The 56,884-nt window shown below is 65.1% G+C and carries 50 protein-coding genes (2 of these 50 only partly in view); 8 read left to right on the top strand and 42 right to left on the bottom strand.

All coding sequences use genetic code 11. From position 1 onward, the window contains the following. Positions 1–1,289, top strand: partial view of a methyl-accepting chemotaxis protein gene (locus F7R26_RS25715; RefSeq protein WP_150987163.1) — the 3' portion only. Its footprint begins 520 nt before the window's first position; only the last 1,289 of its 1,809 coding nucleotides appear in the window; its start codon lies off the left edge, out of view; its stop codon occupies positions 1,287–1,289. Between the two features lie 65 nt (positions 1,290–1,354). Here F7R26_RS25715 and F7R26_RS25710 read toward each other — a convergent pair whose 3' ends face one another. The 7 genes from F7R26_RS25710 to F7R26_RS25680 all read right to left on the bottom strand — a co-directional run bounded on the left by F7R26_RS25710 (position 1,355) and on the right by F7R26_RS25680 (position 11,602). Further along, a complete protein-coding gene (locus tag F7R26_RS25710; RefSeq protein WP_241754725.1) occupies positions 1,355–2,950 on the bottom strand; it encodes a sensor domain-containing protein in 1,596 nt (531 codons plus the stop codon). Positions 2,951–3,221: 271 nt separating this feature from the next. Then, positions 3,222–4,571 carry an MFS transporter gene (locus F7R26_RS25705; RefSeq protein WP_150987161.1) on the bottom strand — a complete coding sequence of 450 codons (1,350 nt, stop codon included), beginning with the start codon at positions 4,569–4,571 and terminating at the stop codon, positions 3,222–3,224. A gap of 180 nt (positions 4,572–4,751) precedes the next feature. Continuing rightward, positions 4,752–5,567, bottom strand: a complete 816-nt coding sequence (locus F7R26_RS25700; protein ID WP_150987159.1) for an enoyl-CoA hydratase/isomerase family protein — start codon at positions 5,565–5,567, stop codon at positions 4,752–4,754. Between the two features lie 3 nt (positions 5,568–5,570). After that, positions 5,571–7,175, bottom strand: coding sequence for an AMP-binding protein (locus tag F7R26_RS25695; RefSeq protein ID WP_150987156.1), 1,605 nt, complete (start codon positions 7,173–7,175; stop codon positions 5,571–5,573). Continuing rightward, complete coding sequence (locus tag F7R26_RS25690; protein WP_150987155.1) at positions 7,168–7,746, bottom strand: (2Fe-2S)-binding protein; 579 nt, start codon at positions 7,744–7,746, stop codon at positions 7,168–7,170. Before F7R26_RS25690 ends, F7R26_RS25695 begins: the two co-directional genes overlap by 8 nt. After that, positions 7,743–8,558 (bottom strand): FAD binding domain-containing protein, encoded by an 816-nt coding sequence (locus F7R26_RS25685; RefSeq protein ID WP_150987153.1) that lies wholly within the window; start codon positions 8,556–8,558, stop codon positions 7,743–7,745. The genes F7R26_RS25690 and F7R26_RS25685 overlap by 4 nt, the downstream gene beginning before the upstream one ends. Continuing rightward, a complete protein-coding gene (locus tag F7R26_RS25680; RefSeq protein ID WP_277820375.1) occupies positions 8,555–11,602 on the bottom strand; it encodes a xanthine dehydrogenase family protein molybdopterin-binding subunit in 3,048 nt (1,015 codons plus the stop codon). The genes F7R26_RS25685 and F7R26_RS25680 overlap by 4 nt, the downstream gene beginning before the upstream one ends. Positions 11,603–12,053: 451 nt before the next feature. Here F7R26_RS25680 and F7R26_RS25675 point away from each other — a divergent pair, with 451 nt between their 5' ends. Next, on the top strand, positions 12,054–12,959 hold the full coding sequence (locus F7R26_RS25675) for a LysR family transcriptional regulator (RefSeq protein WP_150987151.1): 906 nt from the start codon (positions 12,054–12,056) through the stop codon (positions 12,957–12,959). A 122-nt stretch (positions 12,960–13,081) separates the two neighbouring features. Here the strand turns inward: F7R26_RS25675 and F7R26_RS25670 are convergent, their stop codons facing one another. From F7R26_RS25670 to F7R26_RS25640, 8 genes are all read right to left on the bottom strand, one after another. Beyond that, positions 13,082–14,059, bottom strand: coding sequence for a Bug family tripartite tricarboxylate transporter substrate binding protein (locus tag F7R26_RS25670; RefSeq protein WP_150987149.1), 978 nt, complete (start codon positions 14,057–14,059; stop codon positions 13,082–13,084). A 40-nt stretch (positions 14,060–14,099) separates the two neighbouring features. Next, positions 14,100–14,939 (bottom strand): amidohydrolase family protein, encoded by an 840-nt coding sequence (locus F7R26_RS25665; RefSeq protein ID WP_241754724.1) that lies wholly within the window; start codon positions 14,937–14,939, stop codon positions 14,100–14,102. A gap of 104 nt (positions 14,940–15,043) precedes the next feature. Further along, positions 15,044–15,973 (bottom strand): SMP-30/gluconolactonase/LRE family protein, encoded by a 930-nt coding sequence (locus F7R26_RS25660; RefSeq protein WP_150987147.1) that lies wholly within the window; start codon positions 15,971–15,973, stop codon positions 15,044–15,046. 80 nt (positions 15,974–16,053) lie between these two features. After that, positions 16,054–16,182: a hypothetical protein gene (locus tag F7R26_RS41510; RefSeq protein WP_277820374.1), complete on the bottom strand. Its 129-nt coding sequence runs from the start codon at positions 16,180–16,182 to the stop codon at positions 16,054–16,056. Further along, positions 16,179–17,162 carry a Bug family tripartite tricarboxylate transporter substrate binding protein gene (locus tag F7R26_RS25655; protein WP_150987145.1) on the bottom strand — a complete coding sequence of 328 codons (984 nt, stop codon included), beginning with the start codon at positions 17,160–17,162 and terminating at the stop codon, positions 16,179–16,181. The genes F7R26_RS41510 and F7R26_RS25655 overlap by 4 nt, the downstream gene beginning before the upstream one ends. A 187-nt stretch (positions 17,163–17,349) precedes the next feature. After that, a complete protein-coding gene (locus tag F7R26_RS25650) occupies positions 17,350–18,300 on the bottom strand; it encodes an NAD(P)-dependent oxidoreductase (RefSeq protein WP_150987143.1) in 951 nt (316 codons plus the stop codon). After that, positions 18,297–18,980 carry an RraA family protein gene (locus tag F7R26_RS25645; RefSeq protein ID WP_150987141.1) on the bottom strand — a complete coding sequence of 228 codons (684 nt, stop codon included), beginning with the start codon at positions 18,978–18,980 and terminating at the stop codon, positions 18,297–18,299. Before F7R26_RS25645 ends, F7R26_RS25650 begins: the two co-directional genes overlap by 4 nt. 79 nt (positions 18,981–19,059) lie before the next feature. Continuing rightward, positions 19,060–20,028: a Bug family tripartite tricarboxylate transporter substrate binding protein gene (locus F7R26_RS25640; RefSeq protein WP_150987139.1), complete on the bottom strand. Its 969-nt coding sequence runs from the start codon at positions 20,026–20,028 to the stop codon at positions 19,060–19,062. A 97-nt stretch (positions 20,029–20,125) separates the two neighbouring features. On the opposite strand from F7R26_RS25640, the gene F7R26_RS25635 reads away from it, so the two are divergent. Then, the gene (locus F7R26_RS25635) at positions 20,126–20,899 is read left to right on the top strand and encodes an IclR family transcriptional regulator (protein ID WP_150987137.1); all 774 of its coding nucleotides are present in this window, start codon (positions 20,126–20,128) and stop codon (positions 20,897–20,899) included. A 58-nt stretch (positions 20,900–20,957) separates the two neighbouring features. Here F7R26_RS25635 and F7R26_RS25630 read toward each other — a convergent pair whose 3' ends face one another. From F7R26_RS25630 to F7R26_RS25600, 7 genes are all read right to left on the bottom strand, one after another. Next, positions 20,958–23,660, bottom strand: a complete 2,703-nt coding sequence (locus F7R26_RS25630) for an excinuclease ABC subunit UvrA (protein WP_150987135.1) — start codon at positions 23,658–23,660, stop codon at positions 20,958–20,960. 243 nt (positions 23,661–23,903) lie between these two features. Then, positions 23,904–25,760, bottom strand: coding sequence for a diguanylate cyclase domain-containing protein (locus F7R26_RS25625; RefSeq protein ID WP_150987133.1), 1,857 nt, complete (start codon positions 25,758–25,760; stop codon positions 23,904–23,906). A gap of 112 nt (positions 25,761–25,872) precedes the next feature. Continuing rightward, on the bottom strand, positions 25,873–27,921 hold the full coding sequence (locus tag F7R26_RS25620) for an ATP-binding protein (RefSeq protein ID WP_170301914.1): 2,049 nt from the start codon (positions 27,919–27,921) through the stop codon (positions 25,873–25,875). Between the two features lie 264 nt (positions 27,922–28,185). Further along, positions 28,186–28,374: a hypothetical protein gene (locus F7R26_RS25615; protein WP_150987130.1), complete on the bottom strand. Its 189-nt coding sequence runs from the start codon at positions 28,372–28,374 to the stop codon at positions 28,186–28,188. Between the two features lie 815 nt (positions 28,375–29,189). Beyond that, positions 29,190–30,182, bottom strand: coding sequence for a tripartite tricarboxylate transporter substrate-binding protein (locus F7R26_RS25610; protein WP_150987128.1), 993 nt, complete (start codon positions 30,180–30,182; stop codon positions 29,190–29,192). Positions 30,183–30,209: 27 nt separating this feature from the next. After that, positions 30,210–31,718, bottom strand: a complete 1,509-nt coding sequence (locus tag F7R26_RS25605; RefSeq protein WP_150987267.1) for a M81 family metallopeptidase — start codon at positions 31,716–31,718, stop codon at positions 30,210–30,212. A gap of 25 nt (positions 31,719–31,743) precedes the next feature. Continuing rightward, positions 31,744–32,715: a Bug family tripartite tricarboxylate transporter substrate binding protein gene (locus tag F7R26_RS25600; RefSeq protein ID WP_150987126.1), complete on the bottom strand. Its 972-nt coding sequence runs from the start codon at positions 32,713–32,715 to the stop codon at positions 31,744–31,746. Positions 32,716–32,942: 227 nt separating this feature from the next. Between F7R26_RS25600 and F7R26_RS25595 the strand changes: the two genes are divergently transcribed. Then, complete coding sequence (locus F7R26_RS25595; protein WP_150987125.1) at positions 32,943–33,938, top strand: LysR family transcriptional regulator; 996 nt, start codon at positions 32,943–32,945, stop codon at positions 33,936–33,938. Positions 33,939–33,978: 40 nt separating this feature from the next. Here F7R26_RS25595 and F7R26_RS25590 read toward each other — a convergent pair whose 3' ends face one another. Then, positions 33,979–34,710 carry a sulfite exporter TauE/SafE family protein gene (locus tag F7R26_RS25590; protein ID WP_170301913.1) on the bottom strand — a complete coding sequence of 244 codons (732 nt, stop codon included), beginning with the start codon at positions 34,708–34,710 and terminating at the stop codon, positions 33,979–33,981. 373 nt (positions 34,711–35,083) lie between these two features. Beyond that, positions 35,084–35,905, bottom strand: coding sequence for an SDR family NAD(P)-dependent oxidoreductase (locus F7R26_RS25585; protein ID WP_150987121.1), 822 nt, complete (start codon positions 35,903–35,905; stop codon positions 35,084–35,086). A 124-nt stretch (positions 35,906–36,029) separates the two neighbouring features. Here F7R26_RS25585 and F7R26_RS25580 point away from each other — a divergent pair, with 124 nt between their 5' ends. After that, positions 36,030–36,983, top strand: a complete 954-nt coding sequence (locus F7R26_RS25580; RefSeq protein WP_150987119.1) for a GlxA family transcriptional regulator — start codon at positions 36,030–36,032, stop codon at positions 36,981–36,983. 47 nt (positions 36,984–37,030) lie between these two features. On the opposite strand, the gene dmpG is transcribed toward F7R26_RS25580, so the two are convergent. The 16 genes from dmpG to poxR form a co-directional block, all read right to left on the bottom strand. Then, a complete protein-coding gene (gene dmpG / locus F7R26_RS25575; protein WP_150987117.1) occupies positions 37,031–38,083 on the bottom strand; it encodes a 4-hydroxy-2-oxovalerate aldolase in 1,053 nt (350 codons plus the stop codon). A 24-nt stretch (positions 38,084–38,107) separates the two neighbouring features. Then, positions 38,108–39,052, bottom strand: coding sequence for an acetaldehyde dehydrogenase (acetylating) (locus tag F7R26_RS25570; RefSeq protein ID WP_150987115.1), 945 nt, complete (start codon positions 39,050–39,052; stop codon positions 38,108–38,110). 20 nt (positions 39,053–39,072) lie between these two features. Beyond that, positions 39,073–39,264, bottom strand: a complete 192-nt coding sequence (locus tag F7R26_RS25565; RefSeq protein WP_150987113.1) for a 2-hydroxymuconate tautomerase — start codon at positions 39,262–39,264, stop codon at positions 39,073–39,075. Between the two features lie 57 nt (positions 39,265–39,321). Next, positions 39,322–40,110: a 2-oxo-3-hexenedioate decarboxylase gene (gene dmpH / locus F7R26_RS25560; RefSeq protein ID WP_150987111.1), complete on the bottom strand. Its 789-nt coding sequence runs from the start codon at positions 40,108–40,110 to the stop codon at positions 39,322–39,324. Positions 40,111–40,142: 32 nt separating this feature from the next. Further along, positions 40,143–40,925, bottom strand: a complete 783-nt coding sequence (gene dmpE, locus F7R26_RS25555; RefSeq protein WP_150987109.1) for a 2-oxopent-4-enoate hydratase — start codon at positions 40,923–40,925, stop codon at positions 40,143–40,145. Between the two features lie 8 nt (positions 40,926–40,933). After that, entirely contained in the window at positions 40,934–42,388 is a 1,455-nt protein-coding gene (locus tag F7R26_RS25550; RefSeq protein ID WP_150987107.1) for a 2-hydroxymuconic semialdehyde dehydrogenase, read from the bottom strand. A 98-nt stretch (positions 42,389–42,486) separates the two neighbouring features. Then, complete coding sequence (locus F7R26_RS25545) at positions 42,487–43,419, bottom strand: catechol 2,3-dioxygenase (RefSeq protein ID WP_150987105.1); 933 nt, start codon at positions 43,417–43,419, stop codon at positions 42,487–42,489. 79 nt (positions 43,420–43,498) lie between these two features. Further along, positions 43,499–43,828, bottom strand: a complete 330-nt coding sequence (locus tag F7R26_RS25540) for a 2Fe-2S iron-sulfur cluster binding domain-containing protein (RefSeq protein WP_150987103.1) — start codon at positions 43,826–43,828, stop codon at positions 43,499–43,501. A 13-nt stretch (positions 43,829–43,841) separates the two neighbouring features. Beyond that, the gene (locus F7R26_RS25535) at positions 43,842–44,909 is read right to left on the bottom strand and encodes an NADH:ubiquinone reductase (Na(+)-transporting) subunit F (protein ID WP_150987101.1); all 1,068 of its coding nucleotides are present in this window, start codon (positions 44,907–44,909) and stop codon (positions 43,842–43,844) included. Positions 44,910–44,937: 28 nt separating this feature from the next. Then, on the bottom strand, positions 44,938–45,297 hold the full coding sequence (locus F7R26_RS25530) for a phenol hydroxylase subunit P4 (RefSeq protein WP_150987099.1): 360 nt from the start codon (positions 45,295–45,297) through the stop codon (positions 44,938–44,940). Positions 45,298–45,329: 32 nt separating this feature from the next. Next, on the bottom strand, positions 45,330–46,844 hold the full coding sequence (locus tag F7R26_RS25525; RefSeq protein WP_150987097.1) for an aromatic/alkene/methane monooxygenase hydroxylase/oxygenase subunit alpha: 1,515 nt from the start codon (positions 46,842–46,844) through the stop codon (positions 45,330–45,332). Between the two features lie 41 nt (positions 46,845–46,885). After that, positions 46,886–47,158, bottom strand: coding sequence for an MmoB/DmpM family protein (locus F7R26_RS25520; protein ID WP_006158557.1), 273 nt, complete (start codon positions 47,156–47,158; stop codon positions 46,886–46,888). Between the two features lie 10 nt (positions 47,159–47,168). Continuing rightward, positions 47,169–48,164 carry an aromatic/alkene monooxygenase hydroxylase subunit beta gene (locus F7R26_RS25515; RefSeq protein ID WP_150987095.1) on the bottom strand — a complete coding sequence of 332 codons (996 nt, stop codon included), beginning with the start codon at positions 48,162–48,164 and terminating at the stop codon, positions 47,169–47,171. 88 nt (positions 48,165–48,252) lie between these two features. Further along, complete coding sequence (locus tag F7R26_RS25510) at positions 48,253–48,471, bottom strand: phenol hydroxylase subunit (protein ID WP_150987093.1); 219 nt, start codon at positions 48,469–48,471, stop codon at positions 48,253–48,255. A 579-nt stretch (positions 48,472–49,050) separates the two neighbouring features. After that, the gene (locus F7R26_RS25505) at positions 49,051–50,196 is read right to left on the bottom strand and encodes an IS481 family transposase (protein ID WP_193692081.1); all 1,146 of its coding nucleotides are present in this window, start codon (positions 50,194–50,196) and stop codon (positions 49,051–49,053) included. Between the two features lie 218 nt (positions 50,197–50,414). Beyond that, positions 50,415–52,109 carry a phenol degradation transcriptional regulator PoxR gene (gene poxR / locus F7R26_RS25500; protein ID WP_193692246.1) on the bottom strand — a complete coding sequence of 565 codons (1,695 nt, stop codon included), beginning with the start codon at positions 52,107–52,109 and terminating at the stop codon, positions 50,415–50,417. A 174-nt stretch (positions 52,110–52,283) separates the two neighbouring features. On the opposite strand from poxR, the gene F7R26_RS25495 reads away from it, so the two are divergent. The 3 genes from F7R26_RS25495 to F7R26_RS25485 all read left to right on the top strand — a co-directional run bounded on the left by F7R26_RS25495 (position 52,284) and on the right by F7R26_RS25485 (position 54,957). Next, complete coding sequence (locus F7R26_RS25495; RefSeq protein WP_150993129.1) at positions 52,284–53,240, top strand: patatin-like phospholipase family protein; 957 nt, start codon at positions 52,284–52,286, stop codon at positions 53,238–53,240. Between the two features lie 81 nt (positions 53,241–53,321). After that, on the top strand, positions 53,322–54,539 hold the full coding sequence (locus F7R26_RS25490; RefSeq protein ID WP_150993131.1) for a CaiB/BaiF CoA transferase family protein: 1,218 nt from the start codon (positions 53,322–53,324) through the stop codon (positions 54,537–54,539). A 133-nt stretch (positions 54,540–54,672) separates the two neighbouring features. After that, the gene (locus tag F7R26_RS25485; RefSeq protein WP_150993133.1) at positions 54,673–54,957 is read left to right on the top strand and encodes a hypothetical protein; all 285 of its coding nucleotides are present in this window, start codon (positions 54,673–54,675) and stop codon (positions 54,955–54,957) included. 126 nt (positions 54,958–55,083) lie between these two features. Here F7R26_RS25485 and F7R26_RS25480 read toward each other — a convergent pair whose 3' ends face one another. Together F7R26_RS25480 and F7R26_RS25475 are read right to left on the bottom strand one after the other, a co-directional pair. Then, positions 55,084–55,737, bottom strand: coding sequence for a peroxiredoxin (locus tag F7R26_RS25480; protein ID WP_150993135.1), 654 nt, complete (start codon positions 55,735–55,737; stop codon positions 55,084–55,086). Positions 55,738–56,070: 333 nt separating this feature from the next. After that, positions 56,071–56,884 carry the 3' portion of a tripartite tricarboxylate transporter substrate binding protein gene (locus F7R26_RS25475; protein WP_150993139.1) on the bottom strand. The gene runs 191 nt beyond the window's last position, so 814 of the gene's 1,005 nt are visible here — the last part of the coding sequence; its start codon lies beyond the right edge, outside the window; its stop codon occupies positions 56,071–56,073.

The following is a 56,884-nucleotide window of genomic DNA, read 5'->3' as shown; positions in this document are numbered from 1 at the left end:
ACAGCGTCATCGCCACCATCAAGGCCATCCACCCCACGCCTGCCAGCTTCGGCGTGCTGGTCACAAAGGACGGCAAGATCGTCGCCCACCAGGACGATAAGCTCACGCTCAAGCCCCTGACGGATCTGATGCCCGCGCTTGCCATCGACAAGCTCGCCGCGCTCGAAGGCGCCAGGGCGCCTTTGCAGGTCGACGTGGACAATGCACCCAAACTGCTGCGGGCGCGCGGCGTGCCCGGCACGGACTGGATCGCTGTGATCGCGCTGGACAAAGGTGAGGCTACGGCAGGCATGCGCTCCATGCTGATGGCATCGGTGTTCGTGCTGATCGTGATCGCTTGCGTGGCGGCCGCCATCGTCGCCGGGGTGACGGCGGTTTCGTTCCGAAGGCTGTCGGTGATTCGCGACGCCATGCGGGATATCGGTAGCGGGGATGGCGACCTGACGCGCCGCCTGCCAGCCAATGGCTCCGATGAGGTGGCGCAGATTGCGCAGGCGTTCAACGCGTTCGCCGAGAAGCTGGTCAGCGTGATGCGCCAGATTCGGGATGCGAGCGCATCTGTCCATGCTGCCGCTAACGAGATCGCGGCCGGAAACATCGACCTTTCGCGGCGGACTGAATCGGCTGCGGCGAGCCTGGAAGAGACGGCGGCCTCGATGGAGCAGATCACCGCGACCGTGAGCCAGTCTGCCATGTCGGCCAAGCAAGCTGATGCGTCTGCGATCGCGGCCTCCCAGGTCGCTGGCAATGGTGGCGCCGCCATTGGCGAGGCCATTCAGACCATGAGCGCAATCGAGCAGGCTTCGGTCAAGGTGTCCGACATCATCGGCGTGATCGAAGGCATTGCATTCCAGACCAACATCCTTGCGCTGAATGCTGCCGTGGAAGCGGCGCGCGCCGGCGAGCAGGGCCGTGGATTCGCCGTGGTTGCCGGTGAGGTGCGCGGCCTGGCGCAACGCAGTTCGCAGGCTGCGAAGGAGATCAAGACGCTGATCGAGACCACCGTCGACAGCGTGGTGTCCGGCTCCGGGCAGGTACGCCGCGCCGGAGACACGATGAATGCGATCGTCGGGAACGTGGACAAGGTGACCAGCATCATTTCCGAGATCACCAATGCGGCGCAGGAGCAGACCCGGGGCATCCAGGAGGTGAACCGGGCGGTCAGCCAGCTGGATCAGATGGTGCAGCAGAACGCGGCTCTGGTGGAGGAATCCACCGCGGCGGCCGAAGCGTTGCAGGGGCAGGCGGGCGCGTTGGCGGGGGTCGTGGGGCAGTTCAGGCTGGGGTAAGCGTCCCGGGAGCCCATTGCGGGCTCCCGCATCCCGGTGTTCTCCCCTCTGCCTGAAGGGTGCTATCACATGCGCAGCATGAATTCCGCAAAGGCCTCCGAGCCAAGCGGGCGGCTGACTAGATAACCCTGGATGGCATCGCATCCGGCATCCTTCAGCTCCGCCGCCTGGTGTTGGCACTCGACGCCTTCCGCGATTGTTTTCATTCCCAGCGAACGAGCGAGACCGACAATGCTTCGGATGATCGCAGACGCCTTCTCCGAATCGGCCAGCGCCCGAACGAACGACTTGTCGATCTTCAGGGTGTCGATGGGCAGTCGGACCAGATAGCCGAGACTGGAGTATCCAGAGCCGAAGTCGTCCAGCGATGTGGATATGCCGGCTAGCTTGAGCGCCGCGAGCACGGATGTTGCCTTCTCGATATCGCTCACCAGGCTGTCCTCCGTGACTTCGATGTCGAGCATTGCGGGGGAGATGTCGTGTGCCCTCGCGATACGGAGAATCAGATCTGTAAGTTCCACACAGAGAAGTTGCCGAGCCGACAGATTGAGGCTGATCCGCGGTATGGATACGCCCAGCCGTCGCCAGGCACCGATATGGCGGCAAACTGCATTGAGCAGCCATTCGACGAGGGTTGCTTCATATGGGGACTCAAGCAACACATCCAGGAATGCGTGCGGCATCAGCAATCCTCGTTGAGGATGACGCCAGCGAAGAAGCGCCTCGGCACCGATTGGGGAAGCATCCGCGAGTGCTATCTGAGGCTGGAAATGAAGCTCGAACTGGTTCGCGGCAAAGGCCTCACGTAGATCCATGCGCAAGGCAAGGCGGTCACGCATGCCGCGGTCGAGTGCGCCATCGTACGCGCACACCTGAATTCGGCCAGATGACTTCGCTGCGTACATGGCCGTGTCGGCACGACTCAGCAATGCCTCGGCCGATTCCGGTGCGTCTCTCAGTAGCGCAATGCCAATGCTGGCCGACAGGCAGACGGATCTTCCGCATGCCTCGAATGGCATCGCGAGCTCACGGAGCACCGCATGCGCGAACGCTTCTGCCGCGTTTTCGGTCGTATTGCGTAACAGCAGGACAAACTCGTCGCCCCCTACGCGCGCGGCGAAAAACTCAGGCTCGAGAATTGCGACCAGCCTTTTCGCAAAGCCGCGCAGCAGATCATCGCCGACAGCATGACCGAACGCATCGTTGACTTCCTTGAATTGGTCCAGGTCAATAAACAGCACAGCCAGGCAAGCACCCTGCGTCAAGCCTGGTGAAGCAGCCTCGGCGACCGCGCCTGATAGCGTTTCCATGCACTTGCGCCGGTTGGGCAAGCCAGTCAGATAGTCGTGACTCGCTTCAAACTCCAACTGCGCCGCGTGTTCGCGTTCACGCGTGACGTCGCGAAAGAGTACCGTGATGCCATCGTCGTGGGCAAATGAGCGAGCCTCAAACCAGGTGTCGAGCGGTGCGTAATAGTCAGTATGCCGACCGGGGAGTCCGGTTGCCGCCGTCTGCTGATAGACGCGGTAGTAGCCGGAGTCCACCAAGTCCGGGTAACACTGCCAGATGTCGCGCCCCAGCAGGTTTTGCCGCTCCTGCTGCAAGTATCGTTCGGCTGTATGGTTGAGATAGGTGAAGCGCCACGATCTGTCTATCGACATGAATCCGTCGCTCAAGCTATCAAGCAGGTCACCAAGGTGAGGCGGCGCCGGCTGTCGGGCGCCGGCCTCTTTCGGGCGGGGAGGACAAAAGTCAGGCTGTCGTTCCATTTTGTTTGGGGCCATCTGTTCGCGTCGGACCCAAAGGCATCGCACGTGCGCAAACCGCGGGGTCATTGCATTCTAGCCGCGTTTGCCACCGCTACGAACATCGGGATGCGCTCGCGCCCCCCTGCCTTTCATGGGAAAGATGCAGCCCCCGCATGCTGGATCTCTACGCTCCATTGTCGCCAAGGCGCCCTGCCGTCTCCGGAACGATGAACGCACCCACCAGGTAGATGATGGTGACAACCGCCAGGAAGATGCCCAGCACCATGGGCAGTTCGGCAGGGGTGCTGGCGCACAGCGAAGCAAAGGTCGGCATCATGCCACCGACGGCAAAGCCGATATTCCATGACAGGCCGGTCCCCGTGGCACGGATGCTGGTGGGGAACCGTTCGTTCAGGAAAATGAGGATCGGGGCGAAGCCGCTGCAGCCCAGCATGGACAGCACCACGGCATACAGGCCGAGCGTGGTGGTGTCCGGCGCCGCCGGCATCCACTGGTAGAGCAGCGGCAGCAGCACCACGTTCAGCGCGCCGATCAACAGGAAGGCTCGCTTGCGGCCGATCATCGTACTGAGGTGGCCGGCAAGGATCGACGCCACGATCACACCCAGACTGCTGGCCATCAGGATGGCGGCAGCCTCGCCGGCCGATGCCTTCACCACCACCTTGAGGAAGGTCGGCAGATAGCCGGAGGTCAGGTAGTAGGCGCTGCCACCGCCCACGGTGAGCAGGATGTTGACGAAGAGGACGCCACGGTACTGGCGCGAGAAGATCACGCGCAGCGGGTTCTCAACCGGCGCGGCGTGCCCCTTGGCCGCCTGCAACTGCTTCCACAGCGGAGACTCCTCCAGCGAGTTGAAGATGAACAGGCCGAGCACCGAGCTGATGATGCCGGAGAAGAACATGCAGCGCCAACCCCAGGCGTCGAACGCTTCCCCCGGAAACAGCGCGGTCATCGCCATGTAGGTAATGGAAGCCAGCAGCGCCCCGATACCCGCGCCACCGCCACCGACCAGCCCGGAAACGGCGCCGCGCCAGGACGGGGGCACCGATTCGGTACCGATAGTGTGGGTGGATGCCACCACGCCACCCACGAAGATGCCCTGCACCAGCCGCAGCAGGATAAACAAGGCTGGCGCAAGCAGCCCCACCTGACCCACCGTCGGCAGTAGGCCGAACGCCGCCGTGGACAAGCCAACGCCAGTGACGGCAACTACCATCGCCCCCTTGCGGCCATGGCGGTCGGCATAAGAGCCGAAGATCGCCGAGCCGAGCGGCCGCATCAGCAGCGTCACGGCAAACGACGCATACACCGCCGCCAGCGACAGCATGGCGTGCTCCGACGGGAAAAACAGCCTGCCGATCACGGGCGCCACGAACAGCAGGATGAACAGGTCGAACAGGTCCAGCGCCCATCCCATGCACGACGCCGCCACGGCACCAAACACCTGGCGATTGCTCGCCGCTGGCAGCGCCTCGCTGATCGTCGCTGCACTCTTCTTTGCTACGGCTTCCATTGTTGTCTCCTTTGATTTGGATCTCTGCTTGGATCATGACGGCAGCGGGTGGCGCGCGGGCGGTGCCTTGCCGCCAGGCAAGCGCTCCCCCCGCGATGCTTGCCCCGTGGCAGCGGGCATCGTTATCCGGTCAGTTCATCCGGGATGCGAGCGGCCTTGCCGGCGCGCCCGCGATTTCCATCAGCTGCCGCGGAACGCCGGCTTGCGCTTGCCGTGGAAGGCTTCCACGCCTTCGCGGAAATCGTCCGAGCTGCGCAGGCGGCTATAGCAATGCCCTTCCAGCTCGATGGCAATCGACAGCGGCGCGTCCTCGGTGTCGTTGAGCAGCTTCTTGGCGGTGCGCTGCGCCAGCGGCGAGAAGCCGCGCAGCTCGTCGACCAGCGCATCGGTGGCGGCCTCCAGCTCGGCGTCTGCCACGCATTCCACGGCGATGCCCCACTCATAGGCCTGCTTGCCCGAGATGCGGCGCGAGCGCATCACGATGTCCTTGGTGCGGCCGATGCCCACCATCTTCTGCAGGCGCGCCGAGCCGCCCGAGCCGGGGATCTGGCCGAGCTTCTGTTCCGGCAGCGCGTACTGCGTGGTCTCGGTGGCGATGCGGAAGTCGCACGCCAGCGACAGCTCGAAGCCCACGCCAAAGCAGTAGCCGCGGTTGGCGGCAATCACCGGCTTGCTGCAGCGCGCCGGCGCCGCCACATTCCAGGCCAGTTGCGAGACATGCTCGGGCGATGCCTCCAGGAAGCCCTTGATATCGCCGCCGCTGGAAAAATGCTCGCCTTGCGAACGCAGCACGATCACGCGCACGCGATCGTCGGCATCCAGCGCTTCAATGACGGCACGCAACTGGTCGCGCGCCGCCATGGCGATCACGTTGTAGGGTGGACGGTGCAGGATGATATCCGCACGCTCGCGCCCGGCATCGATCTCCACGGAGAAGCCGTCGAGTTGCTGGAGCCGCTGCTGGTCGGGATGGATCATCTCGGTTGCCTGGGTCATGTCTTACTCCTTGATGGTATCGACAGGCGCGGCGTCCGCAGCCTGGTTGGGGTTGGGGTTGGTATTAGGGTCGGGGCTCATGGAATGCGGGGCCAGCGCGTATTCGCCGGCGGACAACTTGCGGCGCAGGATCTTGCCGACCGGCGACTTGGGAATCTCCTCCACGAAGACGTAGTCGCGCGGGCGCTTGAAATTGACCAGGTCAGAGCCGCGGCAGTAGGTATCCAGGGCTTGCGCGTCGATGTTGCCGCGCGGCTTGACGAAAGCCACCACCTTCTGGCCCCAGCGCGGATCCGGCACGCCGGCCACCGCCACCTCATCGACCGCCGGATGCAGCGACAGCACCGATTCGATATCGACCGGGGAGATGTTCTCGCCGCCGCTGATGATCATGTCGTCCACCCGGCCGCTGACGAAGAGATCGCCCTCGGCATCGAAGTAGCCGGTGTCGCCGGTAAAGTACCAGCCATCGCGCAGCGATTTGGCGTTGGCGTCGTCGCGGTTCCAGTAGCCCTCGAAGGCCTCGTCGCCGCGCAGGTCGGCGATGATCTGGCCTTCCTCGCCGGTAGCCGCCAGATCGTCGGGTGAGCGGGCATCCAGGCGCACCACGCGCAGGCGCGTATTGATGCCGGCGCGCCCGGCGCTGCCGGGCTTGCGGGTGGCGCGCTGGTCCACGCTGAAGGTGTACACCTCGGATGAGCCGTAGTGGTTCACGAACAGCTCCGGCTCGAAGGCCAGCGCAAGGCGGCGCAGCAGGCCGTCGTTCATCGAGGCGCCGGCAAAGCCGAGCTTGCTCACGCTGCGCACGATGCAGGCATCGAACCCCGGATCGGCCAGCAGGTCGTGGTACAGCGTCGGCACCAGGTACAGGCAGCTGATTCGGTGGGTGTTGATCTCCTCGAGCGCCTGCCCGGCGTTCCAGCGCCGCACGCAGACGAACAGGCCATCCACCAGCGCCATTGCCAGCAGCGAGCGCACGCCCATGGTGTGGTAGAGCGGCATCACGCCAAGGGTGCGCTCACCATGGCGATACAGGTTCTGCGCCACGTGCGCCAGCGCCGCGGCGCGCTCGTGCTGGTGGCGGCGCGGCACGCCCTTGGGCTTGCCGGTGGTGCCCGAGGTGTAGAGCATCAGCGAGACATCGCTCGCTTGTGCCACCGGGTCGCCATGCAGCGCGACGCTGTCCAGCAGCGAAGCGAAGGACATCGAGCCGCCAGCCGCGCAGTCCAGCGCAATGCAGGGCACGGCCTGCGCCGCGGGGCTGCCCAGCACCGCATCGGCGCTGACCGGCTCGAACACCAGCGCCTTGACGCCGGCATCCTGCACACAGTAATCGAGCTCCTCCGGCTTGGCGCGCCAGTTCAGCGGCACCATCACGATGCCGGCGAACTGGCAGGCCCAGTGCAGCGTGGCCATTTCCCAGCGGTTTTGCAACACGGCCAGCAGGCGATCGCCCGGCGCGAGGCCGATCTCGCGCAGGCCGGACGCCACGCACCGGATGCGCTCGTACCATTGCGCATAGGTGAGCATCAGGTCGCCGTCGACAATGGCGGGCGTGTGCGGGCTGCGCTCCACGCTTTGCAGGAAGGTGCGGCCTAGATCAAGCATTGCAGGCCTCCTGGGTATCTACGCCGGCAGCAGCATGACGAGCCCGTGCACGGATCGCGGCTACGTCGAGCACGGCGGCCACAATGGGGGTGTAGCCCGTACAGCGGCACAGGTGGCCGGACAGCATGTCGCGCACCTGCGCCTCGCTGGGTTCCGGCACGCGCTCCAGGTAGTCCGCGCACGACATCAGGATTCCTGCGGTGCAGAAGCCGCACTGCAGCGCGTGGTGGCGGCGGAAGGCTTCTTGCAGGTCGCCCAGTCCCTCGGCCGGCGCCAGCCCTTCGACGGTATCGATGGCCCGGTGCTCGGCCTGCACCGCCAGCATCAGGCACGAGCGCGCGGCAACGCCGTCAACGCGTACCGTGCATGCGCCGCAGACGCCGTGCTCGCAACCCACATGGGTGCCGGTGGCGCCGAGCTCGTGGCGCAGGAAGTCCGACAGCAGCTCGCGCGGCTCGCAATGGCCGCTGCGCTCGCGGCCGTTCAGCGTCAGGGTGATGCGGCGTTGCTCCTGGCGCTGCATTACCTCGGCGGGCTTGCCGGAAACGGCGCCCTTGTTGGTCTTGCTCATTTTGCCTCCTCGATCACACGCATGCTCAGTTGCCGCACCAGGTGCCGGCGGTACTGCGCGCTGATATGGGCGTCGTCCTGCGCGCCCAGTTTCCAACTGAAATCGTTGATGGCCTGCTCCAGGTCCTTGCCCTGCAGGCGCGGCCAGGTTTCCAGCACCGGCCTGTCCGCCACGCCGCCAACCGCCAGCGCGATGGCGTCATCGGTCACGGTGGCCGCGCAGGCCACCAGCGCAAAATCGCCGTGGCGCGCGGAGAATTCGGCAAAGCCGTAGCGCGCCCCGGGGCGCCGCAGCGGAAAGCGCACGGCCTCCACCAGCTCGTCGGGCTCGCGCGCCGTCATCAACATGCCCTGGAAGAAGCTGGCCGCAGGCAGCACGCGGCGGCGGCGGGCTGAACGCAGCACCACCTCGCCGCCCAGCGCGGTCAGCACCAGGGGCAATTCCGCGCTCGGGTCGGCATGGGCGACCGAGCCGCACACGGTGCCGCGATTCCGGATCTGGAAATGCGAGATATGCGGAAAGGCCATGGCCAGCAGCGGCACCTCGTCGGCCAGCGAGCGGCGCCATTCGACGCTGCCCTGCGTGGCCGCGGCACCCACCACCAGGTGCGCGTCTTCCACCCGCACCGTGTCCAGCTCGACGGTGCGCGAGATATCGATCAGCAGTTGCGGCTGCGCCAGGCGCATATTGAGCACCGCCATCAGCGACTGGCCGCCGGCCAGCACGCGCGCGCCCTCGCCGCCACGGGCCAGCGCCTCGAGCGCGTGCTGCGTGGTCTCGGCGCGCAGGTAATCGAAAGCAGACGGTTTCATCGGCGTACTCCCAAGCGGGCCAGCAGTCGGGCAAGCCAGCCTTGCGGCCGTACCGGCTTGCCGGCGGCCTGGCGGCCGAGCGATTCAAACAACTGGCGCAGCACCACCTTGGCGGCGCCCTCCAGCATGCGGCCGCCCACGGCAGCGACCTTGCCGGATACCTCGGCCTCGTAGTCGTAACTCAGGCGCGTGCCGCTGCCATGCGGGACCAGCTCCACCAGCCCGGCGCCGCGCGCACTGCCCAGCGAGGACATGCCTGCGCCTGCCAGCCGCAGCCGGCGCGGGGGATCGAGGTCCGACAGTGCGATCTCCGCCTCGAAGCGGGCCTTGATCATGCCAACCCCCACCGTCACATCGGCGCGGTAGTGGTTCTCGGCGGTGCGCTCCAGCGCGTGGCAGCCTGGCACTACCTTGGCCAGGGCCTGCGGGTCCATCAGCACGGCGAAGATGGCTTCGGGCGTGGCATCCAGATCCACCGAGCCGCGCGCGGTGAGCGCCTTTGCGCTGCCCTTGCGGGCCGCGGGCACGGCGGCCTCGCGCATCGCTTCGAGCAGCTCGGGGCGCGACGGCGGCGGATCGTCGAAGCCCACCATGGCCATCACCTTGGCCGGGGTCAGCGGCAGGCGAATGTCCTGCTCGCCGAGCGCGTCGGCCACCGCGTTGGCGATGCAGGGCGGCGTGCTCATGTTGTTGCCCTCGCCCAGGCCCTTGGCGCCGAGCGGCGTGAAGGGGCTGGGCGTTTCCAGGTGCACGATCACCGGGTCCGGCACCTCGCAGGTGGTCGGCATCAGGTAGTCGGCCAGCGTGCCGGACTGGAAGCTGCCGTCGGCGCCATAGCGGAACTCCTCCATCAGCGCCGCGCCCAGCCCTTGGGCGAAGGCGCCGCGGATCTGGCCATCGGCCAGCGCCGGGTTGAGCAGCGTGCCGGCGTCGTGCGCGGTCACGTAGCGGTCGATGCGCACGCGCCCCGTGGCGCGGTCGATCTCCACGCCGCACATATCGAAGGCAAAGCCGTAGGCGGCCGAGGTGTTGATGCGGTCGTTCTCATCCGGCGCTTCCAGGTTGGGCGGCGACCAGAACACCGTCTCGCGCAGGCCCGGCTCCTCTCCCGCTGGCAACTGCTGCGGTGACCAGTGCGGCGCATTGCTGGCCACACGCGTGAAGGGCAGGCCGGATTCGGGCGCGCCTTTGCGGGCAATGCGGCCGTCTTCGAACACCACCTCGGCGGGCGTGCAGCCGAACTGCGGCGCCACGATGCGCGCCAGCTTGTCGCGCACCCGCTCGGCGGCCAGGTGCACGGTGCCGGCCACGGCGCCGGCGAAACGGCTGGAGTAGTTGCCGGCGGCGACCGACCATGCATCCTTGTGCGTATCGAACTCGACGTTTACGACCACGTCGGCCGGATTCACGCCGAGCACATCGGCCACCACCTGCGCGCACACTGTCATATGGCCCTGCCCGGCCGGCGTCGAGGCAATGGTGACCACCACGCCGCCGAGCAGGTCGACGCTGACCGTGGCGCTGGCGATGGCGCCGTTCTTCGGCCCCGCTTTCTTGCGCGCCTCGGCGGGCATGGCGGTGGTGATATAGCCCATGTTCGATACCGACGGCTCGACGATGGCGGCAAAGCCGATGCCGTAGAGCCGGCCCTCGGCGCGTGCGACTTCGCGGCGGCACGTCAGCTCGTAGTAGCCGCCTTCTTCCAGCGCGCGCGCCAGCGCCAGCTGGTAGTTGCCGGAGTCCAGCAACGCGCCCGCCGCGGCGCGATAGGGAAAGGCATCGGCGGCGACAAAGTTGCGGCGATACACATCGAGTGGATCGAGCCCGAGTTGTGTCGCGATGCGATGCACCAGCCGCTCCAGCGCAAAATACACCTGCGGGCCGCCAAAGCCCCGCACCAGGCCGGTGGGCGTCTTGTTGGTCATCACCACGCGGTTGCGCACCAGCAGGTTGGGGATGTCGTAGGCGCCAGTCAGGCAGCCGTGCATGCGGTAGAAGGTGGCGGGCTCCGGCGCGCGCAGATAGCCGCCGCAGTCTTCGATCTGGTCATAGGCCAGCGCTTTGATGCGGCCGTCTGACTCCACCGCGGCTTCCAGCGTGGACAGCCGCGCGGTGGCGGAGGTGGCCGCGCTGAGATGTTCGAGGCGGTCCTCCACCCACTTGACCGGCGCGCCGGCCTTGCGGGACGCCAGGCACATCAGCACCGCGTAAGGAAACACCGCCTGCTTGACGCCAAAGCTGCCGCCGGAATCGCGCGGGGCCTTGTGGCGCAGCCGGTTGGCCGGCACCTTGAGCGCCATCGCCATCACCGCATGCAGCGAGAACGGCCCCATGAAATTGGAGGTGACGTCGTAGCCTTCGTCACCGGGCAGGAACTCGGCAATCACCACGCCGCATTCGATCGGCGTGCAGGTGTTGCGCGGATAGTGCGCGGTCAGCGTGACCCGGTGCGGCGCGGCGGCAAAGGCGGCTTCAGGCTCGCCGTAGCGGAAGTGGCGGTCGCTCACCACATTGGCGCCTACGCCGGGATGCAGGATGGGCGCATCGTCGGCCAGCGCAGCCTCGATCGATACCACCGGCGGCAACACGCGGTAATTCACCCGCACCAGGTCGAGCGCGTCTTCGGCCAGGGCACGGCTTTCGGCCATTACCACGGCCACCGGCTCGCCCACATAGCGCACGCGGTCCATGGCCAGCGCCCATTGCTCCATTGGCGACTTCACGGCGACCACGAAGGGACGCGACCAGGCTGCCAGGTCGGCGCCGGTCAGCACGGCATGCACGCCCGGCGCGGCAAGCGCGGCGGTGGCATCGATGGTGCCGAGTTCGGCATGTGCATGCGGGGAACGCACGATGGCCGCGTGCAGGGTGCCCGGCTTCACGCCCAGGTCGTCGCCATAGCGGCCACGGCCGGTGAGGATCGCGGCGTCCTCGAGCCGCTCCATCGAGCGGCCGACGTGACGCTGGCGCGAGGCCGCGCCGGCGGCTGCGGATTCAAGGTGGATGGCCGCCGCTGCGGCGGGCAGGCTGCGCTTGTCGCTCATGACCGGCCCTCCCGCGTGGCGGGACTGGCACGGTCCATCTGGATAGCGGGGATTGCGGGCCGGCACGGGGAGAGGCCACGCGGCACGGGGCGAACGCCCGCTACCGCTGTCTCCAGTGTCGTGCCGGTCATGCCGCCAGCATCGTTCTGTCTCATTCCTGACTCCGTTCTGCGCGTCGGCCCCGACAGGCGAATCCGCCGGGGACATGCAACGTTGAACAGGAGCTTAGTGAGATTATGGTATTAGTTCTAATATTGTTTTTTGATTATGCTTATCAGTTCTAATGATGCCAATCCAGGTGGACTTTAGCGGGCAAATCTGGGCTTCTGACGCACCGATGCTAAGGGTTTTCCCCGAACAGTGGCCAGTCGTTCCGGCAACGTGACAGCAACGAATCTGATAGGATGATTAGAATTCAGCAGATTTTCTGATACCTAATCGATCACTTGGCATGGACATCAAACAGATCCAGTACTTCATTGCGCTGTTCGAAGATGGCTCCGTCACGCGCGCGGCCAAGCGGCTGAATATCGTGCAGCCGGCGCTCAGCATGCAGATCGCCAAGCTCGAAGAGGAGTTCGGACAGAAGCTGTTCGATCGCATCCCGCACGGGATGGTGCCGACAGCGGCCGGCCGCATGATGTACCGGCTGTGCCTGCCGATCACGCGGGACCTTGCCAACGCCCGGCAGCAACTGATGCAACGCGAGGAGCAGGTGGCCGGCAACATCTCCATCGGCATGGTGGCGTCGGAAACGGAAAGCGTGCTGGTGGGGTCGCTGGTGCGCTTCAACGCACGTTACCCGAATGTGGAGGTATCGGTGGCGGACGGATTCAGCGCCACGCTGATCGACCTGGTCTCGGCCGGCCAGCTCGACGCGGCCGTGGTGCATAAGCCCCGTGGCAAGCTCTCGCTCCATGTGCAGTCCCTGCACGACGAGGAAATGGTGCTGGTCACCAGCGCCGAGCATGGCCCGGAACTGCCGGCGGCGGTGGAACTCACCAAGCTGCCCGGGCTGGAACTGGTGCTGCCCACCAAGCGCCACGGCTTGCGCGGCGTGCTGGACGCGGCCACGCAACTGGAAGACGTGACCCTGCAGCCGAAGTTCGAGATCGACATTCTCGGCACCATCGTGCAGTTCGTCGAGGCCACGCGCTTTGCCACGGTGCTGCCACGCATCGTGGTGCAACGCGCGGTGGATGATGGCCGGCTGCGCATGTACCCCATCCTGGCGCCGCGCATCGTGCGCCACCTGGTGTGCGTGAGCCATCCGCAGCGCCCGCTCAGCACGGCAGCCGATGCGCTGATCGCGATCGTGGCCGAGGAGATCCGCAGGGTGTCAGGCACCGCCGGCTGATCCGGGTGCCCGGCATCAGGAAGGGCACGATACGGCAGGCTACTTTCCGGATCGTGCCGGCTTCGAACTAATGCGCCGGGAAGGCGTCAACAGCAACACGCAAAACAAGTCGGGCACCCGGCCTACTCCAGCGTCACGCCCGCGGCCTTGCCCACGCGCGCCCACTTGGCGATGTCGGCCTTCTGGAAGGCCGACAACTGCTGCGGCGTGCCACCGACCACGTTGACGCCCAGCTTGTCCAGGTGTTCCACCACTTCCGGATCCTTCAGGATACGGTTGATCTCGGTGTTCAGGCGTTGCACGATGGTCGCCGGCGTGCCGGCCGGAGCAAACACTGCCTGCCACTGCTCGGCCTCGAAATCGGGCACGCCCGCCTCGGCCATGGTCGGCACCGCAGGCAAGCTGGCCACGCGCGCCTTGGTAGCCACGCCGAGTGCGCGCAGCTTGCCACCCTGCACATGCGGCAAGATGGGCGCGGTGGGCGCAAACATAAAGTCCACGTGGCCAGCCATCACATCCTGGATGGCGGGGACGTCTCCCTTGTAGGGCACGTGGGTCATGTCAACCTTGCGCTCCTCTTTGAGCAGTTCGCCGGACATCTGCAGGATGGTGCCGCTGCCGCCCGAGGCAAAGGTGACGGCGCCGGGCTTTGCTTTGGCGGCAGCCAGCAACGCCTGCACGTTGCGGTACGGGCTGTTGGGGCCGACGATCAGCACGCTGGGGATAGTGCCGATCATCACCACGGGCTCGAAGGACTTGATGGCGTCATAGGACAACTTCGGATTGAGCGCCGGGTTGATCGCGTGCGACGCGGTAGACGCGCCCAGCAACGTGTAACCGTCGGCCGGCGCGCGTGCCACGAAGGCTGAGCCGATGGCGCCAGTGGCGCCGGGTCGGTTCTCCACCACCACGGTGGTGTGCAGCGCCTGGCCAAGCTTCTGCGCGATCAGGCGCGCCAGGATGTCGGTGGTGCCGCCGGCCGGATACGGCACGACATAAGTGATCACCCGATTGGGCCAGTCAGACTGCGCCGAGACACTCGCCGTGACGCACGCCAGCAGGGGAACGCAGAGCGCGATCAACAATTGCCTGAGTTTCATTGGAACGGTCTCCTTGGATTGCTGTTATCCGACATCGGCATCAAGGGCCAAAGCCGTAGAGTCTTCGGGGGTTATCGGCAAGAACTTGCCTGGCCAGCGCATCGTCGCCACACCATTGCCGGAAGAGCGACATCAGGTCGCCGTCATCGGGTGACGAGCGGCCCTTGGCAAGGATTGTTGGGTGTGGCCAGTCCGATCCCCAGACCATCTGGCCGGGCGCGCATTCGAGATAACGACGCGCAAGCGAAGCGACGTCGCCGTATAGCGGTGGTCCTTCCCTGGACTCAATGTAAGGACCAGACAGCTTCACCCAAGCCCTGCCCTCACCCAACAGGCTTGCAATGACCTCGAACCCAGGTTCGAACTCGGCCCCTCCGAATGGCAGGTGCCCGTAGTGGTCAAATACGATGCGAGCGGGCAAGGTCTTCAGCATTGGTTGCATGTGCGGCAACCACGCGGCGGGCGCATTGAGTTGAATATGCCAGCCCAGAGGCGCGACACGCGCAGCAAGCGGCGCAAGCATCTCCGTGTCTACCGGGCCGGGCATCGTGAGGTTGAACCTGATGCCTCGAATGCCGGATGCATGCAGGCTTTCGAGCTCCCTCTCGGTAATGGAGGTGTCCACCACTGCGACGCCACGGGCCTCCACGCCCAACTCGCGCAGGGCAGCCAATGTGGGCCTGTTGTCCGTGCCATAGGTGGACGGCGTGACCACGACGGCTCGGGTGGTTCCCATCGCCCCCTGCACCGCCCGGTAGTCCGGGACAAGCGCATCTGGTGGTCGCAGCGTTGCGGTCCCTGCAGCCGGATAGCGGCTATCGTAGACGTGCATATGGCAATCGCAAGCGTTCGCAATGGAGGGTTGGCCAAGGGCACTCATCTCATGTTCTCCGAATCAGGCGCGCGTGAAACACCGCGGCGCGCGGACGATTTTTCCAATTCGGATGCCCTGCATCTTGCCAGCCCGGCTCATCCAGCGTTGTGTCACGTCGGCTCTCCGTCTCGCCGCCACAGCGGCATGCCCGCCACATCCAACTCTATGCGCAGGATGTCTCCCGCCGTGGAGTCTGTCGCAAACAACGTCTTGCCGGCGGGGCCGCCAAAGGCGAGATTGGTCAGCGAATGCCCGGCGGGGCCGCGCAGCACCTGCACCGGCTCAGCGCGATGGTTGAGCACCCACACGTAGGCCAGTCCGGGGTTCGCCACCAGCAGCCGGCCCGATACATCCATGGCCAAACCGTCAGGGCCACTCGGTCCGTAGGAGGTGAAAAACTGCCCGGTCTTGGACACGCCGCCATCGGCGAGGATGGGCATGCGCCAGACGCAATTTCCCCGCGTCACCGCGACGTACAGGAACTTCTCATCGGGTGACAGCACGATACCGTTCGGGCTGGGCACATTGGAGAGCAGCAGTTCCAGCCGCCCGTCCACGCTCAGCCGGTAGACGCGTCCGGTCGGGTCGTGCAGCCCGGTCTGCCCCTGGTCGGTGAAATAGATGTTGCCCTGCGAATCCAGCGTAAGGTCGTTGACTCCCTTGAAGCTCTCCGTGTTGCGGCGGTCCAGGTATGGCTTTGCAGTGCCGACGCGTACATCGACAAGCATCAGGCCACGGCGGTAGTCCGTTACCAGCAGTTCGTTCTCGTTGAGGAACTTCATGCCGTTGGGCTCGCCGTCCCACTGCGCCACCACGTTCCACTCGCCTGCCGGGTCGATACGCAAGACACGCCCATTGGGTATATCGCCGACATAGAGGTTGCCTTCCCGGTCGAATACAGGCCCCTCCAGAAAGCCGTCGATTTCGCGTCCGCCCTGGTTGGCATCCGCCCAGGCCGTTCGCCTGCGTTGGCGATAGCGCGCCGGCATGCTGGTAAACACGTCGAACTCTCGGACTTCCGGGGTATTCAGCAGGAACATGGCAATTTGGCTGTGCGCAGAGAATGGATAAGGATTGTCAGTATCTGCCGCTGGCTAGCGGCGCGGTAGCCCGCACTGCGTCAACCAGCCGTTAAACCCAACGCCCGGGCGATCTGGCTATAACCTGCCACCTCGCGCTGGACCAGGCGCGCATGCGCTGGCACGACTTGCATGTCGGACTTGTGTTGCCGGTACTTGCCGGTGCTCATTGCTTTTCAAACGCCGTGTTGGCAGCGATCTTGCCCCAGAACGCCGTGCGTTCTGAAAGCTGGCGGGCGAACGCCGCGGCATCCCAATAGCCCGGGTCCGCGCCAATGCCTTCGGCAAAGGTCTTCATGTCCTGCGACGCCATGGCAGTGGCCGCTTCCTTTTGCAGGCGATCCGTCACCGCCGCCGGCGTGCCGCGGGGCGCCCAGAGGCCGGTGAAGTTGACCACGCCATAGCCCTTGACGCCCGCCTCGGCAAATGTAGGCACATTAGGCAACGCAGGCAGACGCTTGTCGCCGCTGACTGCCAGCAGCCGCAGGCTGCCGCCCTTGACCTGCCCGATGACCCCGGGCGTAGACGCGATCTGGTAGTCAATGGTGCCACCGAGCAGCGCCAGCGTGGCCTCGCCCGCGCCCTTGAATGGCACGTGCATGAAGTGAGCACCCGTCGCCATGCCCAGTGCCTCGCTGGCGAAGTGCGGCGTGGTGCCAGCGCCGCCGGAACCATAGCTGACCTTGCCGTCGCCCGCGCGAGCGGCCACCACCAGATCGCCCATGGTCTTGAACTTGCTGTCCGCTTTGACTGCAACCGCCATGGGAGCAAACACGAAGGCCGCCACCGGTTGCAGGTCCGTCGCATAGTCGAACGGCAGCTTCTTGAAGATATGCGGCAGCAGCGAGAACGTGGTGTCGTTGGCAAGCAGCGTATAACCATCGGCCGGGGCGTGCACCACTTGCGAGATACCGATGGTGCCAGTGGCGCCCGCCTTGTTCTCGACGAAGAAACTCCGGCCGGTCTGCTCCGTAAGCCGCTGCGCCATCTTGCGGGTGACAGCATCCACGGCGCCGCCCGGGGGATAGGGCACGATGATCCTCACTGGCTTGGCGGGCCATGTCTGTGCGTGCACGGACATGGCGATCCACGCAAGCGCGCCCAGTACGCCGCGGCAAAGGGCCAAGGCTAAGGGTGATCTGGTTGTCATTGTTTGTCTCCAACTATTGTCTTGGGGTAATCGCGCGTTCGTGGGCGTGTGCACGCCACGCGTCACCCTACGATGGCTAGCACCCCTCTCCCCGGCGGGGAGAGGGAGTGAAAGACCTCAGGCACTTCAAACCATTTGGGCGCATCCGGTCAGCTTCGGGCTGCGCTGCCGGCAGCTTCGTTGCGCCTTAGCCGGCCTTGGCCAGCACCGGAGCCTCAGCACGCGCCAGCACATCCAGCGTGTTCCGCGCCGCCGCCACGCCCATGTTCACGTACGCGGTGCTGGTCACGCCGCCGATGTGCGGGCTGAGAAGAAAGCCAGGCTGGCCGTGAAAGATATGCGGCACCGTCATCGGTTCGACCGCGAAGCTGTCCAGCCCCGCCATGGCAACCTGGCCAGAGCGCACGGCCGCCAGCAAGGCTGGTTCGTCGACCAGGCCGCCCCGCGCCGTGTTGACGAGGATCACGCCCGTCCGGCAGCGCGCCAGCGTTTGCGCGTTGATCAGTTGCCGGTTCTCGGCGGTCAGCGGGCAGTGCAGTGAAATCACGTCCGACGCTTTCCAGATCGTTTCCAGGTTCACGGACTCGATATAGTCCGGCAGTTCCTTGGCAAACGGATCGAAGCCGATCACGCGCATGCCCATGGCATCGCACATCCTGGCAAAGCGCTGGCCGATGGCGCCCAGGCCAATCAGGCCGATAGTGGCACCTGCCAGCTCAATGCTCTTGTGCGTGGCCTTGTCCCAGTGCCCGGCATGCATACGCGCATTGAGCAGCACCACGGATTTGGCGCAGCCCAGCAGCAGGGCCAGGGCCTGCTCGGCCACCGCGGCGGCATTCGCACCAACGGCGGCTGTCACCGCGATGCCGCGTTGTGCCGCGGCGGCCTTGTCGATGGTGTCGGTGCCGCTCCCGTGCTTGGAGATGACCTTAAGCGCAGGCGCCGCGTCCATGATTTCCGGCGTCACGGCGCCGTAGCGCACGATGATGCCGACCGGGTTGTGGCGCTGCGCCAGCGCCACCAGATCGGCGGCCTGGGGCGTCTTGCCGGCGTAGACGATCTCAAAGTCGCCGAGCAATGCCTCGGCTTGTGGCGCCAGGTCGGCTGCGGTGACGAGGATGGCTGGCTTGGCGCTCACAGCGTCTCCCCTTCTTTCAGCACGCCGGCGGTAACGAGCGAAGCGAGCAGCCACGGGGCGCTGGTCTTGCCTTCCTTGATCTGCGCGATGCGCCGGGCTTCGGCGGCTTCCTTTTGCTCGGCGAGCGGCAGCAGCGACGCGATCTTTTCACGCTCGACCACCACCAGGCCATCGGCATCGCCGCAGATGAAGTCGCCAGGGTTGACCGTGACACCACCAACCGAGACCGGGTGGCCGATGCGCCCGCCCACTTCCTTGGTCGGGCCGTTGGGGTTGGTGCCCACCGAGAACACCGGGTAATCCATCTCGTCGATTTCCAGGCTGTCGCGCACCGCGCCGTCGATCACCACGCCGGCGATGCCGCGCTGGCGGCATGCATTCATCATGATGGTGCCCATCAGCGCGCTGCTCTGGTCACCCTTGCCGTCGATCACCAGCACGTCGCCGGGCTGGGCCAGCGCCATCGCGGCGTGGATCATCAGGTTGTCGCCGGGGCGGACTTCCACAGTAAAAGCGGTGCCCGCCAGCTTCATGTGCGGCCGCAGGGCGCGGATGCGTCCATGCAGCGCGCCACGGCGGCCAGCCACGTCGGCCAGGATGGCCGGTTGGAATTTAGCGGCCTGGGCGACGATGTCGGCGGGCACGCGGTCGAATGATTTGATAATGTTGGGCAAGCTCATGGCATGACTCCTGGGACGTTGGGGACGAGAGATTCGTTGAGGCGGCGAGCGACGGCGGCGATGCGTGGGACAGCGAGGATCAATCCACCTGCGCGCCAGATGCCTTGACGGCGGTCGACCAGCGGATCGTGTCTTTCTTCATCAGCGCGCCGAACTGCTCGGGCGTACCGCCCAATACATCGGCCCCCTGGTCGTTCAGCTTCTTTTTCAGGTCAGGCACCTGCAATGCCTTGTTGAACTCGGTATTCAGGCGCACCACGATGTCCTTGGGCGTAGCGGCGGGCGCCACGAATCCAAACCAGGTCACGGCCTCGAAGCCGCTGTAGCCGGACTCAGCAATGGTGGGCACATTGGGCAAGTCGGGCATGCGCTTGGCCGACGTCACGGCCAGGGGGCGCATCTTGCCGTTGCGGATGTGGCCGATCAGCGTCGGCACCGATGACAGGTAGAGCTGAACCTGGCCGCCGATCAGGTCGTTGACGGCCTGGGCCGCACCCTTGTATGGCACGTGGGTGAGCTTGATCCCCGCCGTTTTCTGGAACAACTCGCTGGTCAGGTGCGCCACCGTGCCGTTGCCGGGGGAAGCCACATTGATGCTGCCGGGCTTGGCCTTGCTGGCCGCCACCACATCCGCCAGCGTCTTGTAGGGCGACTCCATCGTGGTCACCAGCACCAGCGGTGCGCTGGCCACCAGGCTCACGGGAGTCAGGTCCTTCGCCACGTCGTAGGGCAGCTTGCGGTAGAGCGTGGGGTTGATCGCCAGGTTGCTGGTCTGGCCCAACACGATGGTGTAGCCATCGCCGCTGGCCTTGGCAGCGGCGTCCACGCCGAGATTACCGCCCGAGCCCGGCTTGTTGTCCACCACGAAGCGCCAGCCCATGGCCATCGCCACCTTGTTGGTCACCTCGCGGGCAATGATGTCCGTGCCGCCACCGGCCGGGAACGGCACGATCACGCGAATGGGCTTGGTGGGATAGGTATCGGCCAGGGCCGGGAAAGCGAGGGCGCAAAGGATGGCGGTCACCAGACCGCGGTACGGCAGCTTCATTGCATGTCTCCGAATCTCGTTATTTGTCGGAGTGGATTCTGGTCGCCTGTTGCAACAGGTACAATACCGTTTCGTCTAACGCAACCCATTCCATACCATGGACTCATCGACTCCCCTGGCCGCCGGCGACGTGGCTGAAGATGCTGGCGGCGGCGTGATCGCGGTACGCCGGGCGCTGCGCGTCCTGGAAGCCTTTGGCGTAAGTGACGCACAACTCACCCTGGCCGAACTCAGCCGCCGCACGGGTTTCCACAAGACGACGGTCCTGCGCCTGGCGCGTACGCTGGCGACGGACAACTACCTTGTGCAAAAGGAAGATGGCAGTTGGCGCCTGGGACGCGCCGCCGGCTGGCTGGGCGCGTGCTACCAGGCCACCTTCAACGTGTATGAAGTGGCGGAGCCGGTGCTGCGGGAGCTGACGATCAGGACGGGCGAAAGCGCCTCTTTCTACGTGCGCGAAGGCGAACAGCGCACGTGCCTGGTGCGCGTGGAAGGCCCGCAAGCCATCCGGCACCACGTGCGCATCGGGGCCGCGCTACCGCTGGACAGTGGCGCACCGGGGCGGGTCATCCTGGCGTTCTCCGGGGAGCCCGGGGAGCCTTACGAATCGATCCGGCGGCGCGGCTACCATCTGTCCATGGGCGAGCGCGAACCGGAAGTCTCCAGCGTGGCGGCCCCGGTATTCGGCTTGCATTGGAAGTTGCTCGGGTCTGCCTGCATCTCCGGCCCTACCTCGCGCCTGACCGAGGAAAAACTACTCGCGCTGGCACAGACCGTCATGGACGCGGCCAACCAGCTTTCCTACGAGATGGCGGGGAGCCGTCGACCTGCGACGGCTTTGCCGGCCAGTCCTTCGACCTGGCATCCTTGACAGGCACGCCATCGGGCAAGCGCAAAGCGTTCCCGGCGCGCCGCGCCGAACCACCAGATCAACGAAATATCACGGCCTGCAGATAGCTCGCGGTACGACTGTCCACGGCGAGCGCCACCGTCTGCGGAACGCCACTCACAACGATCCTTCCGCCGCCGTCCCCCGCACCCGGTCCGATGTCGAGGATCCAGTCGCTTTGCGCCGCGACACGCATGTCGTGCTCGACCAGCACCACGGTATTGCCGGCATCGACGAGCCCATGCAGATGCACCATCAGGCGATCGGTGTCGGCCGGATGCAGACCGGTCGTCGGCTCGTCGAGGATGTAGAGCGTATCGCCGCGCTGCGCACGCTGCAGCTCGGTCGCAAGTTTGATGCGTTGCGCTTCGCCGCCGGAGAGCTCGGTGGCCGGCTGACCAAGCCGTAGATAGCCGAGGCCGATATCACGGAGCACAGTCAGTGAGCGCATCACCTGCGCCTCGTCGACAAAGAAGTCGCATGCGGTATCCACCGTCATCGCCAGCACCTCGGCGATATTGCGCTCGCGCCAGCGAATCTCGAGCGTCTGCGGGTTGTAGCGGCTGCCGTGACAGGTCGAGCAAGGCGCGTAGACGCTGGGCAAGAACAGCAGCTCGACCATCACGAAGCCTTCGCCCTCGCACGTCGGACAGCGCCCCTGCGCGACGTTGAACGAGAACCGGCCGGCGCTGTAGCGATGCTTGCGCGCGGCGGGAGTCGCGGCGAACAGCTTGCGCACAGCGTCGAACAAACCGCAATAGGTCGCGAGATTCGAGCGCGGCGTTCGGCCAATCGGCTTCTGGTCGACGCGCACGAGACGTTTGATCTTGTCCATGCCGGCGGTGATCCGCCCGTCGGTCGTGACGGGCGGGGCGGCAAAGAGCGGGTCGACTTCGTCGTCTTCGGCAAGATCGGCTGCGCGCCCGAGATGTTCCGCCACAAGCTCCGTCAGCGCCTGGCTCACGAGGCTGGACTTGCCCGACCCCGAGACGCCCGTTACCGTGGTCAGGCAACCCAGTGGAAAATCCGCGGCAAGATTGTGCAGATTGTTGCGCGTCACGTTTTCGAGCCGCAGCCAGCCGCGGGGCTCGCGGCGCGCACGGGTCGCAGCCTCGTTCGCCTGCGCCTCTGGCTCGCCCTGCGCAAACAGGTAGCGGCGTGTGCGCGAGCTTTCGACATCGGCAAGGCCAGCCGGTGGCCCGCTGTAGATCACACGTCCGCCCGCCTCGCCGGCGTCCGGGCCCACGTCGACGAGCCAGTCGGCGCGCTGCATCACGCCAATGTCGTGCTCGACCACGAACAGCGAATTGCCCGCAGCCTTCAGGCGCTGCAACGCTTCGAGCAACGCATCGCCGTCCGCGGGATGCAGTCCGGCAGACGGCTCGTCGAGCACGTAAACAACGCCGAATAGTTGTGACGACAACTGCGTCGCGAGCCGCAGCCGTTGCAGTTCTCCGGAAGACAGCGTTGGTGTCGCACGGTCCAGCGCAAGATAGCCGAGACCGAGGTCGATCAAGGTGTTCAGACGTTCGAGCAGTTCGATCGCGAGCCGCTGGGCTGCCACACGCTTCTCGTCGGACAGGTTAGGCGTTCGGCGCACGTCAGGCGCCGCCTGATGAGCCTGTCCACCGGCCGCGACGCGTCTGGCGGTCGCCTTGCGCCGACTGTTCCTGTCGAGAATCGCGCCATCGGGAGATGTGCTGGAAGACGGCCACTGGCCGCGCGAGACGGGTTCGAGCAACGCGGCGAGCCGAGCGATGGGGAGTTGTGACAGCTCGCCGATATCCATGCCGGCGAATGTCACCGAGAGGGCTTCCGCCTTCAGACGCTTGCCGTGACACGATGGACATTCGCCGCCGATCATGAACTGCGACACGCGTTTCTTCATCAACGCGCTCTGCGTGTTTGCGAAGGTATGCAACACGTACCGGCGCGCGCCGGTAAACGTGCCCTGGTAGCTGGGCTCTGCCTTGCGCCTGAGGGCGGCGCGCGTCTCCTTCGGCGTGAAGCCGGCATAGACCGGCACCGTTGGCTGTTCGTCGGTAAACAGTATCCAGTCGCGATCTTTCTTAGGCAGATCGCGCCACGGCGTGTCGACGTCGTAACCGAGCGTGACGAGTATGTCGCGCAGATTCTGGCCGTGCCAGGCGGGCGGCCATGCCGCGATCGCGCGCTGGCGAATCGTGAGCGAGTCATCGGGCACCAGCGAGCGTTCGGTCACGCTATATACGCGGCCGAGCCCGTGGCAGGTCGGGCAGGCGCCCTGTACCGTATTCGGCGAGAAGTCCTCCGCATACAGCATTGGCTGCTTCGGCGGGTAGCAGCCGGTTCGCGAGTACATCATCCGCACGAGGCTAGACAGCGTCGTCACGCTGCCCACTGACGAACGCGCGCTCGGCGTGCCGCGCTGCTGCTGCAAGGCGACCGCCGGGGGCAAGCCTTCGATCGCATCGACGTCGGGCGCGCCGACCTGTTCGATCAGCCGCCGCGCGTAGGGCGCGACCGACTCGAAATAGCGCCGCTGCGCTTCCGCGTAAAGCGTGCCGAACGCGAGCGACGACTTGCCGGAACCGGACACGCCGGTAAACACCACCAACGCATCGCGGGGAATGTCGACGTCGACATTCTTCAGGTTGTGCTCCCGTGCGCCGCGAACCTGGACGAAGCCGCGTGGTGCGAGCGTGTGCGACTCAGGGTGATCAACAGCATGCTTGTCAGTCGAGGGCCGTGGGAGCTTGGTCATGGCAGCAGGGATAGGTGCGAGGGTGACGGTCTTGAACGTGGTCGCAAGCGGCGCGCCGCTGGACCCCACCGTATGAGGCGAGCTTGCGATCAGACTCCTTACTCTACTGGATTTTCATGCGCAGGCGCTTGGGTCAGCGACATGGCTCGCTGGATATGTCGACCGCACTACCGTGAAGCGACTTATTCCTGCATTGCCTACGCAACGAGCATCGTTTTCCGGAATCAGTGACGTGCCTCGTTCTCAACCGAGCATCCCGGCCGGTGAATCGTTAAGCTCGTGCACCACGATACGCGCCTTGCCTGCGACTTTCGCACGATACATGGCGGCATCCGCGGCGCGTAACAGGGCTTCGCCACTCAATGACGCTGCCTGGTCGCGCGGTAGCACGCCGATACTCGCCGATAGTTGGACGACGTTCGCCCCGAACCTGATGGGCTGGCTCAGCGTCCGCAGGATTGCGCGTGCAATTTTCTCCAGCGCAGCACGATCGATGGCAGGGCCGGTCAGCAGCAACGTGAACTCATCGCCTGCATGCCGCGCAACCAGATCCCCGCCACGTACGCAGCGGCTGATCCGGCGCGCGGCTTCAACAAGCACTTCGTCGCCGCACTGATGCCCGTAGGTATCGTTGACAGCCTTGAAGCCATCCAGGTCGATAAACATGATGGCAGCCACACCGTCGCCGCTTGCTGCGCATGCCTCATCCAGCCTCTCGAGGAACGAGCGTCTGTTAGGCAGGCCGGTCAGCGCGTCGTGGAACGCCTGATGCCGCAGGCGATCGAGCAATGCCGTTCGCTCAGTCACATCCTGCACCAGCAGGTAGTATCCATCAGCCGCCTGATCGTGGACCCGACGCGGCACCAGCACACCGCGCAGGACACGCCGACTCCCGTTAAGCGTCGCGCCAACCTCGTACTCGACCCTTTCGCCGCCGAGCACGCGCTGGACGTACGGCTCGATGGCAGCAGCATAGTCAGCGTCGAGAACCTCATGGGTGCGCCGTCCCACGATCGCCTCCGGGTCCAACCCCAGCCACTCGCGATAGGTTGAGTTGGCGAACCGAAAACGTCGCTCACCGTCGACGTAAGCGACCAGCACCGGCAAATTGTCGGCAATGGCGCGCAAATCGACCCGCGTGTCTCCCAATTGCCGCTCGGCGGTCGTCAGTTGCTCCCGCGCCCTGCGCAGCACCTCCGAGGCCTCATGCGCACCCCGATGCAACGCAGCCTCCCGCGCATCGCGCGCGGCTTTTTCCCGTTGCTCCGCCCGGGTATCGTGAATGACAAACAGCCAGCCTCCGTCGCGGGTCGACGTCGTCTGCTTCGGTGCCACCTGCACTCGCGCTGGCTTACTTTGCTTGTTGGGCAACCGGAACTTTACGTCGAGCGTCCGGACCTCGCCCCCGCGGCCACGATCAAGTGCCTGCACGGCCTGTTCAAGGTTGGTCCGGTCGCTCGCATCCAGCAGATCGAGGATGTTCGTTTTCGTCAGCGGAGCGCGCGAGAACGCGAAGAATTTCACGCAGGCATCATTCATGTGCCGCCACTCCCAGTCCCTCCCGATATGCGCGATAGCAACCGGCGTTCGATGGAACGTCTCGACGTAAAGCGCATGCTGGGCTTGAAGCCGGTCGATCGCGTGAAGCACCTCCAGACGATCAGAGCTGTCCAGCTTGCGCAGGCCAACTTCGCGCTCGATCATTTGCCCCAGGTCTACTAGCATCTGACGTTGCTGGCGCCTGAAGCGCCGCGGCAACGCGTGCATCACACATAGCATACCGATGGGTCTGCCGCACGGCAGACGTAGCGCAATGCCTGCGAAAAAGCGGAACCGCAATGCGCTGGTTGCCAGTGGTTCTTGCGCAAGCTGTGCATCGGACAGCGCATCCCTGACGACGAACGGTTCCTCGCATTCGAGCGTCCGGCTATAGTACGTCTGCACATGGAATACGACGTCCCGTTCGTACCCGCTTGCGCCTATGACTTCTGGCTGGCCCAGTCTGTCGAGACATACGACGGCTATTGGTAGATTCAGCGCGCGCGCGGCGACCCGGGTCACGCGCTCATAGTACTGATCATAGTTGCTTTCTGGTGGCATGGTGGCGCTGGCTGGTTATCGTTGTTGCTGCTGCGCATCCATGATGCATTCGTCTCTCACCGCTCCATGCTCCGTTCCGGTCGACGTCCTCGCCGATCACGTCACACTCAAGCTATTCCACCGCCGGAAGGTGCAGCGTAACGGTCGTGCCCTTGCCGACTTCGCTCTCAAGAGAAATATGGCCGCGATGTAGCAGCACAATCTCACGCACGAGGGCAAGGCCCAGACCATCGCCGGCCGACCCATGCTGCAGCTTGCCTCGGAAAAATTTGTCGAACACCAGCCTGAGTTCGTCGACTTTGATCCCCATGCCTCGATCGCTCACTTTCAGCATGGCGTTGCGGCGTTCGTCCGACGCCCTGGCGACCGAGATGTTGACCTCTCTCCCAAGCCCGTACTTCAAGGCATTCTCCAGCAAATGGCTTATCGCGCTGGCGAGGGAGGCGGCGTCACCCATCACGAAGACAGGCTCTCTCGCAGACTCCAGCGTGACCCGGCTATCGTCCGCGAACCCTGCCTCGACAACGTCTCGCACGAGCCTTGCGAGATCCACCCGATGAAACGTCATCTCGGATGCGCCTAGGGTTTCCAGTCGCGTCAGTTGAAGGTGATTCGACACGAACTGGCTGATGCGCTGGGCTTGCGAACGAATCGTGCGATAGATGCCAAGGCGTTTTTCCGGGGGGATCAGATCGGCGGCGAGGAGGTCGGCATATCCGACGACGTTTGCGATGGGTATCTTGATTTCAGCTTCTGCGGTAGCAATGAAACGCGATTTGGCCCGTTGCTCGCGCCGCATTTCGCTTACGTCCCAGACCGCCACCACACAGCCAGCGCCGTCGCTGGTATGCACAACACGAACGGCGTAGCTGGATGAATCCGCTATCTCGAACTCGATAACGCCGCTAAATTCGTGCGAGAGTGCGGCGCAGTCGATCGTCGCAAGTAGTTCGGACGGGGTGACTGAGTCCCGCGTGGGACGTCGACCTCGATACAGAAGCTCAACGAACCGTTGTGGCGTGGCGCCGCGCAAGTCCCCGGGCGAAACGCCCAGGGTGTCGCACAGCTCGCCGTTGGCGTCTTCCACGTGGCGATTCGTATCGAAAATGGCAACGCCGTCCGGCAAGGCAAAGAACAGCGCATGCAGGTGCTGGTTCCTTTCTCGTAGCCGGCGACTGACCACCGCCGCGCGATCCGCTAGCTTCGCCATCCTCTCGATGGCCTTGGCCTGGCGCATCTGGACGAAGATGATCAGCGCGGATAGGAAGCTTGCGATGCAAGCGACGAGGAGCAGCCTGGCGCGATACATCGATAGTGCTTCATGGAGGTCGTAGCCGATCACGACCGCCAGGTTTCCTCTCGACAGCCGATGTACGCCATAAATGCGCTCGACATCGTCCAGTGGACTCTTCTCCACCACTTCGGCGTGGGCCGCGGCAGCCAAGGCTTGCCGGTCCGCAGAGCTCGCCGGCAGCGGTTGCCCAGGGTCTGAAGCCTCCCCGCTCCAACGCACCCGGTAGATGAAATCATTGGTACCCAGCAGACCGATTGCACCCCGGCTGCCCAAATAGATGCTCTTGTAGATGCTCGTCAGGGAGAGTGGGTCAAGCGACACCTCAACGACCCCCATGAAACGGCCGGTCGGCCCCACGATTCCCTTGGAGAGCAGAACTACCCAGCGACCCGAACTGCGCCCCCGCAGCGGCTTGCTGACAAACAATGTCGGCCTGGGATTGTCAACGTGTATGCGCAAATGCCTGCTATTGCCTAGGTCAAGCGCTTCGAATGTCGGATTGGTCGATGCCCTGAGGACGCCACTTGCGTCCAGAATCGCGGTTTGAAGGAAGGGTTCGGCACCGAGATGACCGTTGCGCGTCCATTCGGCAAGCGGCAAGTCCAGCCCCCGTTCGATGACGGCGCCGCCTAGCAGGGAGGTCAGTTGGTCCGCCTCCATCAATGTGCGCTCGACGTGCTGACCGAGGGTATAGGCAAGCCGGTCGGCATCGGCCTGAATCCTGGATAGTTCGCTGCCTCTGTCCCATCCGGCCCAGAGCGCGAACCCCAGCCAGACCGCCAATACGAGCATGAATGCCGAAATGCCCGGGGTGCTGGTGCGCGCCGCGCCCTCGGCCGCTACCGGCCTATATATCTCAAGACCCATGAATCCTAGCCACCCCAAAAAGATGAAATGAATGCGCCAGGAAACGGCGAGCGCCGTCCCCTGCCTCCGAAACCGGTGTGCGGTTTTCCCGCGACGGGCTCTCCAGTCAGTTGATTGCACATCGGGATTGGCTCGCCCACATAGCGCACGCGGTCCATGGCCAGCGCCCATTGCGCCATCGGCGCCTTCCCCCCCACCACAAAGGGGCGCAACCAGGCTGCCAGGTCGTCGCCATGGCGGGCACGGCCGGTGAGGATCGCGGCGTCACGTCGGCCGCGCCATCGCGTGGCCGACGTGACGCTGGCGCGAGGCCGCGCCGGCCGCTGCGGATTCAAGGTGGGTGGCCGCCGCTGCGGGCCGGCACGGGGAGATGTCATGCGGCACGGGGCGAACGCCCGCTACCGCTGTCTCCAGTGTCGTGCCGCTCATGCCGCCAGCATCGTTCTGTCTCATTCCTGACTCCGTTCTGCGCGTCGGCCCCGACAGGCGAATCCGCCGGGGGCATGCAGCGTTGAACAGGAGCTTAGTGAGATTACGGTATTAGTTCTAATACGGTTTTTTGATTACATTCATCACTTAAAATGATGAAAGGCAGGACGGTACTTAGTGGGCACATTCGGCCTCATCGCAAGCCGAAGAAAGGGCGTTCCGCCGATATTGGCCGGGTCTTCCGGGGAATTTTTCGACAAAAAATCTGATGCGAACACCAAGATCTCACAGATTCTCTGATACCTGATCGATCACTTGGCATGCTCCGGCACCGCGCGCCGGGCCCGGCTCAGCGTGGCGCGAGACGGCAGCCATGCGGCCAGTCGCCTGCGAGCAGATCCCGCCTAACCCACACCTGCTAGCCGTCCTTGCCGAGCTCCCGGTGCCGCCATTCGCGCTGCTGTGTGCAACAGTCAGTTTTTGTCAGCTTTTGCGCCATGGCTTCCGCTACGCTGAGCGTTCCGATCAGCGTGCCGCCGTCCCCAACCTTGCTCTTAGCCGTCAGTTGCTACCCACGGGTTCTGTCTGTCAATGGCGCGTGGCGCTCGCCTTCAGATCGTCAGGAACCCTTGGGGTTCCATTACGCCCGTGGTCTTCCTTCTAAGTGCGGATTCAATAGAAAAAGACATCATTCACTGGTGGCAAATTAACAGGCTAATAGACAAGTGGCTGCTTGCCTGCAATGCAAATGAACCAGGTGTGTGGCGGAATATCCGGCCTCCCTATCGTCGCGGCGTCAGGCAGGCTGGCCGGTGCGGTGGTCCATGCGCTCCTCGGCCTCAATCGTCAGCCGTAAATCCAGAGGCAGCCACAACGGGCTTCCATTGTGCGCGCTGTCCAAGGATGATCTTGCGGGCTTGCGCGCCCGGCTGTCCCGCCATCTCCATGCCAAGAGCCGCCATTTTGGCGCGCACCTCAGGATCCTTCACGGCATCCAGCAGTGCCTTCTCAAGACGCGAAACAGTCGCGGCAGGCGTGCCCGCTGGCACGAAAGCCGAGTACCAGCCCGATGCCATGTCGAAGCCCGGTACGCCGGCCTCCCGCAGCGTCGGTACATCGGGCAGCAAGGCCGAGCGCTTCGTGCCCGTCACGCCGAGAAAGCGGATCTTTCCCGCCCGATGCAGTTCCATCTGGCCGCCTATCGCATCGACCCCTACAGGCAGCGTGCCTCCGATCTCGTCAGTCAGCATCATCGCCGCGCCACGGTAGGCCGTTGGTGTCAGTGGCACATCGATGGCCTTGCGCAGCGTAAGCACGCCGAAGTGCACGGTGCCCCCCAGCGTGACCAGCCCGAACCCGGTAGAGGCCGGATTGCGCTTTACCCATGCGACGTATTCCGGCATCGTCTTGTAAGGCTGATTGACGCTGGCGGAAGCAACCAGCGGCAAGTCCGCCAGATAGGCGACGGGCACCAGATCCTTGTCTGGATCGTACGGCAGCCGCTTATAGGTCAACGGGAAGATGGTGAACGGCGGCGCGGGAGAGATAAGGATGGTTTTCCCATCCGGCGCGGACCGCTTCACCGATTCGAGCGCGAGCTGGGTTGAAGCCCCGGGCCGGTTCTCTACCAGGATGGTTTCGCCAAGCGAGACGCGCAGTTTCTCCGCGAGGGTACGCGCGAAAACGTCCAGCGCGCCTCCCGCCGCGAATCCAACGACAATGCGGGTGGGCGTGTCAGCGCCGGCAGCAACGGCCGTGGCCGGCATGCTCGCTGCGGCGGCTGCAGCGATGAAGGCGGCGGCCAGCTTGCGCAAGAAAAAGCGATTGTGCATGTCTGAGTCCTCAGTCGTCGTGGCGGCTTACGCCGTAGCCAAGTCCAGCGTGGTATTCGGTTCCAGCGGATAGATCGGCCGCCGGAGGTTCTTGAAGGGAAACACGCTGTAGTCGGAACTGCACACCCCCGGACCCGCGACCAGCACGATATGCCTGGCAATCGGACCGAACCCCGCACGGAAGTGCTGGCGCGACTTGATCAGGATGTATTTCTTGCGCGCCAGGTCGATGCCTGCATGCGTGAACACGCCGGTGTCGAATGGCTCCTGCGGCTTCTCACAAACCATCACCAGCACGCCGCCCACGTCGAGCACGGCCACACGGCCAAGACTGAGCCGCACCCCGGTGAACATCGGTCCGGTCACCTGGTAGTTGCCGTCGGTAATGCACTTCACCCGCCCGGTCAGCATCAAGGGCTGGCCTTTGATTTGCAACGCGGGCATATCGGTCCGCCCGCCCACCGCAAGCGTGACCTGCTGCCCGACGCCAGCCTCGATCATCTGCGCCACCGCGGCCGGGTCCCAGAAAGGGCCGGCCACGACATCGTCCAGTCCCTGGCGCATCACTTCGGCCAGCACGCTCATCTGGTCGGTAGGGCCGCCGGCGCCACAGTTGTCGCCATGATCGACCAGCACCACGGGGCCGCCGTCGAGCGTCTTGGCGCGCGCCACCGACTCCGCCATCGGCTCGATCGGGAACACGAAGTCTGCGCGGCGCGCCCAGGCCATTGACGTTAATTCGTCCAACAACTGCCGGGCGGCCTGCTCGCGCCCGGCATCGGCCACGATCACCACGGTCAGGCCGACGTGGGGAATATCGGCGAGGGGAAATCCGCCGAACACCGAGGCATTCAGGACTTCGCCGTCCCGCTCCGCCGCCATGGCGCGCTCCATGATGTCCTTCATGGGCTGCTCTTGCGGGGTCTGCCGCAGCATATGCGTGAGCATCGGCAAGGTGCGCGACAGGACGACCGGCCGGGCCTCGCCCCGCAGGGCGGCCATCAGCGTGCGCGCGGCGCGCGCGCCGGTCTCGTACACGTCAATGTGGGGATAGGTGCAGTAGCCTGCGATGGCCGTTGCATTGCCCACCAGGTCATCGCTGAAGTTGGCGTGAAAGTCCAGCGCTACCGCAATGGGCACGTCAGGTGCGACGGCACGGATACGCCTGAGCAGCTCACCCTCGGCATCGGGATAGCCCTGCGCCACCATCGCGCCGTGCAGGTCAAGCATGACCGCATCGCATCCCTCGCGAACCGCCGCCACGATGGAATCACACATGAATTCGAACGCCTGCGCAGTCACGATGCCGCTGGGCACGGCATTGGCCAGCAGCGGCATGACGAACTCGTCGCCCTGGCTGCGCACCATGTCGATAAAGGCCGCGGCGGCATTGTTGGTGCCTTCGCAGGCGCGGATGGCAACCTCACCGGAGGTCGGCCCGTCCACGCCCGTGCCCCGGCAGAATGACGACAGCGGCGTGGCGATCGGCGAAAAGGTATTGGTCTCATGCCGCATCAGGGCAATGACAAAGCGCATCTTCTTATCCTTGGTTGGCATGGTTTCAGTTCGCATCGAGATTGACAGCCTTTGCGATCGCGCCATAGCGGGCGGACTCGGACTGGAGAAATTTGCGCGCCTGCGCGGGTGGGGTCAGCACAGGCTCGTAAGCCAGCGACTGCAGACGTGCAATGAAGTCGGGCTCTTCCACGCTGCTCTTGACCTCTTTGTACAGCCGCTCGATGATGGGCTGCGGTGTGCCGGTCTTCACCATCAGTGCCAGGTTGGCGCGTACCGACAGCGCTTCATCGGCCTTTTGCGTCTCGAGCTTCGGGAACTGCGTGACGGCTTGGCTCTGCAAGGTTGCCAGGGGCTTGACTTTGCCGTCGGTAACGTAGGCAACTGAAGAACCGATCACGTCAACATGCGCGTCAGTCTGGCCGCCAATGAGATCGGCCATTGCCGGCGGAGAGCCGCGATAGGGGACGATGGTGAAGTCCAGGCCGTTCCGCTGTTTCCAGCTCGCCAGCCCCAGGTGAGCCGCGCCGCCCACGGCGTTGATACTGATCGAAACCTTGCCCGGATTGCTCCGGATAAAAGCCGTCAATTCCGTCAAGCTGTGTTCCTTGCGGTCGGAGCGCACGACAATCCAGTGCGGCACCGTGGTCAGCATGGTGATGGGCGTCAGCTCGGTATCGGGGTTGTAGCGCAGGCCCTTGATCACGTGCTGATTGATGTTGAGCGAGCCATCGCTGGCAAGCAGCAGGGTATAGCCCTCTGCCTTGTCCTTCAATGCCGACGTGACGCCCGGCACGGTTGCGCCGCCCGCGATGTTCTCCACCACCACCGGTTGCCCCAGCCTCTTCTCCAGCTTTTGAGACAAGGTACGCGCAACGATGTCGTAGGAACCTCCCGCGGGAAAGGGCACGACCAGCCGCAGCGGGTGGTCCGGCCAAGCGGCACCCGCCGCATAGCCTGCGCAGAGAAAGATGGCGCCCGCGACGCCTGCCTTGATTGCCGAACTGAACTTGGTCACCTGCCCTGCTCCTCGCTTCTTGGTTTTGTGCTTCCCCGTGTCGCATAGACAGCAACGCTGCGTATCCAACCTTGCAATGGAAGGGGCATGCTCAATGGCACAGCCCGGCGGCCACTATAGGCCGGATCAATATCAACCGAAAGTGAATTAAAATTGATGTATGTTGATCGTTTGGTTAATCAAAAATCGTTGACCAGATCGCGGCAGACCGTCCCTCGGAGTCCTCCATGCCATCCGCAGTCCTTCCCGTCCACCCTCTCGTCGCCCGCCTCAAGTTTCGGCATTTTCGTGTCATCCTCGCGCTCGACGAACTGCAGAGTGCCGCCGAAGTCGCGACGAAGTTGCACATTAGCCCCGCAGCCGTGTCGAAGACACTGGCTGAAGTGGAAGCGATCGTTGGCATGCCCTTGTTCGAGCGCGGGCGGCGCGGCATGCGCGCCACCCAGATTGGCCGTGAAATGATTGAAGGCGCGACATTGGTGACGGCGCAATTGAGCCGCCTGGCGGAGTCCCTGCAAGCAGTGCGCGAGGGAACGCAGGGGCAATTGAGCATTGCCTACAGGACCACATCGGTCCAGCCGATCCTGGCCCAGTTGATCTGCGCGTTCCATGAATGCAACCCACGGGTTGATGTCAGCGTGATCGACGGCGGGATCATGGAGCTGATCAACCAGGTCGAGGAGGGTGAACTCGATCTATTGTTTGCGTATGAAGATCCGCGCCTCGATCGCAAGGATTTGTGCCATTCGCCTGTCATTGCGGCACAGCAGCTGGTCATCGTCGCCAGCACGACGCATCCGCTACTGAGGCAGGGGCACATCAGTGCGCAGGACCTGGTCGACCAGCAATGGTGCATCCCCGCGCACGGGGCACGCATGCTGCATCATCTGCACACCGCCTTGCGCGCCCTGGACTTGCCACCACCGCAGCGCGGCATCCGCACCAGCGACGTGGCCATGACGGTCAATCTACTGCAGGCCGCACACTTCCTGGCCGTTTATCCCGAACGCATTGCCGCCCAGCTCGCGGCGGCAAATGTGGCCCGGGTGGTTCCGTTCAAGCTTGCAAGCCAGGTAGAGCCAGTCGTCATGGTTTGGAACGGCGCACTGGCGCCACGCGCTCCGGCACGCGTCTTCCGCGATTTCATCCTGCGCCGCGCCGAGACGATGCCAGCGGATTCGTCAGCGTGGCTGGCAAATGTGGGAATGATGAAACCTGCGTAAGGCCAAGCTCAGTTTGTGTCCGTAACGACAACACAGCGCTTCATGCCACCAATGCGATCAGGCCGGAAGTCAGTAGCAAACCGCTCACGATGTGCTCGAGCCCGCGCGCGGGTAGCCTCTTGCATAGCCGCTCCCCGGCAAAGACGCCAAGGGCGAACATCGGCACAAGCAGCGCTGTCGAATAGAGCTGTGATGCGTGAACCTGACGCTCGACCACAAACAAGGCAACCACGCCGACATACAGCACCGCGAAATACGCGAGGAGATTCGCGCGCAGTGCTGCGCCCTGCCCGATGCCATTGAGATAGTAGACGATCGGCGGACCGCCGATGCCACCCAATACAGTCAGCGCGCCGCTGATGGCGCCGGCGGTAAAGGTCGGGCGCCAGCCGCTATCGTGAAGCCAGCGCCAGCCCCTGATATGCATCAACGTGGACAGCAGGACTGCGACCGCGACGATCCGACGCAGATCGACCCCGCTCTCGCTCACCAACCAACGCGTGGTCACGGCGGCGCAGCCCGTCGCGATCAGCGCAAGCGGGATCACAGTGCGCCAGCGCGCCGCGCTAGCCCAATTGCGCACGCCCTGCAGCGAGGTCGCTAAATGTATCAGCACGATCAGGACGCCGACCTCGGGGGCGGGGATCAGCAAGCCGAACAAGGGGGCCATGACAAGCGCACCGCCAAATCCGGTCATGCCTTTAGCCAGACCGGCCACCATGCAGATCAATGCAAGACATCCCAGTACGAAAGGGGAATCGACAAAACTCATGTGTCGCTTTATTCGCGGTAGACAAGAAAACATGAAGGCAAGATCGATCGCTACCGTGCACGCAAGACGACATACCTCCTGGAAGAGGGCCAGCATATTCGCAACAATCATGACGCACGTATAGAGCCAGAGGCGTCATATCGATGGTGCCAGAGGACTTTTACAAGAGAGCGCCATGCAGCGTCGCGTTGCCGGGGCCATCGCATTGGCGCGCCCCGGGATTTCCTTTCCCTGGCTTCGGCAGATCAGCCGCCCGGACACAAACGCGGTGACCAGCTACCGCGTGCCTGTCGCATGAACCACGGCAGCCGCGTTGCCAAGGGTGCGCAATGTGAATACGCTTATCTGGCGTGCATTCTGCAGCGACCGTCTTTCAGGCGGCCCTGAAGCGCGCCGCCGGCACGCTGCGCGACAGGTTCGGTCCCAGCGCCGCGCGGGCAGCCTCGAAGGCGTGCCAGTCCGCCGCGTCCGGCAACGACGGCAGCGTCACCACCTCCCCCAGGTCCAGCCCGGACAGGGCCGCGTCAACCAGGTCGTCCGCGCTCATCACCCAGTCCTGCGGCAAACTCTCCACCGCCCGGCCGGCGACATCCCAGAACTCCGTACGGATCGCACCGGGCAGCACGGCCTGCACGCGCACGCCCTTGTCCGCCAGTTCATGCTGCAGCGATTGCGTAAAGGCCAGCACGAAGGCCTTCGACCCGCCGTAGACGCCGTTGAGCAGTTCCGGGGCGACCGCCACGATCGAGGCAATGTTGATGATCGTCCCCTTGCCGCGCGCCACCAGGCCGTGCGCGGCGGCGTAGGTCAGCCGGGTCAGCGCGGTGACATTGAGCGCGATCATCGCGGCCATCTTGTCGGCATCGGACTGGAGCAGCGGCCCCGCCGCGCCGATGCCCGCGTTGTTGACCAGCATGGTGATGCTGGCGTCGGTGCGCAGCAGTGTCTCCAGGCGGCGGACATCGGCATCGGCGCCGAGATCCGCGGTCACGATCTCCACCGAGCGTCCCGTCTCGCTGGTCAGGCGTTCTGCCAGCGTGGCCAGCCTGTCGCGGTTGCGGGCGACCACGATCAGGTCGTAGCCGCGCCGGGCGAGCCGGTCCGCGTAGACGGCGCCGATCCCTGAAGACGCGCCGGTAATCACGGCGGTGCCTTGATGCGGATGGATTCCCGAGGTTGCTGTCAATGCGGTCATGTTCTTTCTCCGATTTCGGTGCTGCCGGCCCGTTGCCGGCCACCACGGAACGAAGATTAGGTGCATACTCCGATGGCAACAATGTCATAGATGCCACCTTTTATGCCATCTGTGGGAGCTCCTTATGCTGCATGTCGGAATCGTCCTTTATCCCGGCTTCCAGGTCATGAACCTGGGCGTCACCACAGTCCTTGAGTTCGCCAATCTCAACGCGGCCAAACCGCTCTACGCGGTCCACCTGCTGTCCGAGCAAGGCGGGCCGGTGCCAACCTCGGCAGGCTTCTGCGTCACCACGGAGGCATTCGATGACCGCGCGTTCGACACGCTGCTGGTGGTGGGCGACAACGATATCCAGCCGGCGTCACCCGGCCTGGTGGCCTTCCTGCAAAAGGCGGCGCCCGCCACGCGGCGCATCGGCGCCACCTGCACGGGCGCCTTCAACCTCGCCGAGGCTGGGCTGCTCGACGGCCGCCGGGCCACCACGCATTGGTTTTACGCCGCCCGGTTCCGGCGCACGTATCCCGCGGTCAGCGTCGAGGAGGACCGCATCTTCATCATCGACGGGCCGGTCTGGACCTCCGCCGGCATGACCGCCTGCATCGACCTGGCCCTGGCGCTGGTCGAGAAAGACGCCGGGGCCGAAGCCGCGCGCACGGTCGCGCGCAAGCTTGTTGTCTATCACCGCCGTGCCGGCGGGCAATCGCAGTTCTCGGCGCTGCTCGAGCTTGAGCCCAAGTCCGATCGCATCCAGTCCGCGCTCGCCTTTGCCCGTCAGAACCTGCACGCCGAATTGTCCGTCGATCAACTGGCGCAAGCGGCGCACCTCAGCCCGCGCCAGTTCAGCCGCTCTTTCCGTGAAGAAACGGGGCAAACCCCGGCCAAGGCGGTGGAGCACCTGCGCATCGAGGCCGCGCGGCTGATGATGGAGTCCGGGCGCCATCCGATCGATGTGGTGGCCAAGGAGACCGGCTTTGGCGACCGCGAGCGCATGCGGCGCGCGTTCCTGCGGGCGTTCGGGCAACCGCCGCAGGCGATCCGGCGCATGGCGCGCGGGGAGGACGAGCCGATGGAGGCTTGAGTGCTGGCGCCCCTATCGGACCGCCTCCCATCGGCCGGGCGGGGCGCTTACGCCGTGATGCGCGCCTGTGCCGCCTCGCGCCGCGCCACCAGGTCCAGCGCCACGTCGACGATCATGTCTTCCTGCCCGCCCACCATGCGGCGCTGGCCTAGTTCCACCAGGATATCCACGGTCTTCAGCGCATAGCGCCCGGCGGCTGCCTCCGCGTGGCGCAGGAAGCTGGAATAGACGCCCGCATAGCCCAGCGCTAGGGTCTCGCGGTCCACCCGCACCGGGCGGTCCTGCAGCGGCCGCACGATCTCGTCGGCGGCGTCCATCAGCGTGTAGAGATCGCAGCCGTGGTTCCACCCGAGCCGGCTGGCGGCGGCGATGAACACCTCCAGCGGCGCGTTGCCGGCGCCCGCACCCATGCCGGCCAAGCTGGCGTCGATGCGGTCGCAGCCTTCTTCCACCGCGACGATGGAGTTGGCCACGCCCAGGCTCAGGTTGTGGTGCGCATGCATGCCAGTCTGGGTCTGCGGCTTGAGCACGTCCTTGAAGGCGCGGAAGCGGTCGCGCACGTCGTTCATATTGAGCGCGCCGCCGGAATCCACCACGTAGACGGTCTCGGCGCCATAGCTCTCCATCAGCCTGGCCTGCTGCGCCAGCGCGGCGGGCGTGGTCATGTGGCTCATCATCAGGAAGCCCACCGTGTCCATGCCCAGGTTGCGCGCGTACTCGATATGCTGGCGCGAGACATCCGCCTCGGTACAGTGCGTGGCAACCCGCACCACGCGCGCGCCGGCATCGTACGCGGCGCGCAGGTCGTGCACGGTGCCTACGCCGGGCAGCAGCAAGGTGGCCACCTTGGCATGGCGGACGGTCTCTGCCGCCGCCGCGATCCACTCAAGGTCCGTATGCGCGCCGAACCCGTAGTTGAAGCTGGAGCCGGCGAGCCCGTCGCCATGCGCGACTTCGATCGAGTCCACCTTGGCGGCGTCCAGCGCCGCGGCGATGCGGCGCACGTCGGCCAGGCTGTATTGATGGCGGATGGCGTGGCTGCCGTCGCGCAGCGTGACATCCGAGATATAGAGTTTCTTCTGCGTGGCTTGCTGGGTCATGTCTTGTCTCCGTGCGCCCGCCGCTTACGCAGCCAGCCGTGTTTGCGCCAGGCGCTCGGCGCAGGCGAGCGCGGCGCTGGTCATGATGTCGAGGTTGCCGGCATAAGCCGGCAGGTAATGGGCGGCGCCCTCCACTTCGAGGAAGATCGAGGTCTTTAGCCCGCTCATCCGCCCCAGCCCCGGGATATTCAACGGCGCGCACGGATCGATGCGCTCGAACTGCACCCGCTGCTTGAGCCGGTAGCCAGGCACATAGGCCTGCACCGCCTTCGCCATGGCCTCCACGCTGGCCTCTATCGCCGCCTCGTCGGCGTCCTCGGACAGCGTGAACACCGTGTCGCGCATCATCAGTGGCGGCTCGGCCGGATTCAGCACGATGATGGCCTTGCCGCGCGCCGCGCCGCCCACCGAGCAGATCGCCTGGCTGGTGGTCTCGGTAAATTCGTCGATATTGGCACGCGTGCCCGGCCCGGCGGACTTGCTGGAGATCGAGGCCACGATCTCCGCGTAATGCACCTTGGCCACGCGAGACACCGCCGCCACCATCGGGATGGTGGCCTGGCCGCCGCAGGTGACCATATTGATATTGCTGGCGCCGAGCTGCTGGTCCAGGTTGACCACCGGCACCACGTACGGCCCGAGCGCGGCCGGGGTCAGGTCGATCACCTGGATGCCGTGCCGCTGCAGGATCTGGTTGTGATGCGCGTGGGCGCCGGCCGAGGTGGCGTCGAAGGCGATGCGGATATCGCCAAAGCCGGCCATCCTCACCAGGCCTTCGATGCCTTCGGCCGTGGTGGGCACGCCCAGCCGCGCGGCCCGGGCCAGGCCATCGGAAGCGGCGTCGATGCCGACCATCGCGCCCATCTCCAGATGCCGGCCGTGGCGCATGACCTTGATCATCAGGTCGGTGCCGATATTGCCCGAGCCGATGATGGCTACCTTGTGCTTGCCGCTTGTTCTCATGTCCATGCTGATTCTCCGTTGCCGCTTCAGCGGCCGAGCGCTTTCGCGGTCTTGCCCGCGATGCCGAATTGCGTATTGGGAACTTCGGTGATCATCACCCGCACCGACTCCACCGGCGCGCCGATCGATTCCACGGCGGCGTCGGTCAGCGCCTGGATCAGGCGGGCCTTCTGTTCATCGGTCCGGCCTTCGATCAAAAAGACTTGCATGATGGGCATGGTGTTTGTCCTGCTCAGTTCGGTTCTGGTTCGGTTCTGGTTCGGTTCTGGTTCGGTTCAAACGAAGCGCATCGACACCGTGCCCAGGTGCTGGTAGCGCACCGTGATGCTATCGCCGGCCGCCACCGCGATGGCCTCGGTCACGCCGCCGGTCATGATGAAGGTGCCCGCCGGCAGCTCGCGCCCACGCGCGCCAAGCATGTTCGCCAGCATGGCCACGCTGCTGGCCGGGTGGCCGAGCACGGCGGCGCCGGCGGCGGTGGCGACCACTTCGCCGTTCTTCTCCAGCACCACGCCAAGGTTCTTCAGGTCGATCCCCTCGGCGCTGCGATGCGTGCCGCCGACGACAAAGCGTGCCGACGACGTGTTGTCGGCGATCACGCTCTTGAGGTCGAAGCGGAAGTTCTCATAGCGCGAGTCGATCACCTCCACCGCCGGCAATACAAAATCGGTGGCGGCCAGCACGTCGCCGATATGGCAGCCCGGCCCCTTGAGCGGATGCTTGAGCACGAAGGCAATCTCGGCCTCCACCTTGGGATGGATCAGCGCTGCGGTGTCGATGGCGCCACCGTCCATGCAGGCGCCGTAGTCGGTCAGGAAGCCATAGACCGGATCGGTGACGCCCATCTGGCGCATCTTGGCAAACGAGGTCAGCCCCATCTTCAGGCCGGCAATGCGGGTGCCGCGCGCTTGCTTGCGCGCCCGGATCGCGTCCTGGATGGCGTAGGCATCATCCCAGTCCATATCGGGATGGGTGTCGGTAATCTTGCGCACCGGCTCGCGGTTGAGCTCGGCGTTTTCCAGATGCTCGGCGAGCTGCTGGATGGTGTCTTGGGTAAGGTGCATGGCGTAGTCCTGGGCTGCTGTATGGAATCCGATCAAATGAAGCGCACGCCGGCTGAGCCGATGCCGCCCAGGCTGATACGAAGCTGGTCACCGGCCCGGACAGGCACCATCGCGGCCAGCGAGCCAGACAGGATCACCTCGCCCTTTTTCAGCCCGATGCCAAGGCGCCCCAGCGTATTGGCCAGCCACGCCACGGCGTTGGCCGGGTGGCCGAGCGCCGCGGCGCCCGCGCCGGTGGCGACGATCTCGCCGTTTTTCTCCAGCGTCATGCCAACGGTGCCGAGGTCAAGGCCGCGCGGGTCCACGGCGGCGTCGCCCAGCACGAACACGCCGGACGATGCGTTGTCCGCCACGGTGTCCTGGATCCGGATCTTCCAGTCGCGGATGCGCGAGTCGACGATCTCGAAGCACGGCAGCACGTAGGCAGTGGCACGCAGCACATCGGCGTTGGTCACGCCGGGACCTTCCAGGTCTTCCTTGAGCACGAAGGCGATTTCCCCTTCGGCCTTGGGCGCGATCAGCGTATCGGCGGCAATGGCGGCGCCGTCGCCGTAGACCATGCCGGACAGCAGGTGCCCGAAGTCCGGCTGGCGCACGTCTAGCATGTCCATCACCACCCGGCTGGTCACGCCGATCTTCTTGCCGATCACGCGCTCGCCGGCGTCCAGGCGGTGCTGCACCATGGCCAGCTGGATACGGTAGGCGTCGTCAATGGACAGTTCGGGGTAGCGCTCGGTCAGCGGGGCGATGGCTTGGCGTTGATCCAGCGCCTGATGCAGGCGCGTGCCGATCTCAACAATGTCTTCGGTTCTCATGGCCTGCCTCAAAGTTTCACGCACACATTGCGCAGCTCGGTATAGAACTCCAGCGAATGCACCCCGCCCTCGCGGCCGATGCCGGATTGCTTGGCGCCGCCGAAGGCGGTGCGCAGGTCGCGCAGGAACCACGCGTTAATCCAGCAGATGCCCACCTCCAGCGCGCTGCCCATGCGGTGCGCGGTGCCCAGGTCGGACGTCCACACGGTGGCGGCCAGCCCGTAAGGCGTATCGTTGGCGAGGCGGATGGCTTCCTCCTCGGTATCGAACGGCGCGATATGGCAGCAAGGGCCGAAGATCTCCTCGCGGATCACCGCCGAGTCCTCCGGCAGGCCGGTCCAGATGGTGGGCTGCACCCAGGCGCCCTCGGCCAGCGCGCCGGGCATCTCGGGCACACCGCCGCCGGTGACCACGGTAGCGCCCGCATCCACCGCCTTGCGGTAGTAGGACAGCACCTTGTCGCGGTGCTCCAGCGACACCAGCGGGCCCATGTTGACGCCCTCGTCATTCGGCCTGCCAATGCGCAGGGCCTCGGCCCTGGCCTTGAGCGCCGCGACGAAACGCGCGAAGATGGGCCGCTGCACGTAGACGCGCTCGGTGCCCAGGCAAACCTGGCCGCTGTTCTCGAAGGCCGAGCGGGTGATGCCGGCCACTGCCTTGTCGAAATCCGCGTCGGCGAACACGATGCCGGCATTCTTGCCGCCCAGCTCGAACGACACCGGGCGCACGCCATTGGCGGCCGCCTTCATGATGGCCTCGCCAGTACGGGTCTCGCCGGTGAAAGTGATGCCGTTCACATCCGGGTGCGCGGTCAGGAAAGCACCGGCGGAATCCGGGCCGAAACCATGGACCACGTTGTAGACGCCCGGCGGCACGCCAGCCTCGTTCATGACCTCCCCGAGCAGCGTGGCGGTCGCGGGCGTTTCCTCGGATGGCTTGACCACCACCGTGTTGCCGCACGCCAGCGCCGGGCCGACCTTCCATGTCATCAGCAGCAGCGGCAGGTTCCACGGGCACACCACGCCGATCACGCCACGCGGCGAGCGCACCGCGTAATTGATGGCCTCGCCGCCATCCGGCGTGGCCATGGCGAAGCTCTCTGCCGGCACGTTCTTGATCAGGTCGGCGAACACCTTGAAGTTGGCGGCGCCGCGCGGGATGTCGATGTGGCTGGCAAGCGAGTGCGGCTTGCCGGTGTCGGCAATCTCGGCTTGCAGGAAGTCGTCGAAGCGGCGGTTGATGCCGTCGGCCACCGCGTGCAATATCTCGACGCGCCGCGCCACGGTCATCTTGCCCCACGGGCCCTTCAGCGCTTGCTTTGCCGCCGCGACGGCGGCATCGACCTCGGCCTGGCCGGCTTCGTGCACACGGGCGATCAGGCTGTTGTCGACCGGGTTGCGGTCATCGAACTGGCGGTTGGTGGCCACCCATTCGCCGTTGATGAAGTTCTTGAACTCTTTCATGTTGTCTCGCTTGGTGCGGCAGGGTGCGCCGCTTTGCCTTGCTACCTATCGTCTTTCGTATTGCTCCCCTCTCCCACGCAGTGGGAGAGGGACGGGGATCAGGTCAGTACATTCAGGAACGCGTCGTTCAGCTTGCGGTCGTGATAGAAGATCGCCCGGCCCAGCTCGTTGTCCGTCCATGTGATGGTCGGCTTGTCCGGATAGTGGATATAGCCGCCAGAAAAGACCTCGTTCCGGTTGCCCGAAGGATCGAAGAAATAGATCGTCGCGCCGCGTGTAATGCCATGCCGCGTCGGCCCGATATCGAGCGACACGTCCTTCTTGGAGATAATGTCCGCGGCCTTCAGCACTTCGCCCCAGTTGTCCAGGTTGAACGAGGCGTGATGGAACTTGTTCTTCTCCGCATGCCGGATGAAGGCGATGTCATGCGCCTTGTTGGAGCACGTCAGGAAGGCGCCGATCATCATCTTGTCGGGGCCGGCGACCACCTCCTCGGCCAGCGTGAAGCCGAGCACGTCGCGAAACAGCTTGACCGTGCCATCCAGGTCATCGCCGTACAGCAGGCAATGATCGAAGCGGCTGGGCGCCATGCCGCGCAGGTCGTCCGGCCACGGGTCGGGGTTGCTGTCGCCGGTCAGGCAGCCCAGCTTGTCCTTGTCGGCGAAGAGTTCGATGGCATGTCCCGTGGGAATGGTGAAGCGAAAGCGCACGCCGGTGCGCGGATGCTCGCCGGCGGGAATCCACTGGCAGTCCGAAGCGAGTCCGGACTGCTCCACCTCCTGGGCCAGCCGCTCCAGCGTGCGGCCGCTATCCACGCGAAAGCCCATGTAGTCCATGCCCGGGCTGTCGGCCTCGCGCAAGACCACACTGTGGTGATCGTGCTCGTCCCAGGCCTTCAGGTAGACGCGGCCCTTGTCGTCGCGCGCGGTTTCGATCAGCCCGAGAACCTCGGTGTAGTGCTTGAGCGCCGGTTCGAGTTCCAGCACGCGCAGTGCCACGTGCCCCGGGCGCAATACGCCTGTCAATGCCATGACTGTCTCCTTGATGATGGGGTTATTGGTCCATCTTGTATTGCTGCATTTATTGCTGCATTTATTGCTGCTTGTTCAACTACGCTTGCGCTGCGTCCTGCCGCGCCCGCTGCTTGTCCAGGCAGCGCTGCAGCAACGCCACCGGCTGCAGCCGGATATCGCTGTCGGGGAAGGTCTTGCAGGCGAGCACAAACCCACTCCCCTCCTCCGCCTCCGACAGGCAGGCGCGGCTCATCTTGCCGGTGTGGTAGCGGCCAGCCTCGATGCGCACCTTGCACACCCCGCAGCCACCGCCCCGGCAACCCGCGGGAATGCCACGCTTGCCCAGGGCTTCCATGGCGCGCAGCAGGTTCTGCTCCGGCGCGCAGGGGTAGCACTGGCCGCTTCCCGCGATCTCGACGGTATGCATGCCGCGCCCTCCATCAGATCTTGAACAGCGGGCTGCGCGCGCTGTTCTGTGCGTCGCCGGCCGAGATGAACTTCTCGGTGTGGATGTCCTCCTCGAACAGCCGGCCCTGCATCAACGTGCGGATGCAGGCTTCGATCATCGGCGGCGGGCCGCACAGATAGGCCTTGTGTCCCCGGAAGTCGGCGGTCGCGCCATTGGCGTAAAGGCCGTGCAGGACGTCATGCACATAGCCGCGCGCGCCGTCCCAGCCGCTGTCCGCCGGTTCGTCGGAGAGCGCGGGCACATAGCGGAAGTTGGGGTGCGCGCCGGCCAGTGCACGGAACGCCTCGTCGTAGTACAGCTCCGTGCGGTTGCGCGCGCCTTGCACCAGCGTGATCGGCAGGGTCTCGCCGGCGGCCAGCATGTCCAGGATCATGGCGCGCGGGCTGGACAAGCCCGAGCCGCCCGCCAGGAACAGCATCGGCTTTTGCGCTGACTTGCGCACGAAGAAGCGGCCGTAAGGCGCGGAAAACCCGAGTTCGTCACCCACCGACAACTGATCGTGCAGGTAGCCGGTAGCCTGCCCGCCTTCCACCCGCCGCACATGCAGCTCCACCAGGTCATCGCCGGGACGGTTGGCCAGCGAGAACGCACGCGGCTGGTCGCAGCCCGGCACGCGCAGGTTGAGGTACTGGCCGGCCTGGAAGGCAGCCGCGGCGCCCCCCTTCACGCGCAGCCAGATGCCGCGGATGGTGGGGGTCAGCGCGCGGGCCTCCACCACCTCGGCACGATAGTCAGCCAGCGGCAGGCCGAGCGAGTCGGCGTCTTCCTCGATATCGGCCTCGATCACCATGTCGGACTGCGCGGTGGCGCAGCAGGCCAGGCACTGCCCGCTGTCGCGCTCGAAGTCCATCAGCGCGAAGTTGGAGGCCTCTCCATGCTCGAATTCGCCCTCCACCACCTGCACCTTGCAGGTGGCGCACAGCCCGTGGCAGCAGGCGTGCGGCAGCCACACGCCGTTGCGCAGGCAAGCATCCAGCACGGTCTGGCCCGGCGCGATGGGGATGGTCTGCCCGATCGGTTCAATGGTCAGGGAATACATCTTGTGTCTCCTACCTTAGCTGCCACTGTTAGCTGCCACTGCCGCCAATGCCATCCAGCCCCGGTGTGCGGAACCGGATCACCGCCTTGTGGCCCAGGCCGTTCTCTTCCAGCGTGCGGTCAAGGTCCGGCTGCCAGGGCTCGCCGCCGCGCAGCCACGCCACGCGGCTCCAGTCGATGCGGGCAAAGTCGGGGTGATAGCCGTAGACGCCCGGCAGCACGTTCTCCACGACATCGCGCAGGCGCATCGACGGCGGCAAGGGAAGGCAATGCGGCGCACAAAACAGCAGGTGGCGGTCCCAGCCGATATAGAGCAGGCGGTTGCCGTGGAACACCGCTTCGCGGTCGGCGGGCTCGAACGCGTAGGGGCCAATGGATACGACGGACATGGTGGTCTCCTTATCTCTTGTATGCCGGCCGCTCAGGCGGCCGTGCCAGGCACGCCCTTCCAGGCGTTCCAGTTCTTCTGATCCTGCGAACCTTCGAAATCCAGGTTGTCCGCGCCAGGGTTGATGCGGTACCACTTGAGCACGTCGTCCAGCGATCCACCGCCGCAGTTGCCCTGGTAGATCTGGTGCACGGGCAACCATGCCTGCGCGTACTTCTGCGGCTCACCATCGAAGATGTCCTTGCAGCCGTCCGAGCAGAAGTGGAACCGCATGCCGTGGTAGCTGCTCTCCCGGTAGCAGGTCTGGGTGGGGTCGTCGGGCTCCGAGAACACCATCGGGATCTGGCAGGTCTGGCACAGCATCGGCAGCGTGGCGTTGTAGAAGCGCTCGCCTTGCTGCTGGCGTTCCTGCCAGTAGTCGAGGCGCGGCTTGTAGTAGCGCGCGAAGGTGTCGGGATATTTCTCCGTCAGCCAGGCCATCTCGTCCTGCTTGGGCACCCAGGTATGGAAGCCGGCCGCGGCGGCGTAGTTGTAGAAGGTGCCCCAGGCCTCGTGGGTGATGCGGTCCTTGGTCTTGGTGGCCACCTCGTGGTACTTGGGCATGCGCAGGCCGTAGCGCTCCAGGTCCTTGAACAGCGCGCCGCCGGCCTGCTCGAAGTACATCTCCCAGGCTTCCGCCCACGACATCACGCGCTTGGGCAGCATGTAGTCCATCATCATGCCGACCAGCGTAAGCAGGCGAAAGCCGCGCCAGAACCATTTGTCCAGCCACTTCTGCAGGATGGGGATATTGTCCGGGTCCTGCTGGCACAGGAACTTCACCACTTCCAGGCCCAGCGTCATATGACGCGATTCGTCGGACTGTGCCGAGAAGCCGAAGGTCACCGTGGCCATGTCGCCGTTGTAGGCCGCACCCGACATGAAGGGCATGAACAGCAGGTTGGTCAGCACATACTCGAAGGAGAACGAGATCGCGGTGATGAACTCGAACGGCCCCGCGCTCATGGCGTCTTCGAAATAGGACTTGGGCACGGACAGGTACCAGACCCGGTCGTGCATGTGCTGCCATTCGCCGAAGCCGTTGAAGTACTTGTTGTAGACCGACAGCGTGTGCATCTGGGTCTGGGCGTGGCGCAGCTCGTCGATCGACTGCATCTGCGCCGCCACCCGCGCGCCGGCGCCGCGAAAGTGCCGCCCGAGGTGGGCATAGCCGCGGTGCGCCGCGTACTCCAGCGGCGTCACGCCGGTCAGGAACAGGCGCAGCGCGTTCAGGTAGCGCGGGTCCGAGACGTTGAGGTGGCCGTTGTTCTGCACGAACGAATCGATGATCGCGTACAGCTTGCGCTCCTTCTCCGACTGGTATTTCCAGTAGGCGTCCATGGTCATGCGGAACGGGTCTTCCCATTTGTCCCAGTCGTGGATCTTGATGCCTTCGTACTTGTCGTAGGGAAAGACCTTGTCCATCGGCTCGTAGGTGGTTTCCCAGCCGAGGTCGCGCGTCATCGTCGCGTATTTTTCCCGCAGGTTCAGCTTCTTGCGTGCGTCCATGATGTTTTGTCTCCGTTTGTCTTTGCGGTGGGCGGGCCGCCTCAGGCGTTCCAGTGCAGGGTGAAGGCGTCGTCGTCTTCGTCGATGTTGCCCGACAGCGAAATCAGGTTCAGGTGAATCTCCTGCAGGTCCCAGTCGCGCCCGAGTTTGTCGGAGACCAGTTCGCGCAGGATGGTCAGGTGTCCCGGCGCGTCGATCTTCACCATGGCGGGAAACTGCGACACCACCGCGTGCGGGTTGGCCTCGGTGATGGCCTCGATGATGGGACGGGTGTCGTCGTTGCTCTGCAGCGCGATATAGACGTTGGCGGTCATGGCGGTTTCCTCAGGCGGCAAGGCCAAGCTTGTTAAGACGCACGTCGAACTGTTCCACGCACAGCGCCACCACCTGCTCGCCGCCCTCGCCCAGCAAGGTGTTGGCCACTGGCACCAGCGCCTCGGCCACCTGCGCGCGCGCGGCGCGGGCCCAGCCGGACAGCAGCATGCGATTGGCATCGGACTCTGCCGCGGCGGTCTGGATCACCGCGTCGACCCAGCGTGCGTGCTCCTCGCGCCAGTCGTTCATGAACTCGGTCAGCACCGCCAGCCCGGTGCCGCAGGCGCGCACGATGGCCGCGTCGGCGTGCTGGTACACCAGCGGATACAGCAGCCCGTCGAGCACCAGGTTCTGGGTAACGAAGGTCTCGAACCAGTCCTCGATCACAAAGCTGCGCTCGACCAGCCGGCGCATCGGCTGCCACGCCGCGCTCTCCATCCAGGCCACCTTGGCGCGCTCCAGCGCCACGCCGGTGTTGCCATCAAGCAGCATGCCGATGCGCGACAGGTACTGGGCAATGCCGAGGCGATCCATCGCGCAGTAGGTGCAGGCCTGGGTGATGGCCGTGCCCCAGCCGTAGTCGGCGCAATAGAAGTTGTTCATGTTGGCGCCCCACTCCACATGGCGCAGCGGCAGCAGGCCGTCGGCCAGGCGGTCCTGCCATTCGGCGGGCAACGCCTGCAGCAAGCCGCGCTTTTCCACGAAGGCGAAGCTCTTCTCGGTGGCGTCCTGCTGGCGGCCGCGCGCCGTCACGTAGGCGCCGTAGAAGTACTGGCGCGGGTCCTTGAGCGCGTACCAGTCCGCCATCACGATCGCGGTGCGGCGCTTGTCGTAGATCTCGTGTTGCGAGTCCCACGTCGGGCGGTAGTGGAAATTCACTTCCGACTGCACGTCGTAGGTGGCCTCCTGGTAGCGCGAGGCGGGCTTGTCGCCAAAGCGGCGCGCCACATGGCCATAGGTCTGGCGCAGCGGCTGGATCTGCTGGGTCTTGATATCGACTTGCATCGCTTGGTCTCCTGGGTCTTGCTGTTTTTATGTGGGTGGTTCAGTGCGTGGTTCGGTGCGTGGTTGGGTGCGTGGCGGCTGGCCGAGCTCAGTCGTCCTGATCGGGCGCGGGGATCTCCGGCGGCAGGAAGCGCACGTGGTTGACGCTGCAGAAGGCCTCGAACATCGGCTCGGGCATGATCAGCTCGACATTGAGTTCGGGGTCCGCCACGCTGAACGCGAACTGCACGAAGCCCTCGGGCGTGCGGCCATCAACGCGGACGAACCGGGGCGAGGCTTCAAACAAGGGGACCGACTGGTTGATCATGGCGCTGCTCCTTCGCATGGGCGGTATGGCCTCTATTGCGAAGAGCGTGCCAGCTGGCGCAAACGACGGCACCACAAGGCGCGTCGGGATTCGGGCCGCGCCGGATTTCGCGTTTACCCGGAATGGCGCATGCGCCGCGGCTCAATCAATTGATCAAGTGCGAGATGGCATTTGATCAAATGATGAAAAGCCGCGCCGGGTGGCGGTTTGCGGGGAGCAATGTGTGACTTCGCAAGGCTGCGGCGTCGCAACAAGGAAGGGGGTTAGAGGAAGGAGGGGGAAGGCATTGCGGGCGCATGCGGCGCAACAAGCGGGGAGTTACTGGATTGGGGGGATTGGTGGATGGATCAAATGATTAAATGGGTCATTGGGGGTGGGTGGCGGTGATTGTTTGAACGGTGTTGGCGTTTGCACCCAACCGCCCTGCTGGGGGCATCGCTGTTTGTTTTATCGGCGTTGGTTTTTGCACCCAAGGGCCATACGACATCCCCCTGCGGGGGCTGCCGGTCACTCTTCTTTGCGTCGGTGTATAGACCGGGGACATGGGTGACACATGTGCGAGGACATGGTTGACACATTTTAAGCGGCATTCGGGTCGTTTAGGTCGATGCTTCCGAAGCGATGATGTGCGAAGTAAAGGGCGTATTTGCCGCTGTGTCTGGCGTCAGGCCGCAGCGCCACGTGCAGCTTGGCTAGGGCATTCGAAACCTTGAAGCGACGTCCCTGGAAACAGAGCTCGCCGTGCCATTTGACCTGCACTACGGTGTCGTCAGGGCCGTATTCGATGGGCGGCAACTGCTCCGGATATGGCCTCGGGCTGGGCCGATACCGCGTGACGGGCGTCGCCAGGCCAAGGGCTTCGTGAGGTCGCTGCTGGTTGTAGACATCGCGCCAGCGATCGAATGCGCGCTGCGCATAACGGCAGGAAGCAAAGTCGTTGCCGGTGAGCACCTCGGCCTTAAAGGTGCGGTGGAACCGCTCATCCTTGCCATTGGTTTGTGGGTGCGCGGGGCGGCTATGGCTCAGGCGTACGCCCAGGCGAATCAACCAGATCGCCAGGGCCGTGAGCTGGCCGGGTTGGGAAGGGCTGCCCCAGGGCGCACCGTTGTCGGCGTTGATGCGCAGCGGCAGCCCATAACGACGGAAAGCCTCGCGCAGATGGCGCTGCACCACTGCAGTCTGGGTTCTGGTGCAGGCCGTGAGCAGGATATTGAAGCGGGAATGGTCGTCCAGCACTGTCAGCGGGTAACACGGCACGCCGTCTCGGGTGGCAAACCAGCCTTTGTAGTCCATTTGCCAGAGATGGTTGGGCTCGGGATGCTCGAAACGCTGCCATGCCACCGATTTGGCGGAGGCCTCCGGGGTAATTAGCCCGTGGCGATGCAGGATCGAGGTGACAGTGCTGGGAGCCGGCGCCTCGGTATGCCCCAGGTCCTGCAAGCGGCGGCTGATCTTGCGCCCGCCCCAGGCAGGATGCTGCTGGCGAAGCGCGATCACGGCCTGTTCAAGGTCGGCGTGGGTCTGTTCCGGGCTGCGACTGGGCCGCCGAGAGCGGTCGACCAGACCGGCCTCGCCTTGCTCGGCATAGCGCGCGAGCCATTTGTAGGCGGTCTGGGGACTGATGCTGAAACGCCGGCATAACTCGCGGCGATTGCTGCCCTCTTGCTGGGCCAGAAGGATGAATTCTTGACGAAGGCTCATGGTGTCGCGCGTGCTCCAAGGCATGGTCGGATTCCGGGCAGATTCATTGCCCGAAAGTGTCAACCATGTCCTCGCACACCCGTCACCTATGTCCCCGGTCTATACACCGACGCAAAGAAGAGTGACCGGCAGCCCCCGCAGGGGGATGTCGTATGGCCTTTGGGTGCAATAACCATCGCCGCTAAAAGAAACAGCGAAAGCCCCAAAACAGCGACCACCGCCACCAAATCCCCCTTACCCCCTTACCCCCTCGTCTTCCACCGATACGCCAACTGCGGCCGCGTAATCCCCAGCAACCGCGCCGCCTGGCTCATATTGCCATTAGCGCGTTGCATGGCTGCCTCCATCAACACCGTCTCCACATCGCCCAGCGCGAGCTGCTGCTCAGCCATATGATCAAGTAAGCCATGCACGGCGGCCTCCCGCAGTTCGGGCAAGGTGCCCTTGACGCCAAGGCGCGGCGCGGTATCCATGCCAGGCGGCGCGCTGGTCGGCAGGAACAGGTGGTCCGCTGATATCTGCCCGCCATTGCTGGCCAGGATCACGCCGCGCTCGATGACGTTCTCCAGTTCCCGCACATTGCCCGGCCAGTCGTAGCGGCGCAGCTCGGCCAGCGCGCGGTCGGTGATGCCGACGATCTTCTTGCCGTGGCGCGCGCCGTAGCGGGCCACGAAGCGTTCCACCAGCAGGCGGATATCGTCGAGCCGCTCGCGCAGCGGCGGAATGGTGACGGGGTAGACGTTGAGCCGGTAATACAAGTCCTTGCGGAAGGTGCCCTGCTTCACGGCTTCGGCCAGGTCCACGTTGGTGGCTGCCACCAGCCGTACATCCACCTTGCGCGGCTCGGTGCCGCCCACGCGCTCTACTTCGCCCTCCTGCAGCACGCGCAGCAGCTTGGACTGCGCCGACGCCGACAACTCGCCCAGCTCATCCAGGAACAGGGTGCCGCCATGCGCCCGCTCGAAGCGGCCCGGGCGCGACTGGTGCGCGCCCGTGAAGGCGCCCTTCTCCACGCCGAAAAGTTCGGCCTCGATCAGCTCATCGGGAATCGCGGCGCAATTGACCGCGATGAAGGGCTTGTCGGCCCGGGCGCTCACGCCGTGCAGCGCTTGCGCAAAGCGCTCCTTGCCAACACCGGTCTCGCCCAGCAGCAGCACCGTGACACTGCTCCCGGCGGCGCGCTGCAGCAGGCCCCAGGCAGCGCGGAACTCGGGCGAGCTGCCCACCAGGTCGGCTGGCTTGTCGGTGCTGCGCTGCAAGGCGCGCAGGTGCTCGACCTCGCTTTGCAACTCCAGGATGGTCTCGATCACCGGGTCGGGCTGGTAAAGCGCCAGCACTTCGGCGCCGTCCTCCCACGCCTCCAGCGGCTTGCCGACGATGCGGCAGTGATCAGAGCCGCAGGCAATGCACTCGACCTCGCGGTAGAGGATGGTGCGGCCCATCAGGGCCGAGGTGTAGCCGGTGGCGTAGCCGATCTGCATCCAGCAGGCAGGCGCGTCGACGATACCGAACAACTGCCGGTGCACGTCGCCTTCGAAGGAGTCCTCCCACAGGAATTCGCCGTCGTAGATGCCCGCGGCGATGTCGATGTTCACCTTGACCGGCGTCACCCGCACCACGCCTTCGATGGTGTGCAGGCAGGGCCCGATCTCGAGCAGGCCAAAGTCGCTGTCGCCCGGGCGCAGCTTCTTGGCCAGCTCCGCGTCGCGCATGCCGGAATGAAAGCCCATGCGCATGAACAAGCCGCGCGCGCGCTCCATGCCTAGGGTATCCACCAATTCCTTGCGCAAGGCGCCCAGCGCAGCGGTATGAATCAGGATCATGCGCTGCTCGTCCAGCCAGATGGAGCCCTCCTCCATGGCAAAGCGCAGACGCCGCGCGAGATGGGCCAGGCCATCGCGCATGGTGGCCGAAAACTTGTCGGTTGAACTGCTCATTGTCTCCTCTCTTGGCGGCCAGGACACCGTCGGCGCGCGTGCTTTTCCTGGCACTGCATGCACATTATGTGCCATCCGCGCCCGCCAGCCCCACGTGTGCCTGTCATGCCGGCGCAATGTCGCCTATCCTTTCCTTGACAGCGATCTCCGCTTTAATGCACTGCACCACAGCCCATGGAAAAAACCGCATTTGTCTTTGCCGGCGGCGGCAGCCTCGGCGCCATCGAGGCCGGCATGCTGCGCGAGCTGGTGGCGTGGGGTGTCAAACCCGACATGGTGATCGGCGCCTCGGCCGGCGCCATCAACGGCGCCTACTACGCCTGCAACCCGCATGTGGCCGGCACCAGCCAGCTCGAGACGCTCTGGCGCGGCTTGCGCCGGGCCGAGGTGATGCCGTGGTCGTGGCGCAGCCTGTTTGGCATGCTGCGCGGGCAGCGCGCCCACCTGGTCGACTCCGCCGCGCTGCAGCGCCTGCTGTCGCGCCACTTTGGCGATATGGCAATGGAGCGTGCCGAGGTGCCGCTGTACGTGGTGGCCACCGACATGGCCACCGGCGCGGAGGTGGTGCTGTCCTCCGGCAGCCTGGTCCAGTCGGTGCTGGCGAGTGCGGCCATCCCCGGCGTGTTTCCGCCGGTGTCGCTGGGCGGGCGGCAACTGATCGACGGCGGCGTGGCCAACAACACGCCGGTGTCGACCGCCATCCGCCTGGGCGCCACGCGCGTGGTCGTGCTGCCGGCAGGTTTTGCCTGCGCGCGGCGGCGCGAGCCGCGCGGCCCCATCGACCATGCCTTCAACGCGCTGTCGCTGCTGGTGGCGCGCCAGCTGGTGCAGGACCTGGAGCGCTGGGCCGATCACGCGCACATCTCGGTCGTCCCGCCACTGTGCCCGCTCGACGTCTCCCCCTACGACTACACCCAGTGCGGCACGCTGATCGACCGCGCCGCCGCGGCCACGCTGGCCTGGCTCAACGCCGACGGGCTCAGCAGCCGGCACATCCCCGGCGCGCTGTCCCCGCATTCGCATGACGAAGCCAACCCGAGCTGCGACTTCGATCCGCACCAGGCGCACCCGGCGCACCCGGGGCATCCCGCACAAGGGTCCGGCCACACGCACGCTTCCGCCCCGCAGTAAGCCGGCTTTGGCATTGGCGAATTGCGTGGCCGGCCAATCCGGCGAATGATGCGGGATCTCAATCCTCCGGGTGGCAAGCACATGAGCGCAATTCTCGACGGCATCAAGGTACTCGACCTGACGCGGGTGGTAGCCGGCCCATGGGCCACGCAAAACCTGGCCGACATGGGTGCCACGGTCTACAAGATCGAGAAGCCCGGCGACGGCGACGACACTCGCAAGATGGGCCCGTTCCTGACCGACGCGCAGGGCGCGGCCACCAACGACTCCGCCTTCTACCTGGCCTGCAACCGCGGCAAGCAGTCGCTCACCATCGATATCTCCCAGCCCGAGGGCGCCGAGCTGGTACGCCAGCTGGCCGCCCGCTGCGATGTGGTGGTGGAAAACTACAAGGCTGGCAGCCTGAAGAAATACGGCCTGGACTACGAGTCCATCCGCGCGGTACGCCCCGATGTGATCTATTGCTCGGTCACCGGCTTCGGCCCCGATGGCCCCTACGCGGCCCGCCCGGCCTACGACTTCATCCTGCAAGGCATGGCCGGACTGATGAGCACCTGCGGCCAGCCGGACGGCAGCCCCGGCGGCGAGCCGATGCGCACCGCCATTCCCATCACCGACATCCTCACTGGCCTGTACGCCACCGTCTCCCTGCTAGGCGCGCTCTACCACCGCCAGGCCACCGGCGAAGGCCAGTACATCGACGCCGCCATGCTCGATGCCTCGGTCGCCGTCAATGGCCACCTGGCGCTGGGCTACCAGATGACCGGCAAGCTGCCCCGGCGCGCCGGCAACAGCAATCCCGTGGCCGCGCCCTCCGAGGTCTTTGCCTGCCGCGACGGCCACCTGATCATTGCCTCCGGCAACAACGGCCAGTTTGCCGCGCTGTGCAAACTGCTCGGCATGCCCGAGCTCGCGTCCGATCCGCGTTACATGCAGAACGCCAACCGGGTTGCCAACCGCGATACGCTGCGCGAGACGATTGCCGAGCGAGTGGCCACCTGGAACGCCGCAGACCTGCTCGCGTCGCTGGAACGCGCCGGCGTGCCGGGCGGCCCGATCAACGAGCTCGACGAAGTGTTCGAGGATGCGCAGGTGAAGCATCGGGGCTTGCTGGTGCAACTGCCGCACGGGCGCGGCGTGGATGTGCCGAGCCTGCGCAGCCCGATGCGGTTCTCGGCCACGCCCGTGGCGATGCGCTGCCCGCCGATGCTGGGCGAGCACACGGATGCGGCCCTGCGGGCGGAACTGGGCTTGAGCGACGGGGACGTCGCGGGCTTGAGGGAGCGGGGAATCCTGTAGTTGGCCATTCGGTTGGCCATTCGGTTGGCCGCCAGGCTGGCTGCCGTGCGTGCGGCGCGCAACGCCCGGAATTGACGCGCCCCGGGAACGGGTACATCCTCTGGACATACTCTTCCCATCAGCGGAGCAAGCCATGACCTCAAACGAATTCACATCGTTCAAGGCACACTTGTCCATGTTGCTGCGCGACCTCCCGGTCGGGACCACGGCGGACCTCGCCGACGTGGCCGTGGCGGCGTACTGGGATGGCAAGCGGATTGTCGGCACCTACCTGCGCGACGGCGGGCGGCTGGACGAGGCCTTCGACTTCGACGAAAACGCCTGGGAGAACTGGCACGACGACTTCGTCGGCTGGCTGGCCACGCCGAGTTTCACGCAGCGCGATGAACTGAGGGCTTCGCTGGCAGGCGCGGGCTGACGCGCGCATGCGCGCTCGCGGCCGGGCCTGCGACCGGGCTTGCGACCGGGCTTGCGACAATACGCACCGTCCTCCAGCCGGAGGACCGGCGCCACCCTCTCACAGCGAGCCCATCCGACGCATGCCTTACTCCGGCTGCGACACCACCCGCAAATACGGCTTGAGCGTCTTGAAACCCTGCGGGTATTTCTTCTTGGCGTCGTCGTCGGAGACCGAGGTGGGGATGATCACGTCTTCACCCGGTTTCCAGTTCACCGGCGTGGCTACCGTGTGTTTTGCATTGAGCTGCAGCGAATCCAGCAGCCGCAGCACTTCGTCAAAATTGCGCCCGGCGCTCATCGGATAGACCAGCATCGCCTTGACTTTCTTGTCCGGCCCGATCATGAACACCGAGCGCACGGTGGCATTGTCCACGGCAGTGCGCGGCCCGCCACTCGCGTTCGGATGGATCATGTCATAGAGCTTTGCGACCGTGAGGTCGACGTCGCCGATCATGGGATAGTTGACGGCGTGGCCCTGCGTCTCCTCGATGTCCTTGACCCACTTCTGGTGGTCCGCGACCGGGTCCACGCTCAGCCCGATGATCTTGGTGTTGCGCCGGTCGAATTCCGGCTTGAGCCGGGCCATATAGCCAAGTTCCGTGGTACAGACCGGGGTGAAGTCCTTCGGATGGGAGAACAGGATGGCCCATTTGTCCCCGATCCATTCGTGGAAACTGATTTTCCCCTCCGTGGTATCGGCAGTGAAATCGGGTGCTTCGTCACCGATGCGAATCGACATGTTCAACCTCCATGGGTTTAAGTGGGGGCGAGGCAATGCCGGCATGGTAGCGGCTGTCGTCCCGACGCTGCCGTGACTTTCGGCGCGCTAGGCTCAGTATAGTGGGCGGTGACGCAGCGCAAAGGTGGATACGGGAGGTGATGCAAGCGCACCTCTGGTACCATGCGCCGCCCGTCTACACCGTGGACGCCGGCGCCGGCCAGACCCACAACCTGCACAACCTGCTGAACCACTGGGAGTTCCTGGGCTACGGGCTGCTGGCCGTGCTGCTGGCCGCGCTGGTGTCCTGCCCAGAAGGACCAAAGGGACAAGGCGGTGGCCTCTGCCGCCCCGTCACTCGACGTGGATGCCGCCCTTCTTCACCACCTCGCCCCACCGCCCGGCCTCTTCCTTGATGAATGCCTGGAACTGGTCGGGCGTCCCGCCTACCGGATCGATCCCGTACTCGATCAGGCGCGCCTTCACCTCCGGCTGGTGCAATACCGCATCCATCTCGGCCGAGAGCTTTTCCAGCACCGGCCTGGGCGTCCTGGCGGGCGCGATCAGGCCGATCCAGCTGCTGGCCGTCACCGCCGGATAGCCCGCCTCGGCCATGGTCGGCACGTCGGGCGCGGCCGGCCAGCGCGTGGCGCTGGTGATCGCCAGCGCCTTGAGCTTGCCGGCTTTCACCTGCGGCATCATGGTCTGCACGGAATCGAAGATCATCGCCACCTGCCCGGAGAACAGGTCGGGTAGCGCCGGCGACACGCCCTTGTAGGGCACGTGGGTCATCTTGATGCCGACCGCTTGCGAGAACAGCTCGCCGGCCAGATGCGCGCCAGAGCCGTTGCCGCTGGAGGCGTAGGTCATCTTGTCGGGATTGGCCTTGCCCCAGGCCACCAGCGCCTTCACGCTGCCGGGCGGCAACTGGGCGCTGGACACCAGCAGCAGCGGGATGCGCCCGATCTGGCTGACGCCCGTGAGATCCTTGAGCGGGTCGTAGCTCATCTTGGGGTAGAGGCTGGGGTTGATGGCGTGCGCGGCCACCACTACCAGCAGCGAGTAGCCGTCCGGCGCGGACTTGGCCACATTGTCGGAGCCGATCATGCCGTTGGCGCCGGGGCGGTTCTCCACCACCACGGGCTGGCCCAGGCGCTCGGCCAGTTTT

Origin of the sequence: Cupriavidus basilensis (assembly GCF_008801925.2) — a bacterium.
Lineage (GTDB): Bacteria > Pseudomonadota > Gammaproteobacteria > Burkholderiales > Burkholderiaceae > Cupriavidus > Cupriavidus basilensis.
Note: the sequence above shows the minus strand (reverse complement) of the source record. Positions and strands in the feature narration are given on the sequence as shown.

What these genes read in the sequence shown, in the direction of transcription:
- F7R26_RS25690 (WP_150987155.1), bottom strand. Translation starts at nt 7,746, where the DNA reads ATGAGCAAGACCAACAAGGGCGCCGTTTCCGGCAAGCCCGCCGAGGTA.
- F7R26_RS25590 (WP_170301913.1), bottom strand. Translation starts at nt 34,710, where the DNA reads ATGAGTTTTGTCGATTCCCCTTTCGTACTGGGATGTCTTGCATTGATC.
- F7R26_RS25580 (WP_150987119.1), top strand. Translation starts at nt 36,030, where the DNA reads ATGCTGCATGTCGGAATCGTCCTTTATCCCGGCTTCCAGGTCATGAAC.
- F7R26_RS25640 (WP_150987139.1), bottom strand. Translation starts at nt 20,028, where the DNA reads ATGAAGCTGCCGTACCGCGGTCTGGTGACCGCCATCCTTTGCGCCCTC.
- F7R26_RS25540 (WP_150987103.1), bottom strand. Translation starts at nt 43,828, where the DNA reads ATGCATACCGTCGAGATCGCGGGAAGCGGCCAGTGCTACCCCTGCGCG.
- F7R26_RS25550 (WP_150987107.1), bottom strand. Translation starts at nt 42,388, where the DNA reads ATGAAAGAGTTCAAGAACTTCATCAACGGCGAATGGGTGGCCACCAAC.
- F7R26_RS25490 (WP_150993131.1), top strand. Translation starts at nt 53,322, where the DNA reads ATGAGCGCAATTCTCGACGGCATCAAGGTACTCGACCTGACGCGGGTG.
- F7R26_RS25655 (WP_150987145.1), bottom strand. Translation starts at nt 17,162, where the DNA reads ATGACAACCAGATCACCCTTAGCCTTGGCCCTTTGCCGCGGCGTACTG.
- F7R26_RS25705 (WP_150987161.1), bottom strand. Translation starts at nt 4,571, where the DNA reads ATGGAAGCCGTAGCAAAGAAGAGTGCAGCGACGATCAGCGAGGCGCTG.
- F7R26_RS25710 (WP_241754725.1), bottom strand. Translation starts at nt 2,950, where the DNA reads ATGTCGATAGACAGATCGTGGCGCTTCACCTATCTCAACCATACAGCC.
- F7R26_RS25645 (WP_150987141.1), bottom strand. Translation starts at nt 18,980, where the DNA reads ATGAGCTTGCCCAACATTATCAAATCATTCGACCGCGTGCCCGCCGAC.
- F7R26_RS25685 (WP_150987153.1), bottom strand. Translation starts at nt 8,558, where the DNA reads ATGAAACCGTCTGCTTTCGATTACCTGCGCGCCGAGACCACGCAGCAC.
- F7R26_RS25595 (WP_150987125.1), top strand. Translation starts at nt 32,943, where the DNA reads ATGCCATCCGCAGTCCTTCCCGTCCACCCTCTCGTCGCCCGCCTCAAG.
- F7R26_RS25535 (WP_150987101.1), bottom strand. Translation starts at nt 44,909, where the DNA reads ATGTATTCCCTGACCATTGAACCGATCGGGCAGACCATCCCCATCGCG.
- dmpG (WP_150987117.1), bottom strand. Translation starts at nt 38,083, where the DNA reads ATGACCCAGCAAGCCACGCAGAAGAAACTCTATATCTCGGATGTCACG.
- F7R26_RS25635 (WP_150987137.1), top strand. Translation starts at nt 20,126, where the DNA reads ATGGACTCATCGACTCCCCTGGCCGCCGGCGACGTGGCTGAAGATGCT.
- F7R26_RS25680 (WP_277820375.1), bottom strand. Translation starts at nt 11,602, where the DNA reads ATGAGCGACAAGCGCAGCCTGCCCGCCGCAGCGGCGGCCATCCACCTT.
- F7R26_RS25610 (WP_150987128.1), bottom strand. Translation starts at nt 30,182, where the DNA reads ATGCACAATCGCTTTTTCTTGCGCAAGCTGGCCGCCGCCTTCATCGCT.
- F7R26_RS25630 (WP_150987135.1), bottom strand. Translation starts at nt 23,660, where the DNA reads ATGACCAAGCTCCCACGGCCCTCGACTGACAAGCATGCTGTTGATCAC.
- F7R26_RS25620 (WP_170301914.1), bottom strand. Translation starts at nt 27,921, where the DNA reads ATGGGTCTTGAGATATATAGGCCGGTAGCGGCCGAGGGCGCGGCGCGC.
- F7R26_RS25545 (WP_150987105.1), bottom strand. Translation starts at nt 43,419, where the DNA reads ATGGCATTGACAGGCGTATTGCGCCCGGGGCACGTGGCACTGCGCGTG.
- F7R26_RS25700 (WP_150987159.1), bottom strand. Translation starts at nt 5,567, where the DNA reads ATGACCCAGGCAACCGAGATGATCCATCCCGACCAGCAGCGGCTCCAG.
- F7R26_RS25625 (WP_150987133.1), bottom strand. Translation starts at nt 25,760, where the DNA reads ATGCCACCAGAAAGCAACTATGATCAGTACTATGAGCGCGTGACCCGG.
- poxR (WP_193692246.1), bottom strand. Translation starts at nt 52,109, where the DNA reads ATGAGCAGTTCAACCGACAAGTTTTCGGCCACCATGCGCGATGGCCTG.
- F7R26_RS25530 (WP_150987099.1), bottom strand. Translation starts at nt 45,297, where the DNA reads ATGTCCGTCGTATCCATTGGCCCCTACGCGTTCGAGCCCGCCGACCGC.
- F7R26_RS25565 (WP_150987113.1), bottom strand. Translation starts at nt 39,264, where the DNA reads ATGCCCATCATGCAAGTCTTTTTGATCGAAGGCCGGACCGATGAACAG.
- F7R26_RS25675 (WP_150987151.1), top strand. Translation starts at nt 12,054, where the DNA reads ATGGACATCAAACAGATCCAGTACTTCATTGCGCTGTTCGAAGATGGC.
- dmpH (WP_150987111.1), bottom strand. Translation starts at nt 40,110, where the DNA reads ATGCACCTTACCCAAGACACCATCCAGCAGCTCGCCGAGCATCTGGAA.
- F7R26_RS25605 (WP_150987267.1), bottom strand. Translation starts at nt 31,718, where the DNA reads ATGCGCTTTGTCATTGCCCTGATGCGGCATGAGACCAATACCTTTTCG.
- F7R26_RS25665 (WP_241754724.1), bottom strand. Translation starts at nt 14,939, where the DNA reads ATGAGTGCCCTTGGCCAACCCTCCATTGCGAACGCTTGCGATTGCCAT.
- F7R26_RS25515 (WP_150987095.1), bottom strand. Translation starts at nt 48,164, where the DNA reads ATGCAAGTCGATATCAAGACCCAGCAGATCCAGCCGCTGCGCCAGACC.
- F7R26_RS25505 (WP_193692081.1), bottom strand. Translation starts at nt 50,196, where the DNA reads ATGCCTTGGAGCACGCGCGACACCATGAGCCTTCGTCAAGAATTCATC.
- F7R26_RS25485 (WP_150993133.1), top strand. Translation starts at nt 54,673, where the DNA reads ATGACCTCAAACGAATTCACATCGTTCAAGGCACACTTGTCCATGTTG.
- F7R26_RS25510 (WP_150987093.1), bottom strand. Translation starts at nt 48,471, where the DNA reads ATGATCAACCAGTCGGTCCCCTTGTTTGAAGCCTCGCCCCGGTTCGTC.
- F7R26_RS25660 (WP_150987147.1), bottom strand. Translation starts at nt 15,973, where the DNA reads ATGTTCCTGCTGAATACCCCGGAAGTCCGAGAGTTCGACGTGTTTACC.
- F7R26_RS25570 (WP_150987115.1), bottom strand. Translation starts at nt 39,052, where the DNA reads ATGGACATGAGAACAAGCGGCAAGCACAAGGTAGCCATCATCGGCTCG.
- F7R26_RS25585 (WP_150987121.1), bottom strand. Translation starts at nt 35,905, where the DNA reads ATGACCGCATTGACAGCAACCTCGGGAATCCATCCGCATCAAGGCACC.
- F7R26_RS41510 (WP_277820374.1), bottom strand. Translation starts at nt 16,182, where the DNA reads ATGAGCACCGGCAAGTACCGGCAACACAAGTCCGACATGCAAGTCGTG.
- F7R26_RS25520 (WP_006158557.1), bottom strand. Translation starts at nt 47,158, where the DNA reads ATGACCGCCAACGTCTATATCGCGCTGCAGAGCAACGACGACACCCGT.
- F7R26_RS25695 (WP_150987156.1), bottom strand. Translation starts at nt 7,175, where the DNA reads ATGCTTGATCTAGGCCGCACCTTCCTGCAAAGCGTGGAGCGCAGCCCG.
- F7R26_RS25670 (WP_150987149.1), bottom strand. Translation starts at nt 14,059, where the DNA reads ATGAAACTCAGGCAATTGTTGATCGCGCTCTGCGTTCCCCTGCTGGCG.
- F7R26_RS25480 (WP_150993135.1), bottom strand. Translation starts at nt 55,737, where the DNA reads ATGTCGATTCGCATCGGTGACGAAGCACCCGATTTCACTGCCGATACC.
- F7R26_RS25525 (WP_150987097.1), bottom strand. Translation starts at nt 46,844, where the DNA reads ATGGACGCACGCAAGAAGCTGAACCTGCGGGAAAAATACGCGACGATG.
- F7R26_RS25615 (WP_150987130.1), bottom strand. Translation starts at nt 28,374, where the DNA reads ATGAGACAGAACGATGCTGGCGGCATGAGCGGCACGACACTGGAGACA.
- F7R26_RS25495 (WP_150993129.1), top strand. Translation starts at nt 52,284, where the DNA reads ATGGAAAAAACCGCATTTGTCTTTGCCGGCGGCGGCAGCCTCGGCGCC.
- dmpE (WP_150987109.1), bottom strand. Translation starts at nt 40,925, where the DNA reads ATGAGAACCGAAGACATTGTTGAGATCGGCACGCGCCTGCATCAGGCG.